Here is a 57,671-nt window from a genome sequence, read left to right as displayed (position 1 = left end):
ACAAATACGATATTTTTAAAAAGCTTTTCAGTTGGTATTTATACGCTGGAAGTTTATTGTTTGTATTGTTGATTGTTCAAATTTTTAAAGAAAAAAGCAAAGCTTTAAATATTAGCATTACGGTTTTTAAGTTCGTTATTTTAGGACTGTTTATTTTACATACTTTAGGACTTATTACACGTTGGTACATTTCGGGTCATGCACCTTGGAGTGATGCTTATGAATCGATGATTTATGTAGCTTGGGCCACCATGTTTTTTGGGTTGGCTTTTGGAAGAAAAAGTGATTTAACCATAGCATCTACAGCTTTTGTTACCGCCATGCTTTTAATGATTGCCCACTGGAATTGGATGGATCCTGCTATAGCTAACTTACAGCCCGTTTTAAATAGTTATTGGTTGATGATTCACGTAGCTGTAATTGTGGCCAGTTATGGTCCGTTTACTTTAGGAATGATTCTAGGGCTTGTATCGTTAATGTTGATGATTTTTACAACCGAAAAGAATAAGATTAAAATGGATTTGAACATTAAAGAACTTACCATTATTAACGAAATGGCGCTAACCGTAGGTTTGGTAATGCTTACCATTGGAAACTTTTTAGGAGGTATGTGGGCAAATGAAAGTTGGGGTCGTTATTGGGGCTGGGATCCAAAAGAAACTTGGGCGCTTATTAGTATTATGGTTTATGCCTTTGTGATCCACATGCGATTAATTCCAGGACTTCGTAGCCGTTGGTTTTTTAACCTTATGACTATTGTTGCTTTCTCTAGTATCATATTTACCTATTTTGGTGTTAATTTTTACCTTTCTGGTTTACACTCCTATCAATCTGGGCAACAAATTGCAAGCTTTAATATTATAGCCATAACAGTAGGCATAGTGGCTTTAATAGGTGCTTTTGCATACCGTGGTTACGTTAAGTTTTATAAAAAGTAATTTTTATGGCTAAAACGGGCAGAGATAAAAACACAAAAAACAAAGCGAAGCATTCTAAGTTAATGGCTCAAAAGAAGAACAAGAAAAAGACAGAAGAACAACTTAGAAAGGAACGTTTAAAAGCGATTATTCAAAAGGCAAATCAGGAAAAGAAGGATTTAGGGTAAAGGTATCTGTAATGTTTTTTAATGGTGTTCGACCAAAACAGGAACACTTTAAAACCAACATTATGAAAACCTTTTATCTACTTTTTTTAGTTCTAATTTCTTTTCAATCGTGTTCAAGTTCAGATACCTCAAAGATGGATGATGAAATGCAAATGGAAGAAGATGATATGATGAATGCTTCCGCTTTTGAAGGTGATTTTGTTTCAAGTGCTCACCCTACTTCAGGAAAAGCAACTGTTAATACCGAAAAAACTATTTTATCGTTAACAAATTTTAAAACCGATAGTGGTCCTTCTTTAGAAATATATTTGGCGACAAATACTTCTGGTTCAGATTATATAACATTAGGTGCTATAAAAGGGGTTGATGGCAACTATAATTATGCCTTACCTGCAAATGTAGATTTAACTAAATACAACCATGTTATAGTTTGGTGTGTACCTTTCTCTGTCAATTTTGGATATGCAGTTTTACAGTAATGATTTAATCTTATCAAAGTTTATTTCATCAAACTTTTTAATTACTAAATCAGCTTTACTATAATCTTGGTTTTTAGAATGGAAGCTATCAAAACCTATACAAAACACACCCGCACCTTTAGCTGCTTCAATACCGTTGGTGGAATCTTCAATGACCATACATTCTTCCGTTTTAAAACCAGAAGCTTTTACCGCATTAATAAAAATTTCGGGGTGTGGTTTCGATTCTTTTAAATCGGCACCACTCAGTTTTGCAATAAAATATTGGTTTAAATCAAACTTATCAAAAATACGTTCTATACTTGGCATGGTGGCAGAGGATGCCAAAACTAAGGTTACGCCGTTTCTATGTAAATCTTTTATTAAATCCAAAACATCTTCAATTAAATCGAAATCAGTACTGTTATTAAAAACATAATCAAAATGATTTCTTTTTAACGAAACTAAATATTCTGGGGTTTCTTTCAAACTAAAAAGATCGCACACTTGTTTGCAAACGTTGATGGTTGATTTTCCTGTAAATGATTCATAAAGACTATCCGTCACTTCAACATTCACATCTTTAAACATGCTGTGGTAGGCATAATGGTGTAATGGTTCACTTTCAATCACAACCCCATCCATATCAAAAATAACAGCTTTTAGCATTTTAATTTTTTTTGTGCGAAGATAAAAGAATAGAAGCTAATTGCCTAAAATATGAGTTTTTGAAAATTTATAATAAAGGTCGAAGTTTAATTATTAAATAAATTTTAATTTTAAACCTATACATTTAGCATATTAAAATTAGTTTTTATTGAAATTATCTAATTTTTAGATATTTAATTTACATGGAAAGAATACAAGCAACATACCTTATTGAAACTCCTTACCCCGTTGAACAAGCTGCGGCTGTTTTAGCAGGTGAACAATCTAGTGGAACTTTTGTATCTGTTCCCGGAGAAACCGATGAACTTAAAACACGTTTTGCGGCTCGGGTTGAGTCTATAGAAATATTAAACGAAGTTACTTCACCTAGCATGCCTGGTGAAATAATTGCTAATAAAGTTTATACACAGGCCAAAGTGAAAGTGTCTTGGTCGGTAGAAAACTTTGGGTATAATATTCCAACATTAATTTCAACACTTCAAGGGAATTTATACGAATTACGTCAGTTTACAGGATTGAAATTAGATGATTTTGAATTACCGGACTCCTATAAAAATCATTTTAAAGGCCCGAAATTTGGTATGAAAGGCACCAAAAAATTAGCTTCAGTTGGTTCAGACCGTCCTATGATTGGTACCATAATAAAACCAAGCGTGGGTTTAACACCTGAGTATACTGCCGATTTAGTAAAAACCTTAGCTGAAGCAGGGATTGATTTTGTTAAAGATGATGAGCTTTTAGGGTCGTCAGGAAATTCACCTTTTGCAGTACGGGTGCATCAAATTATGAAAGTGATTAATGCTTTTGCTGATAAAACAGGTAAAAAAATCATGTATGCTTTTAACATTACGGGCGATTTAGAAACCATGAAAACCAATTATGAGACGGTTTTAAATGCAGGAGGAACCTGTGCTATGTTAAGTATTAATAGTGTAGGTTGGGCAGGTGTGAAGCAGATTTGTGACTTTGGAGAACTATCTATACACGGGCATAGAAATGGTTGGGGCATGATAAACCGACATCCACTTTTGGGAATAAATTTCCCAGCATATAATAAAATTTGGCGATTGGCAGGTGTCGATCAAATGCATGTGAATGGTATTAAAAATAAATTTTGGGAATCAGATGATGCTGTGGTGCGCTCCATAAAATCATGCCAGACACCGTTTTTAAATAATGAATCGGTTATTCCTGTGGTTTCTTCTGGTCAATGGGGAGGTCAAGCTTTTGAAACTTATCAAAGAACAAATACAACAGATTTGCTTTATATGGCAGGTGGCGGTATTATGGCGCATCCTTCTGGTCCAGCAGGTGGCGTTCGCGCATTACACCAAGCTTGGGATTCGGCTGTAAAAGGCATGAGTTTAGAAGAAACGGCAAAACAGTATAAAGAGTTTGGAGAATCAGTTGTAAAATTTGGAAGTAAAAACTAATGCAGGAAGCAAAAGATATCTTATTGGCTTTTTATGGTGATGACTTTACGGGGTCTACCGATGCACTCGAGTTTTTAAGTAGAGCAGGAGCTAAAACGGTGCTTTTTCTTGAAAATCCAACATCAGAAATTTTGGAACAATTCAAAGATTTAGATGCTATTGGAGTTGCAGGTATGACACGTGCTATGGTACCAAAGGAAATGAAAGAAGTACTTGACGAAGCCTTTCAATCATTAAAACAATTAAAACCAAGACATATACATTATAAAGTATGCTCAACCTTTGATTCTTCACCCGAAATAGGAAATATAGGAACAGCTATTCAATGTGGAGTTCATGTTTTTAATAATAAATTCACGCCTGTTTTAGTAGCAGCACCCAATTTAGGGCGTTATGCTGCTTTTGGAAATCTTTATGCTCGTATGGGTATTGGTAGTCAAGGTGCTATTTATCGTTTAGACAAACATCCTTCTATGAGTAAGCACCCTATTACACCTTCCTATGAAAGCGATTTACGAGTTCATTTATCAAAACAAACTAATCAGTCTATGGGTTTAATTGATTTGGTAGATTTAAGCAAAGACGTTTCAGAAATAAAAGAAAAGCTTTCAGCAGAAATTAAATCAGGAAACCATATCGTGTTTTTTGATGCTATGTATGAAAACCAAATGCAAATTCTAGGTGAAGTTATAGATGCTAAAGTTGATGAGAAAACACCACTTTTTTCAGTTGGTTCTTCAGGTATAGAAAAGGCTTTGGGCGATTATTGGACAAAAACGGGAGCATTAAAACAGCGAACAGATTGGGAAATATTAGAAGAATGCCAACCTATGTTGGTACTTTCAGGAAGTGTGTCACCTGTTACGGCATCTCAAATTAATTGGGCGGTTGCTCATGGTTTTGAAGAAATTCCTGTTTCAATAGAAGCTTTAGAAAACGAAATTTCGGGAGCGAGATTCATTTCAGAATATCAAGAAAAGATAGTAACCTTTTTAAAAGAAGGTAAAAGTGTTATTCTTCACACCTCAAAAGGACCAGAAGATTCTAGATTTCATCAAACTAAAACGTTTTTCAATAAAAAAGGTTGGGACGAGCAAATGATTCGTTCGCAAACAGCCAAACGATTTGGTGAAATTTTAGGACAATCGGCAAGAAAAGCATTGGAGAAAGTTCCCGTAAAACGATTGGTGATTGCTGGCGGAGATACCTCAAGTTATGTAGCCAGAGAATTAGGTATTAAAGCGGTAGAAATGATAGCCCCCGTTTTTATAGGCGCACCCATGTGTCGTGCCATAGCACCAAATTCACCAGTGAACAATATAGAGGTTAATTTAAAAGGCGGACAAGTAGGCGATGAAACCTATTTTGGTGCATTACAAAAAGGAAAAAAATCAATTTAAAATATAAGTAAACTAAATATCATGGCAAAAACATTAGCATTAATACATACATCGGCAACATTAGTACCACTATTTCAAGATTTAATAGATAAACATTTGAAAGGAAAAGACATTAAAATTTTCAATATTGTTGATGATAGCTTAATAAAAAACACCATTGAAAGAGGTAAAGTAACACCCGATACCTCACGTAGAGTTGTAAATTATATTGGGTCTGCTGAAGAAGCTGGAGCTGATTATATCATGGTAACCTGTTCCTCTATTGGTGCTGCTGTTGAAAGTGCTGTGCCACTAACAAAAGTACCTGTGTTACGTGTCGATCAACCAATGGCAGACAAGGCCGTATTATCAGGAAAAAGAGTAGGAGTGATAGCAACATTACCAACAACACTTGAACCAACTAGCGATTTAGTAAGAAGACGTGCCATCGCTTTAGATAGAGAAGTTGAAATAACTTCAAAACTTTGCGACGGTGCTTTTGAAGCATTAATGGGCGGTAAACCAGAAGTTCACGACCAAATGGTAGCTTCAGCATTAAAAGAATTATCTCAAAAAGTAGATGTTATATTATTAGCACAAGCCTCTATGGCTCGAGTAGTAGGTCAACTTTCAGAAGCCGATAAAAAAGTGCCTATTTTAGCAAGCCCAGAAATAGCAATGGCGTATTTATCTGAGATACTATAGCCTATGAAACAGGTCGAAAAAAATACGCTTTGGTTAGGCATTGTATCAGTAATTGCTCTTTTATTATCTGTTATCATTGATTGGGATAGTTTAATCGCTCCTTTGGCGGTAGTATCTGCAATAGCTTTGTCTATCGGAATGCGCTCTATAGAATCTTTAAAAAGCTATCAATATACTGCATGGATACTGGTTGCCATAGTTTGTGGCATGTTTTATCCTTCGGCATTTTTACAATGGGGAAGTTTCGATTTACGTAACAAATGGCTCATTCTTATTGTAGTTCAGGTAGTTATGTTCGGTATGGGAACACAAATGAGTATTAAAGATTTTTATGGTATTAAAACCATGGGAAAAGGTGTTCTGGTTGGAGTTTTATGTCAATTTACCATCATGCCTATAGTCGGATACTTACTAACGCGTATATTTAATTTTGAACCTGAAATTGCTGCGGGTATTATCCTTATTGGATCCTGTTCTAGCGGATTAGCATCTAACGTAATGGTATTTATAGCCAAAGCAAACTTAACACTTTCTGTAACCTTAACAGCTGTAGCAACGCTTTTGGCACCTATTATGACACCATTAATGATGAAACTTTTGGCAGGAACTTATGTGGAAATCGATTTTATAGGTATGTGCGTTCAAATTATAAAAATAGTTATTGTACCTATAGGAGCAGCCTTACTTTATGATGTCTATTCGCAAAACTTAAAAGGAGCCAGAAAACGCATTAACGTAGCCTTTTACATTTCGGTAGTTTGGTTATGTGCCATGATTTTTGGTTTTTGGACGTTCTTAGAATCCAAATCATCCGAAAGTACCTTGCAAATAATAGCATTAATTAACTTTATTTTTGGGGCTGTTATCGTGGGTAAACTATATTACCATTTGGTTGCTTTCAAGCCTACAATACATAGTTTCATGCCTATATTTTCTATGTTTGGCATCGTATATTTTACAACGGTTACCACAGCGGCAAGTCGAGATAATATACTTACTATTGGTATTTTTATTTTACTGGCGTCCATTGTACATAACGCATTGGGCTATACCTTTGGTTATTGGATAAGTCGGGTTTTAGGTTTGGATAAAAATTCATGTAGGACAGTTGCATTAGAAGTAGGTTTGCAAAACGGAGGCATGGCATCTGGTTTGGCAGGCTCTATGGGCAAACTAGCAACCGTTGGTTTAGCTGCGGCAGTTTTCAGTCCTTGGATGAATATTTCAGGCTCCTTATTGGCAAATTATTGGAGAAAGAAAACAGAAACAGTTTCTAAAGAGGAATAAGGTTTCTTGGGCGTTACCTTTATCCTGAAACGAGTTCAGGAACTGGGTCGGGCTTTTCACTATATCTTTTTTTCGTACCTCAAAAAAGGATGCCGTTTCAATCCCTAACGCAATTTTCAATTCTATTGAAATAATGTGTAAATTAGAAACATCAAAAAACAAATCCAATGATGACAAAAGGACGATTAGAAGCATTTACCGATGGGGTTTTAGCAATCATTATAACTATCATGGTATTAGAACTAAAAGTACCGCATGGTGGTAGTTTTGAAGATTTAAAACCTTTGCTACCTGTATTTGGAAGTTATATTCTAAGTTTTATTTACATCGCTATTTATTGGAATAATCACCACCATATGATGCAAACCGTAAAACATGTTACAGGTAGCATTTTATGGGCTAATATGCATTTACTGTTTTGGTTGTCATTAATTCCTTTTGTATCGGGATGGATGGGTGAAAATCATTTTACAACGGCAGGTGTGTTTTTGTATGGTATTGTTTTGTTAGGCGCCGCCATAGCTTATTTTGTGTTACAAAATCTAATCATAAAAAGTCATGGTAAAGATTCTATTTTATCTAAAGCCTTAGGAAAAGATTTAAAAGGAAAGGCATCTCCAGTACTATATATTATTGGGATTTTTTCAGCTTTTTTCAATGTTTGGATAAGTGGTTTTATGTTTGTTTTTGTAGCAATTATGTGGTTAGTTCCAGATAAACGTATCGAAGTAACCCTTAAAAAAGATTCCAACCTGTAAAAATCAAGTTATCAAAAATAATCCTAATTTTCATTCTAAAAACAAGCATAAATCTGGTTATGATTTAGATGCTTTATGTGAGGTATATCCAGACTTAGAGTCTTTTGTGTTTGAAAATAATTTTCAAACACAAACCATCGATTTTGCAAATCCTAAAGCAGTAAAAGCACTTAATACGGCTTTATTAAGAAAACACTATAATATTTCCTTTTGGGAATTTCCAGAAACCAATTTATGTCCACCAATTCCAGGTCGTGTAGATTATATACACCATATTTCAGATTTATTTGAAACTTCAAAAATAGATAAAGATATTTCTGTTTTAGATATAGGTACAGGTGCCAGTTGTATTTATCCTATTTTAGGAAATGCCGAATATAGTTGGAAATTTACAGCATCAGATATTGATGATGCTTCATTAAAGCATGCACAACAAATTATCATTAAAAATAAATTAAACGAAGCTATTTCATTAATACTTCAAAAGGATAAAACGCTAATTTTTAAAGGTGTTTTAAATACTTCCGATAGGTTTTCAGCATCGGTTTGCAATCCGCCTTTTTATAAATCGGAACAAGAAGCTTTTGAAACTACAATCAAAAAACTGGAAGGCTTAAAAATATCAGGGTCTAAAGCCATTAGAAATTTTTCAGGAACCCATAATGAGTTGTGGTACAAAGGTGGCGAAAAGGCATTTCTTCATAATTATTTATATGAAAGCTCTTTATTTAAGCAACAATGCTTTTGGTATACAACCTTAGTCTCTAAAAAAGAATTGGTAAAAGGCATGCATGCTTCATTGAAAAAGTTAGGAGCAACAGAAATTAAAACCATCAATATGGGGCAAGGAAACAAGTTGTCTAGAATTGTGGCCTGGACATTTTTAACCCAAGTGGAGCAGGAAAATTGGTAAAAATTTAAGATTGATTTTTCTTTCTTAAGTCAGTTTTAATAAAAGTGCCAACCTGTAACCTGTGTAAATTTAAACCGTTTATCTTATGGTTTAGGTATCCAAGTTGTATACTATATGCTTTTGAAATGTTAATATCTAACCCTGTGTAAAGTCGGTTTTCAGTAAACATATCTTCTTTAAGGTTTGCAAAAAACTCGTTGCTTGTATTGATATACAAATTGTTAGACAATTTTATTTTGGTTCCTAAAGAGTAGCGTAGCCTATGTTTGTTTTCTAATTCATGTGCATAATTTAAAAATCGGTGTTCTACTCTAATTCTGTGTGTAATAGGTAAATTTACCAGTTTATGTTTGTAGCTAAACTGTTCGTATATTCTATTTTCGTATTGATGAGGAAAACCAGCATCTTTAAAAGTTTTATCAATATCTAAATACCCATAACACAAAGTAAAAGTGCTGTTGGTGTTTATTTTATAATTTACTCCCGAGTATAAAAAGAGTAAATTAATGTTGTTAAACACTTCATAAGATCTTAATTGTGCACCTGTTTTAATACTTAATTTGTTGGATACCGAATGGTTAACATTTAGTATGTACCATGCACCTAATGAATTTTCGGTAGTAGATTGTGGATAACCTATAGCTGTATAGCATGTCAAAACAATAAAAAAAAGAATTGCTTTCATTATATTGATATTTGTAAAATTGTATGAAAAAAGGAGCCACAATAGGCTCCTTTATGGTAATTAGAATTGAATTAAATATGTTCTTCTAAATGGTGATGTTCATCAATTAAAGGGCCTCCCTCTATAATTTGTTGAGATGCTTGGTGTGCAAATTTTTCAAAATTTAAGTGGAAAGAATGTGCCAATTGAATAGCTTTTCCAATATAAGCTCCTTTTTGTAACCAAGTATTCATGGGATCTAGCATTTCACTAGGCACTCCAGGACAATATTTAGGCATAAACAAACCAAATATGGGGTTTTGTTCATAATCAACATCATCTAAATCGCCATTAAGAATTGCTGTAATCATGGCTCTAGTGTATTTTAATTTAATTCGAGCACCTATCCCGTAAGGTCCGGCACTCCACCCAGTATTTATCAACCACACATTTACCCCGGCTTCTTGCATTTTTTTACTTAACATTTCTCCGTAAACTGTAGGGTGTAATGGCATAAAAGGTTCACCAAAGCATGCAGAGAACGACGGAACGGGTTCGGTAATACCTGCTTCGGTACCAGCTACTTTAGCTGTATAACCAGAAATAAAGTGGTATGCAGCTTGACCAGGGGTAAGCTTAGATACAGGAGGTAAAACACCAAAGGCATCACAGGTTAAGAAAAAAATGTTTTTAGGATTGTTGGCATATAAGGTTTCTTGAATGTTGTCTATATGGTAAATAGGGTAGCTTACACGTGTGTTTTGGGTAATGCTACTGTCCATAAAATCTACTTCGCCATTATCTTTGAATACCACATTTTCAAGTAATGCTCCAGGTCTAATAGCCCTGTAAATGTCTGGTTCTTTTTCTTCGGTTAAATCTATTACTTTAGCATAGCAACCACCTTCAAAATTAAAGATGGTATTATCGGCAGTCCATCCATGTTCGTCGTCTCCAATTAATTTTCTTTCAGGGTCGGCTGAAAGTGTTGTTTTTCCAGTTCCAGATAAACCAAAGAAAATGGCTGTATCTCCTTTTTTACCAACGTTTGCAGAACAGTGAATGGGCAGTACATTTTTTTCAACAGGTAAAATTAAATTAAGAGCAGAAAAAATCCCTTTTTTCATTTCACCTGTATATGCTGAACCACCTATTAGTGCAATTTTATCGGTAAAGTTTATAATAGAAAAATTACCTTGGCGAATGCCAAATTCGGCTGGATTTGGACATACATAACCTGGAGCACATATAACCAACCAATCTTCTTTAAAGTTTACCAGTTCTCTTTCGCTAGGTCTTAAAAACATATTATAAACAAATAGATTTGACCAAGGAAGTTCCGTTATGGTTCTTATTTTGGTTTTAAATTCAGGTTCGGCACATACATAGCCGTCTCTTGCATAAAGTTCTTTTCCAGAAAGATATTTGGCAACCTCGTTTTTAAGTTTTTTAAAATTTTCTGGTGAAACAGGTTTGTTAGTTTTTCCCCACCAAACTTTTTCGATGGTATATTCATCTTTTACAATAAATCGGTCTTGAGGAGAACGTCCTGTAAATTTACCTGTATTGATGGATAAAGTTCCATTTTTAGTTTCCTTACCCATGTTTTTTTCAACTGTAATTTGTTGAAGTTTTTCGGGTTTTAAGTTCCAATGTACGGTTGCGTTTTTTAAACCATAGCTTTCCAAGCTTTTTTGTGGTTTAAGTGTTGTTGCATCATTCATTTTTTAATTTTAAAGTTCTTATTAATATTTTATTTTAAAAAGGCCAAATAATTGGCACTAGTATCAATGTTATAACAAAAAGCAATAGCAGTAAAGGAGCTCCAACTTTTAAGTAATCTAAAAACTTATAGCCTCCCGCAGTCATTACCATAGCATTGGTTGGCGTTCCAATAGGTGTTAAAAATGCTGTTGCTGCGCTTATGGCCACCACCATCATGAACGGTTCAGGCGCTAAGTTTAATGAGCTTGCTGCTAGCATAGCTATAGGAGCCATAAGTACGGCGGTTGCTGAATTACTTATAACTTGGCTAAATAAAGTTGTTAGTAAAAACACACCTGCTAATAATACTATAGGGTGTATGGCACCTAAATTATCCACAAGGCCAGTAGCTACAAGTTGTGCAGTACCTGTTTTTTGCAATGCAATACCCATCGGTAACATGGCAGCAATCAAAACCACACTGGTCCAACTGATGCCTTTATAAGCTTTGGAAATCGGTACACAGCCAGTAAGTAAAATAATTCCAGCAGAAATTAAAGCAGCAATAGAGCCAGGAACTATATCGAATACCATAAGCGTAATCATGAATATTAATGAAGCTAAAGCGATGTAAGATTTAAGGTTTAGGTTTTCAATGTTTTTAGCCATGCCTTCAGGGCTTCCTATTATCACCAAATTTTCATGTTGCTTTTTTAGTTCATCAATGTGTTCCCAAGTACCTCTAATTAAAAAAGCATCTCCAGCCTTTACTACAATTTCTTTGTCTTGTAATGGTTTGTTGTTTCTTGAGGCAGCTAATAATTGGATACCAAATCGTTTAAAATAATCGCCTAGTTTGTATTTTCTTCCAACTAAAATAGAGTTTGGATTTACAATCACTTCAGTCATGCCAACCTCTTGGTTTATAAGGTTGTGTTTAAGCTCATCCATAATGGGTTCTAGAGGCAGAAGTCCTAATCTGAAAGTAATCATCATTTTGTTTATAGCTTCAGTTTCCCCTTTAACAGTAATGATGTCGTGGTAATATAATTCTGTTTGTGGACTTGGAAATTCTTCAAACGGAGGAATGCCTTTTAACACCTTTGGATGTCGTCTTTTTATTCTAATGATGGAAACATTGTAATTTTTTTCAAATAGCCAATCTTCCAATTTTGTATTTATAAGTGGTGATAGTGATCTTATACGTAATCTATAATAATCGTCATCTACTTTATAAGCTTCAATCCAATTGTGTAGGGTAGATTCGATATTTACAGGTCGATTGTTTGTTTTGTTCTTCGGAAGTAATTTATATCCTAAATATTTGAAATATAGTAAAGTAGCTATTAAAAGAGGCAATCCAATTAGGGCAAACTCAAAAAATGAAAATCCTTTGTATCCGGCATCAACCAGCACATTGCTTGCAATAATATTTGGAGGTGATCCAGTTAGTGTTAGTAAGCCTCCCGTATTTGATCCAAATGCTAGGGGCATGAGCATCTTTGATGGTAGTGTACCAATACTCCAAGCCGATGAAATTGTTAAAGGAGTTAAGGTAGCAACCGTTCCTGTGTTGCTTACTAAACCAGAAAGTACACCAGCGCCTAATGTTATCATAAACAATAATTTGGGGACGCTTTTGCCGGCCCATTCAACAAATTTTTTGCCAGCTATGGCGGTCCAACCTGTTTGTGCTATGCCTTCTCCTACAATAAATAATGCTGCAATCAATATCACAGTTGGATTGCTGAATCCACTTAAAGTTTCAGTAATATTTAAAATTCCAGTTAAGAACAGGCTTAGCATCGAAATAAGTGCAACAACATCTGGCGTGAATTTTCCCCAAATAAAAAGTATTATTGTTATTGCTAAAATGATGAGCATTAAAGATACCATATCTAATAATTGTTTATTAAGTTTACAATTTATTAATTAACCGTAAATGTTTGTATTTCAAGGTTGTTTCAGTAATTTATAGGATAAAGTTAGGCTGTGGTATGTTTAAAAAGTATGACATAAGTCAGACTTTAATAGAGTATAGCATATTTAAATTATTGGTATATTTAAGCAGTAATCGATGCGTAATAAATAAGCGAAAACGTATTCGTAATTAAGAATTTTAGGTATTATGCTGTTTTTATTTAGAATTACACTTTTAACATTTTATAAACTTTAAGAAAAAGGGCCATATAATTAAATAAACAGCGTTAATTTTGTTATAAAATATTTAAAAAAGATGAAATTAGATATACTTGCTATAGGAGCACATCCAGACGATGTAGAATTAGGTTGTGGTGCTACGTTAGCGAAAGAAATTGCTAGCGGCAAAAAAGTAGGCATTTTAGATTTAACACAAGGTGAATTAGGTACACGTGGCACTGCGGAAACAAGATTTGAAGAAGCCAATAATGCATCAAAAATATTAGGCGTATCGATTCGAATTAATATGAAGTTTGCTGATGGATTTTTTACTAATGATAAAGTGCATCAATTGGCAATTATTAATAAAATACGCGAATATCAACCTGAAATTGTGATTTGTAATGCTATTGATGATAGGCACATAGATCACGGTAAAGGAAGTAAATTGGTGAGTGATGCTTGTTTTTTAAGCGGGCTTATTAAAATTGAAACTCAAACAGATTCAGGTGAATTTCAAAATGCATGGAGACCTAAACAAGTATACCATTACATACAGTGGAAAAATTTAGAACCCGATTTTGTAGTTGATGTTTCTGAGTTTATGGAAACCAAGATGAAAGCAGTTTTAGCATATAAAACACAATTCTACGATGCGAGCAGCAAAGAACCAGAAACGCCCATTTCAAGTAAAAATTTCACCGATAGTATAATGTATCGCGCCAGAGATTTAGGACGTCTTGTGGGGGTAGAGTACGCTGAAGGCTTTAATGTGGAACGCTACGTAGTTGTAGATAGTTTGTTCAAATTGAAATAGTTATCTGTAAACTAAAAATTATTTAAAAAAAATCATTTAAAATTTTCAAAAAAGTCTTTGTAGAAAAGATTGAAATCAGTTACATTTGCACTCGCATTAATAATGCGTGCTACATGGTGGTTGTAGCTCAGTTGGTTAGAGCATTGGTTTGTGGTACCAAGGGTCGCCGGTTCGAGCCCGGTCTTCCACCCAAAACAAAAGCCTTTCAAGAAATTGAAAGGCTTTTTTTGTTACTTTGGTTTATATTTAATTTTTAATATTTTTAGAATGAAAAATTTAAAATTCCTATTTCTGCTTATTAGTTTTTCACTATTAGTTTCTTGCCCGAAAGATGATTCACCTCTTGAGGAAATAGCTGTAAAACCTATCACATATAATCTGTTATATTTCAATTTCGTACAACAAACAGATACTAATGAAGATTCTTTGTCTTATGAAATTGAGTATATAAATTCTAATGATTTTGAAGTTAAAGGGTTTCCGAAAGTTACACTTACAGTTGGGGACACAGATGATACATCTACCGTTACATTTACACCAAGTGGAAATACTCAATGTAGGACTATTGATGCCAACAGTTCTTGTATTCTAACTTACAGTGCTGTTGATGACAATCCAGGATTATTTCCTGCAAATCCTATTAAGTTTATTAATGCGTCATATTACATAGAATAAAAACTATTAATCCAATTTAATACGCTCATCTCTATTAGCTAATTCCCAAGCGGTGTGAAAAATTAATCGGCTGCGGGTTTCTAATAAATCATATTGGATTTTATCAGGCGTATCTGTTGGTTTGTGGTAATCGGCGTGTGTACCATTAAAATAAAAAATAACAGGAATATTTTTTTTGGCAAAATTGTAATGGTCTGAACGATAATAAAAACGGTTTGGGTCGTTTTCATCGTTATAGGTATAATCAAACTCCATGTTAAAGTATTTTTTATTAACCGCTTCCGATACCTCATGTAACTCCTTGCTCAATTTATCAGAACCAATTAAGTACAAATAGTTACGTTTGTTTTCATGTTTAGGGTCAACACGTCCAATCATATCTATATTCAAATTAGCAACTGTATTTTTTAAAGGAAATACTGGGTCTACATCTGCATAGTATCGCGAACCATACAGCCCTATTTCTTCTCCTGTAACATGCAAAAACAAAATAGTACGTTTAGGACCTTGGCCTTTATCGGCAGCAGTTTTAAAAGCTTTTGCTATTTCTAAAATAGCAACCGTACCAGAACCATCATCATCGGCACCGTTGTTTATATCTCCATTGTTGGAAACTCCAATATGGTCTAAATGTGCTGAAATTATTATGACTTCATCAGGCTTTTCATAACCTTTTATGTATGCCAAAACATTTTCAGATGCTTTTACATTATTAGAAAAAAATGTTTCAGGAATTTCTTGAAAATAATCGCCTTCTGAAATTGGTGAAGGTATTCCTAAAGCCACATAGTGGTTTTTTATAAACTCAACAGCTTTTTTTTGTCCAGGCTCCCCTGTTTTTCTGCCTTCAAACTCATCGGATGCATAGGTGAAAAGCGCTTCTTTTAAATTATCTGAAGTTATAATTAGTGCATAATCTGATGGGTTGGCAACATTTTTTGAAGCGTTTTTATTTTGACAGGTACCACATCCAACAATTAAAATAGCGATGCATAAGAGTAAGGTTGTTCTTTTCATGTTTTGAAGCATTAATTTTATACTATAATACGAAAATGAATTAAGGTAAACAATTTTCAGGTTAATTTAGTAAAGGGTTAGTGGCATCAACTTCAAGCCGCTTGGTTTGATTGGCTATTTGCCATGCAGTAGCAAAAATAAGTTTAGCACGCTTTTCTAATAAATCATATTCTATTTTGTCTGGAGTGTCTGTGGGTTGGTGATAGTCATTATGTTCTCCATTAAAATAAAATATTACAGGAATACCTTTTGAGGCAAAATTATAGTGGTCGGACCTGGTGTAATAACTGTTTTTTTCTCTTTCAGCATTAAATCTATAATCTAAATCTATATTAAAAAAAGTATTATTTACTTTTTCAGAGATATAGTGCAGTTCCTTACTCAATCTATCAGATCCAATGAGGTATATATAGTTTTTATTGTTTTTATGGGCTTCATCAACTCTACCTATCATATCTATATTAAGATCTGTAATGGTGTTTTCTAAAGGAAATATGGGATTGTTTACATAAAATTCTGAACCTCTTTTTCCAATTTCTTCAGCAGTTAGGTGTAGAAATAGAATGCTTCGTTTAGGGCCATGTCCTTCTTTTTTAGCAATATTAAAGGCTTGTGCTATTTCCATAATAGCTACAGTACCAGACCCATCATCATCTGCACCATAATTTATTTGACCGTTATCACTAATTCCCAAATGATCTAAATGTGCTGAAATCACGATAATTTCTTCTGGTTTTTCACTGCCTTCAATGTATGCAAGTACGTTTTCGGATGCTTTGATGCCATTTGAAAAAAAGTCTTTTGGAATATCTTGGTAATAATCATCACCTCCCAAAGGAGATTTAATACCTTCGTTTTGGTAGTATGATTTTAGAAATTCAGCTGCTTTTTTTTGGCCTTTTTCACCAACGCGCCTTCCTTCAAAATCTCTTGATGAAAATGTGTATAGATGTGTGCTTAACTCTTTTGAACTTATTGTATTGGCATAATTAATAACTAATGCGCTATCTTCTAATTTGATACCGTCTTTTATACTTTGAATTCTTGCTGTGTATTTTGGTGTGGCACATGTGCCAACTAACGCGAATGCTGAGAGTATGCAAAAGGTTTTCATGTGTAAATTTAAGCTGTTTTAGTAACATGTAACTTACAATAAAAGCATCCTCTGGGGCGGGAAAACGTTTAGAATGTTCGTTTCATTTATTATATAAAAGCAAATATACTAAATAATGAAGAAATTACTTACTGTAGATTGTTTAAATCTTCTTCATTTAATTCAATGCTTTGTATTTCAGGTATTTCAGTTTCTGTTTTTTCAGTATTTAAGTTTTCTGATTCTTCAAAACTATCAATTTCAATACTTTCAATATCTAAATTTTCTAACTCTTCAATGGCTTCTTCTTCAAATTGGGTTTCTTTTGCATCTAATATTTCGGTATTAGTAACTTCGGTTTTAACAAAAAAAGCTTTGTAACTTGTTATAGATAAGGCACCTATTGTTAGAAAAAATGTAAATTGAATAATTTTTTTTATTTCACCTGTTTTTTTAGATAAATAAAAGGCTATACCACCAAAAATTAAAGCAGTGATGCCAGGAAAAATAGCTAAGTTTGAAATTGGCAAAACTGAGAATAAAATAGCCAGTATGGATGCTATAAGGGCTAAAATTGTAAATAGTTTTTTCATTTTATAAATTTAGTTTTTTAAACCAGTTGCCGTTTTAATTTTTAATTCGCCATTACCAACTGGTATTTTAAATTTACCGTAAACAATTATTTTATTTTCATCGGCGGTTAACCATAAAAAGTTACTGTTACTACCTTGTAATACATCAGCTTCACTAGATGCAATTGCCAGTTTATAACATTCTTTTTTGCCAATAGCAGTTGCAAGGGTTTCTTTACCTAAATAGGTGATGATACCCTTAACTTCTTCATTGTCAAATAGTATATTGAATGATTTTTTTGTGCCAACAGGCATGCTTTTATAGTCTAAAATCCTCATGTAATATAAGGTAGATACAATATCTTTAGTTCCAGAATTAATTTTGATGCTGTTGTTTTCAACATAATTATTCTTTTTTTTCATCACAGACTTAACTGTATTTGTGCCATTGCTAAAGGTGTATTTCATGTTTTTGTAATAGTTGCCTTCGTTTACATCTCTATTATATAAATAAGGTGCTAAACTATTTGGGTTTACATAGCTTTCGTATAAATCCCTTATTTTAAAGAAACTGTCCCATTTGCTGTAAGTGGCTGCTGTACATTTTAGCTTTAAGAGTGTGGCTTTTGATGTTTTTACTTCACTAGCTTCCATGGTTACTTGGGCAATATCTGTTAACACGCCAGACATGTTGTAAGAAGCGGTATAAGTAAGTTTTTCTCCAGCAGTTATGGCTTTATTTTGGGCAGAAACATTAGTGTTTAAAGCTAATAATAATGAAAAAAGTAATAAGATTCGAGTCATATAATTAAATTAACTTATAACGTGGCAATTAATATTTATTGTGCCGAAAATTACAATGCTTTGAGAAATTAAACTAATTTTTATTAGTATAAAATAAAAATGTTTAGTAACTGACATTTATCATAGTTTTATAAATATGCCATATCTATTTTTATACTTCAAACTAAGTTTAAGATAGGTTATTATAATTGTTAAGGAGTAAATATGATATCTATGCTTAAGTAAAAAAGTGTATGATGCATGAAAACTATATTATTACCAACCGATTTCTCTAAAAATTCTCTAAATGCTATAAATTATGCTATGGGATTATTTAGAAATGCTCCATGCAATTTTTATTTACTTCATGTAAAAAAAAAATCTTCTTTTATTTCAGATGATGTTATGACGGCAAATACATCAGAAACTATTTATGAAACCATTGTAGATACCGCAAAAAAATCTCTCTTCAATATTATAAAAAAAATAAAAGAAAAATATGCCAACGATAAGCATCATTTTGAAGCCATTGTAGATTATGATAATTTTATAGATTCTATTAATCAAGTTTCAGAAAAATTTAATATTGATTTAATAATCATGGGTACCAAAGGAGCATCAGGTTTAGCTAAAGTACTTTTTGGAAGTAATACTGAACATGTTATAAATCGAGGTAACATACCTGTTTTAGCAATACCCCATAATTGTAAGTTTTCAAGTTTAGAAAAAGTAGCATTCACAACTAGTTTTAGTAGGCTGTATACAAAAGAAGAATTGAATCCGTTGGCAAATATTTTATCTTTACATTATAGTAAGTTATACGTTTTACATGTGTTTTGTGATTTTGATTTTTCAGAAGAGTTAAGCAATAATATTGATTTTTTTAAAACGAATTTTAAATATCCTTTTTTTAAATATTTGGATGTGAAAGATGATGATGTATACAAAACTTTACATCAATTTATAACTTCAAATACTATTAAAATGATAGCGATGGCAAGGGGCAAGCATTCGTTTTTTGAACGATTATTCAATAGTAATACGTTTAAAAATATTGCATTGAATATTGATATCCCCTTTTTGGTAATGAAAAGTAACTAGATAGGTTTTTACTTTTTTTGATGTAACATTTTTGATATTTATGCGTCATATAAGTATCAATCAATAAATAACCATCATGAGAGAAGACAAACAACTTTTAGTAATTACCCATTTAAGCCAATTGGTTACCTTGGTAACGGGTTTTGGGAGCTTATTAATACCATTAATAATTTGGATTACCCAAAAGGAAAAAGTGTACCAAATGGACGCACATGGTAAAAACATTATAAACTTTCAGTTAAGCTTAATTGTGTACTTTATAATATGTATCCCGTTAATTTTATTACTTGGTTTAGGTATTTTAGGGTTTATTATTTTAGGGATTATTTCAATAATTTTCCCAATAATAAATGCGATTAAAACTAGTAATGGTGAAATACCAAAATACCCATTATCCTTTAACTTTATTAATTAATTTCTGCTCTAAATTAAGTAGTGAATATTAAACTTGTTCGAAATAAACTAAAAAGCGACTATCTTGTTTTATTTGGGATAGTCGCTTTTTTTATAATGATGTTCCTGCCTTCACAGGATTTTTTAGCTATTCAGCATTACAGGCATTACAAGCATGGTAACTTGTTCACCATCATCTAAACCATCAATAGGTGTTAAAATACCTGCTCTATTTGGCATACTCATCTCTAACTGTACATCGTCTGAATTTAGGTTGTTAAGCATTTCGGTTAAAAAACGTGAGTTAAAACCAATTTGCATATCATCACCTTGGTAATCACAGGTTAAACGCTCTTCAGCCTTATTACTGTAATCAATATCTTCAGCAGAAATATTAAGTTCGGCACCTGCAATTTTAAGTCTAATTTGATGCGTTGTTTTGTTTGAGAAAATACTAACACGTCTCACAGAGTTTAAAAACTGTGTTCTGTCTATAACCAATTTGTTTGGGTTTTCTTTAGGAATTACTGCTTCGTAGTTAGGGTATTTACCATCAATCAAACGACATATTAATTCTGAATTTTCAAAAGTAAATTTTGCATTCGAATCGTTATATTCAATAATTACTTCATTTTCACTTCCAGCTAAAATTCCTTTTAATAAGTTCAAGGGTTTTTTAGGCATGATAAATTCAGCCACTTGGTTTGCTTGTAAATCTTCGCGCGTATATTTTACCAGTTTGTGCGCATCGGTAGCTACAAACGTTAAGCCTTGTGTAGAGAATTGAAAAAATACACCACTCATTACAGGGCGTAAATCGTCGTTTCCAGCTGCAAAAATGGTTTTGCTTATGGCGGTGGCCAATACATCACCAAGAACTACTGTTTTACTAGGGTCTTCTAGAGTAACAGCTTTCGGGAATTCTTTGCCATCAGCATAAGCCAACGCATATTTACCGTGGTTCGAGCTTATTTCAACGGTATTATTATCTTCAACTACAAAAGTTAAAGGTTGTTCAGGGAACGTTTTTAATGTATCTAATAACAATCTAGCAGGAATAGCAACACTACCTTTGCTATCACTTTCAACTTCAAGAGAAGATGCCATAGTGGTCTCTAAATCGCTTGCAGAAACCGTTAAGGTTGAATTGTCTAATTCAAATAAGAAATTATCTAAAATAGGTAAGGTGTTCGAACTATTGATAACACCACCCAAAACTTGTAATTGTTTTAATAAATAGGTACTTGATACTATAAATTTCATTTAATATCGCTTAGATTATTTTTAAATTATACTACCTACAAATATATTCCATAGATACTGAAATTGGAAACAAACTTATTAACATTTATAACCAGAAAAGCTGGGTTTGTTTAACAAAATTTCTATGCTCAATTAGCATATTTCTTTCTTCTGAAATAATTGAAAATAACGCCAAAAGTCCCTAAAATCAGTAGTGGAAGCAAAATATTTATAAGTTGCCATTTGGTTTTTTCATCAGCAATTTTTTCCTGATCTAAAAATTGAACCGTTATTTCTTTAGAACGAATGTTTATAAGTCCAGTGTCGTCCAAAAGGTAATTTACGGCATTCAGCAAAAATTCTTTGTTACCATAGGTTTGTCCGGTCCATCTATCAAACCCTAATTCTTGCGGAACATTTCTAACCACATCGTTTTTTATAATATCGCCATCGGCAACCACAATCATTTTTGTAGGCTTGCTTTTAATTTTTTCGTTTTTAAGTTGAAGTGGTTTTATACGATTGGCATAAACCGAATTGAATTCACCTTCCAACAAAACTGCTAAATTTTGATTGCCTTTATTAAAACTGGCAGGGTCGGGGTCTTGTGTTACAACTTTCAAGCTTATTTCGCGTGGAGTGCCTTCTAGTTTGGTTAAAGGTGCAGTTTCCAGCAAAATAGTTTTTTTAATGTTGTTTTTAAGGGTGTCCAAGGGGTTGGCAAAATCGAATTTAACCAAGTTTAAATTATTAACAATAGGATGGGTGCTATTGGTTGATGCTAGCGGTGAATAAGGCCATCTAAGGTGTTGGAACTGCGATTCGCTGCCTTCGCCCATGGCAAGCGTAATAGGCGCCGAGTAAAGTGTGCTTACAATTTCTGGGTTAACACGAACCCCATATTTAAAAAAGAAATCGGTTAAATTAAGTTCTCTGGTTACTGCAAAATTACTGCCTCTCGCATTGTACAAACTGTCTTTTTCCATTATAACCGCATCAATAAGCCATAAGCTTTTGCCTCCGTTCATGGTATATTGGTCCAGTACTTGCTTTTCTTCTTCGGTGAAGGCTTCCGTAGGTTTTGCCGATATTATTAAATCGAAATCCTGCAAGCCATCCAATGTTTTTTGTGGGGTAGTGGCAACACTGTCTAAGGTAAAGGGCGCAATAAAATAATACTCACCAAGTTTCCTAACAAAATCGACAATATACTTATCTGCCAATTGTTTGTTGCCTTTTAAAATGGCTATTTTTTTGCTTTTAGGTTTGGTTAGCTTGCTAAAACCGTCGGCAAATGCATATTCTAAATGTTGAACTGAATTGATCACCAATTCCTGTTGCGATGCGCCTATTTTTGTTTTTACTAGTGGAATGATAACCGTTTCATCATTATAGCTTGCCAATGCCCAAGGAAAAATAATGGCTTGTGATGCTTTTCCGTTTTCCTGTACACTTAACTGCATAGGGGTTAAGCCTCTTTCGGTTAGTTGTTGTATGTTTCTTTCACGGGTTTCATCAACTTCAATGGGATTAATGAAATTGAAAACAATATGGCTGTTTTTGGATGAAAACTCTTCCAGTAATTGTTTGGTTTCGTTTTGAAGACGCCTGAATTCCGAAGGAAAATCTTCTCCTTTTAAAAATACATCTATAAGAATAGGCGCTTCTAAATCGTTAATGATTTCAATAGTAGATGCGCTTAATGTGTAGCGTTTATCTTTTGTTAAATCAAAACGTTTAAATACAAAACTACCTATGTAATTAATGCCCAGTAAAGCAATTAATAATATGGTTATATGTTTAAGGTGCTTCTTCAAACTTGGTTTCTAATTGGTATTGTTTAATACTTACAACTTTATTATCTTTAAATTCCAACTCCAAACATTCTTGGGTAAGGTTGAAAGCACCTGGTTTGTAACCTAAATTGTAATTCCATTTATTTGGTGAATTGGCTTTTATACTATCATCCCATCCATACCATTCGCTACTGCCCAAAATAGCTTTTACTTCGCTTTTGGTTTTGCCTTTAAACATTTGTTGTTGGGTAATTTCGTTACTCATTTCGTAACGTAAAGAAGGTTTATCAGTCCACGCTTCGGCATCAAAATGTTTTTCATGATGGTAGCTACTAAAAATGTTTATAAGTGGATAGAACACAAAAAAATAGACAATGGGCGTTAAGACGATGCTTATTAAAAAGCTCAACCATTTGCGTTTATCTATGGTGTTGGTAAATGCCCAAACTAAGATAAAAACGACTATTAAAAAAATAACGAACAGCGGTGTTAAAATCATTTTTTGTCTATGTTAATATTTAATTTAGTTAGTATTATAAAAAAGGTAGTAATACTTAAAAAATAGATGATATCCCGGGTGTCTATAACGCCACGGCTAATGCTTTTAAAATGAACATTCATTCCTAATTGTTCTATAAAGCTGCTCGTTGTAAATTCTGCAACCGCATCAAAACCAATATAAAACACAAAGCAAATAGATACCGAGGTTATAAAAGCCACAATTTGATTGTCTGATAATGTAGAAGCAAACACGCCAATAGCCGTATACGCAGCAATTAAAAACAACAATCCAAAATAAGAACCTAGTGTGCTTCCAAAATCTAAATTACCAACAGGGTTTCCTAATTGGTAAACGGTATATACATATAATAAGGTTGGTAAAAGAGCAATTAAAATAAGTATAAATGCTCCAAAATATTTACCTAAAACAATGTTTAAATGCGAAATAGGTTTGGTAAGCAACAACTCTAAAGTACCTTGTTTTTTTTCGTCTGAAAAACTGCGCATGGTTACCGCAGGAATCAGGAAAATCAATATCCAAGGCGCCAGTAGAAAGAATGAAGATAAATCGGCAAAACCATAATCCAATATATTGTTTTCACCTTTAAACAACCATAAAAATAACCCATTAAGCACTAAAAAAATGGCAATAACCAAATAGCCAATAGGCGATGCAAAAAACGAGTTTATTTCTTTTCTAAGAATGGCTAACATTAATTTTGTTAAAAGTTAAAAGTTTAAATTCTGTCTATCATCCACCGTCTAAAGTCTAATGACTAATGACTAGCAAAATCCGCTTCAAAATTACTAAGAAATTGTTCTATATTTTCTTTTAATTATTTTTTATTCCAAACTTTTTGGAAGTATCGATTCTGTGCTGAAATTAACGCTCACCGCATCCATCAAACTTAGTCCCATTAAAGTAGAAGCGCTTCCAACCGTAGCACTATTGCTTTTATAAACGGCAATTTCCAAAAAACCTCCCGAATTAAAAACCACTAAACCTCTGCCTTCATCATGCCGTTTTTCCTCAGGAATTTCAAAATTAACAATATCGCTGTACTTATAATGTATTTTTTTAAACTTGTTATTTCGTGCCGATACTTCAAAAGTTCTTCCTTTTTGTATGCTTTCAAAAAACGAACGTTTTATGTTGGTTACAACGTTTCCATAGTTATCAACATAAATAACACTACCAATAATTTGGGTTTTATCGTCGTTTACAAAAGGCACAATGTTTTTAATGGGTTTAATTTCGTTTATGGTTTTACCAATAACCTCCAGTGTGCCACCACGTGCAATATGGCAAGCTACCTTTACAAAAACATCCAGTACAGAGAAACTTGTTTCTATTTTATCGTGAATATTAATTTCAACAATTTTTTCGGGTGCAATTTCAGAGCAAATCATACTCATAATACCATTGTTGGCACAAATAAAGTAGTGGTCGTCTAGCTTTAAGGCAATATGTTTGTTTTCTTCGTTAATTTCAGAATCAATGCCAATAACATGTATGCTTCCTTTAGGAAAACTTTTATAAGCATTTTGAATAATATATCCCGCCTCTAAAATATTAAAAGGCGATACGGAATGTGAGATATCAACAATTCTAACATTGGGCAATTCACTGTAAATAGCGCCTTTGGTTGCGCCAACAAAGTGATCTTTTTCTCCAAAATCGGTAGTTAATGTTATTATCGCCATTGGCAAATTGTTGATATGTTTTTAACGGTTGTACACTCAAATTTGTTTATTTTTGAGTTTTAGCAATATGCAACAAACCTACATAAAATTTTTGTTTTCGTTTTTAAGTTTAACATGAAAAATGTAGGTTTATAAAGATAAATTTATCAAATTAAAATAACTGAATAAATCTAATAAATCATTTCGTCTGAGTAAGCAATATTATTATTAATCTTAGAGGAAATTATAAACAAACTTTACGCCTTTGAACGAAATTATTATTGAACTTGAAGAAATTACTCCAAAAGAATTTTTTGGAGCCCAAAACGCCAACATCGAACTCCTAAAAAAATACTTTCCCAAACTGAAGATTGTAGCAAGAGGGACTAAAATTAAAGCCCTTGGCGACGACGATTTACTAGAAGAATTCGACCGTCGAATGAAAATGCTACTAACACATTTTTCAAAATACAACAAGTTAGACGAAAATGTTATAGAGCGTGTATTGACTAGCCAAAGCAGCGACGATTATTCTACTTCCGAATCTAGCGGCGAAGTATTGGTTCACGGTGTGGGTGGCAAACTTATAAAAGCGCAAACAGCAAACCAACGTAAATTGGTAGAAAGCATGCGTGCCAATGATATGGTTTTTGCCATTGGGCCAGCAGGTACGGGAAAAACCTATACAGGTGTAGCTTTAGCGGTTCAAGCACTTAAAAACAAAGAAGTTAAACGTATAATATTAACCCGTCCGGCAGTTGAAGCAGGGGAGAACCTTGGTTTTTTACCGGGTGATTTAAAGGAAAAGTTAGATCCGTACATGCAACCTTTATACGATGCGTTGCGAGATATGATACCTGCAGAAAAATTAGCAATGTACATCGAAAACGGTACCATACAAATTGCTCCTTTGGCATTTATGCGTGGACGTACGTTGGATAATGCTTTTGTCATTCTTGATGAAGGACAAAACACCACGCACAACCAAATGAAAATGTTTTTAACCCGTATGGGGAGAAACGCCAAATTTTTATTGACCGGCGACCCAGGGCAAATCGATTTACCACGACGTACCATTTCTGGTCTTAAAGAAGCGCTTTTAATTTTGAAAAACGTAGAAGGTGTTGGTATGATATTTTTGGATGATAAAGATGTCATTCGTCACCGATTGGTTAAAAAGGTTATTGAAGCTTACAAAAGCATTGAAAATATAGATTAGGTATAAAAACCAATTAAAAACCAAGCCAGTTATTCATTTAGCTGGCTTTTTTTGTTTTATGAGAGTGTTCGGTTTTGTTCATATAATCAGTGAGTTAGAGGTTTGTGACTTTTAATTCTATAAACTTTTATAAAAATCATGTAAAGCATTTACTGCCCATGTTGCCGAGATTTGCTGTATAAATATTTAAAAAAAGAACATTATGAAAAAATTATTTTTAGTTATCGGAATCGCATTAATAGGATCAACCTCCATGTATGCACAACAAACGGACATAGATATTACACCAAACAATTCTTGGTTAAAAGCCGGATTAACAGCAGGTGTTCCAGTAGGTGATGCTAGTGATTTTTCTTCGTTTTCAGCTGGTGTAGATTTAAGAGGTCAGTATTTGTTCAATCCAAATTTTGCCATTGGAGTGGCTTCTGGTTATAGCCATTATTTTGGAAAAGATGGTTCTGATGATTTTGGTTTGGTGCCAGTAGCAGGTTTTGCCCGTTATTATTTCACGCCAGATGGTTTGTTTATAGGTACCGATGTTGGTTATGGTTTATTGACCAATGTAGATAATAACGACGGTGGTTTATATGTAAACCCACAAATTGGTTACCATAACCATGATTGGAATATTTATGCCTTTTACCAAAACACTTTTGCAGAAAACGATATCGATTTACAAAATGTGGGGGTAGGCGTAACTTACAATATTCGATTTAAATAATTATCAGTAAAAGTTATAAACGTAAAAAGGAGCATGTAAATGCTCCTTTTTTTATTTACTATTGTTTGGCAAGCCTAAACAAATTACATTTGCAAAACAAACAACACGTTACTTTAAATGAATACTATAACGAGTACCAATTTCAATTTCCCAAATCAAAAATCGGTTTATCACGGAAAAGTTAGAGAAGTCTACAATATAAACAACGAGCAGTTGGTTATGATTGCTACGGACCGCTTATCGGCTTTCGATGTGGTGATGCCAAAAGGAATTCCATACAAAGGGCAAATATTAAACCAAATCGCTACCAAAATGATGGCAGCTACAGAAGATTTGGTACCCAATTGGTTAACAGCAACACCCGACCCTAACGTTGCGGTAGGGCATTTGTGTGAACCTTTCAAAGTAGAAATGGTAATTCGTGGGTATATGAGTGGGCATGCAGCACGCGAGTATAAAGCAGGTAAACGTGTGCTTTGTGGTGTGGCCATGCCAGAAGGAATGAAAGAAAACGATAAGTTTCCAGAACCTATTATTACGCCGGCAACCAAAGCTGAAATGGGCGACCACGACGAAGATATTTCGCGTGAAGACATTTTAAAACGCGGTATTGTAAGTGAAGCAGATTATGTGGTATTGGAAGATTATACACGTAAATTATTCAACCGAGGTACCGAAATAGCTGCAAGCCGTGGTTTGATTTTAGTAGATACCAAATACGAATTTGGAAAAACCAAAGACGGACAAATTGTGTTGATTGATGAAATACATACTCCAGATTCCTCGCGTTATTTTTATGCAGATGGTTATGAAGACAGACAGGCAAAAGGCGAAGCCCAAAAACAACTAAGTAAAGAGTTTGTACGCCAATGGCTTATTGCCAATAACTTTCAAGGTTTAAAAGGACAAACCGTACCTGTTATGAGTGATGAATACATCGAAACCGTTAGCGAGCGTTATATAGAACTTTACGAAAACATTACAGGCGAAACCTTTATAAAAGGCGATGTAAACGATATACAAAAACGTATTGAAGATAATGTTTTGGCTTATTTAAAGTAGAAATTACTATTATATAAAATTGAAAAAGATCTTTAATTAAGGTCTTTTTTTATGCGGTATCTTGGGATTTGCGCTTACAGCCATTATTGGTAAACGCTTTTTGTAATTATTATTTTTTGTACTGATTAGTCTTTTCAAAGTATTTATTCAAAACCGACAGAGATATTAAGTCTTCCAATTGTTTGTTTTTAAATTGTGAGACATATTCATTGGCATTTTTAATTATTTCAATTGCTTTATCTACATTATTAATATAGTAATTTAGTTTGCTCTCCAAATCGGAATAATCATCATTTATTAAAACATAGTGATAATCAGGAATTAGAAGTCCTTCCATGAACCAAGTTTCAAACTTAGGTTTTGGCATAACAGCTAAAGAATTGGAAGACATAACCCATTTTAAATTACTGGCAACATCATTTCCCTCTAAGCAGAGGATAAATTTATACTCAAGTTGCTCATCAATAACCATTCTATTAACCTTCCATTTAGAATTAAGTTCATTATTATTTACTTTACCAATGTTGCACATGGGGTGCCCAAAATATTTTTCTAAAAATAGGACTCTATGTGGCTGTGTAGAATGTACTTTACCACGACTAACGAGCATATCTTTTTTAAGTGAAAATGGTCTTTTATCATTTTTAATATACATGAAATGTCTAACTTTATCCCATTTCAATAGTATTGAATAATCGTTATTGTTTAGAATGGGTCTGCTTTTTACTAAACTAGGTGCTTTTGGTATGTGCGTGATATCACCAAATAAAAAATGTCCTTTTAAATTTTGATTGAAAAACCTACTATATTCATAAAGATCAAAGAAATAAGTCTTAGAGCCTTTTATAAGCTTTAAATCAGATAATTTTATTGCTTCAGTTGTTAATTCAACAGGTTCTTTTAGCTTATTATAATAATTCAATCGAAATGCTATTTTTTCAATATCATCATCACTTAATGATTTTATAGATTTTAGTTTTTCACTTAGTTTTGCCTGGTAATAATTAGATTGAATTAATAACCTTATATAATTTTTAATATAGTACAGTACTTTATTGTTTTTATGCTTGTACGATAATCTCTTAATCTCCATTTTATACAAATTGCCAGTTTATGCTTTGATTTCGATTTTTTAATGTTTGCTAACTGTTTAGAATATAAATCCGTTTCTTTATATGGAAAACTGAAATAAGTTAAGGTAGACAAAAATCAGTTTTAGCGTCGCTTCTTTTTAACAATAACCTGTTTCGCTTTAATACGTACAAAAATGAGCTTATGGCGGCTTTTTGGGTTTTCGCGTTGCTCCAACTCAAAAATATCAATCGATTTTATTAATGGTGTAAGTTTTTCAAAACCAAAGTTTCTGGAATCGAAATTGGGTTGCTTTTTTTGTAGCAAGCTACCTACATCTCCTAAAAATGCCCACCCATCATCATCGGAAACATCGGCAATGGTGGTTTTAATAAGCTCGATATCTTTTGGAGTCAATTTATCAACGTTGTCTTTGGTGTCGTCGGTATCTTTGTTTTCCCTATCGGCTTTGTTCTTTAAAATTTCAACATAAATAAATTTATCGCAAGCCACAATAAACGGGTTAGGTGTCTTTTTTTCACCAATACCAATAACCAACATGCCCGCTTCTCGAAGTCTAACAGCCAATCGTGTAAAATCGCTATCGCTGGATACCAAACAAAAACCATTTACTTTGCCCGAATAGAGCACATCCATGGCATCAATAATCATAGCAGAATCGGTAGCGTTTTTTCCAGTGGTATAACCGTATTGTTGAATGGGCGTTATGGCATTTTCAAGCAAAAGGTTTTTCCATTTGGAAAGATGTGGGTTGGTCCAATCTCCATAAATACGTTTGATTGTGGGATTGCCGTATTTGGCAATTTCTTCCATCATTTCCTTTACGTGGGCCGACGGGATGTTATCACCATCAATAAGTACTGCTAAATTTATATTTGTGTCCATATATTTAAGTGTTGTGTGCAACTTTGAGTTGCTAAAAGTGTTTTAAAAAACAACTCACAAAATAGCGAAGTTAAGTTTTATAAACCAAAAAGGCGTTTATTTTGTTTTCTTTTTAGGCTTGCTTGCTTTGGCTAACGGGTTAAAAGCTAAGCATAAATCGAGCCAATAGGATAAGTCTGCATCGGCATCAAAACCATTGGGAATTACAAAAATATAACCTTTCATGGGTTTGCCCGTAAAATCCATAGGTAAGCAGTTTGGTTTTTTTAGTTCTTCTTCATAAACAGCTTCACCCACACGTGCCATGAGTAAATCGTCGCCAAATTTTTTATCAAAGTGGATGCCACAAAGCATCTTATTATCTACTTTAAAACATAAACCACCCATCATGTTGAGCTCTTTAAAAAAAATGTGTTTTTCTTTGAGTTGTTGGCGGATTCTATCGGCTAAAAAAGCATCGTAAGCCATCGTTTATCTTTTAAATAAATTTATAAACTTTCGGGCTAAAGTATATACAAAATGGTTGGTACGTGCGTAGTAAAACGATATTAGGCATACTACTATAACAAATGTAGCTGCGCCAAAAATAGCTTCCCAAGGGTTTAAAGATTGATTGAAGAATTTTTTCAAACCATAGCCTGTAAAACTTCCGTAAAGAATGATGAAATGTATCACATACATAGACAATGTTTTTTCACCTATTCGTGAAATAATGGATTGTTTTAGATAGCGTTCAAACGTGTAGAACAAGCCGAAGAGTAACAAAACATTACCCATTCGAATGAATAAATAATTAAAATCGGCACATCTATATAGCAATTCATAACCGGTTACTTTGTGAAGGTAAAAAAGAAAATCTGTAGAGTAGTAAATCAATAATAACCCAGCTATAAAAAACGTAGCTATTGTGAAATGTTTAAAACGACTGCGGTGTGCATGCCTAAAAAATACGGTAGCGAAGAAAGCTCCAAATGCCGAATATCCAAACCATGGTAAAATGGTAAAAACGGATCCGTTAACTTTGGTCATGTAATTGGCAAAAAATAACGGCACATTATCTATAACCAATTTTCTGTACAAAGGTTCGGTTAAAAATATACTGCATCCAATACAAAAAAGCACCACAGAAAACAGGTAGCTATGATTCTTGAATATAGAAAAAAGGATAACCAATAGAATAAGCGATAAGCCAATACATTGCAATACGTCTATCACCAAAAAATACGGACTAAAATATCCCGTAAACCAACTTACTAAATTAACACGTAAACTGTAGCCTATGGCTAATAGTAAAAGCCCCCTGAAGATCCCTTTTTTAATTCTTTTTTTAACTTCGCCTTTGGCATTAGCACGTAATAACAAATAGGAAAAAACCAACCCAGAAATAGTAAAAAAAGTAGGAGCCGTTATGCCTCTAAAGTAAGACCAAACGTTGTAAGCTGGGTAAATAGGATTTCTGTAAAGCGGGTCTAATAGGGTATCTATAAAATGCCCTTGGAGCATCATTAATATAGCAAATGCCCTAACGGCATCAATGAAATATAAGCGATTAGTTTGCAATCTTAAATTCGGTTTGATTAGGGTAAATATACTTCTAATAATTAAAACTAAGTAAACCTTCTATAATATTTGTAAAATTATATTAAGATATTTTTAACAGAAAATGCAACGCTTTGAAAATCTGATATATTGATTGGGAATTTATATTTGAAATCTGTTTGCATTTTAAAGATCATTCAAATAAAGGAGAAAATGTATTTAGATTTAGTGAGTAAATATTATATTAGCAGTCGCGTCTTGCTCAATATTTATGTTAAAAATTAATGATTCAATAATCATTGTGTAAAAAAAATGATTAATTCTGAAAAGGAAAATCTATATCTTAAAAGATGGATATTAATTAATGAATACGTAAAAGAATGTTTTTTTTTGACCAAAAGAATCGAAGAGCAGTAAGATGCAGGATAGATTAAGTTTTAAAAAAAGGTAATTTGATAAACAGTTGAAACGTTCTATGGTTTATCAACTTAAATATTAACCAACTAATAAAATTAAAAATGACAAAAAACAATGCAAAAGCTTATTGGAAAGAAAATATCAGGTATCTCTTTATACTTTTAGCCATTTGGTTTTTTGTGTCTTATGGTGCAGGAATACTGTTTAAAGACGCTTTAAATCAAATAAAAATGGGAGGTTTTAAACTAGGTTTTTGGTTTGCACAACAAGGTTCAATTTATGTTTTTGTTGTTCTTATATTCGTATATGTTCGCCTTATGAATAAACTAGATAAAAAATACGGATATGATGAATAGTTTATTTTTAGCATCAGGTTTAGGAGTACAAAATTGGACTTACATTATAGTCGGACTTACTTTCACACTTTATATTGGTATTGCCATTTGGTCTAGAGCAGGCTCCACCAAAGAGTTTTATGTCGCAGGAGGTGGTGTATCGCCTTTAGCCAACGGTATGGCAACCGCAGCCGACTGGATGAGTGCAGCATCGTTTATTTCCATGGCAGGAATTATTTCTTTTGCAGGGTACGATGGTGCGGTCTATTTAATGGGATGGACTGGCGGTTACGTTCTGCTAGCTTTGTTGTTGGCGCCTTATTTACGAAAATTTGGAAAATTTACCGTACCCGATTTTATAGGAGACAGATATTATTCCAACTCTGCCCGTATGGTGGGTGTTTTTTGCGCCCTTTTAGTTTCGTTTACTTATGTAGCAGGACAAATGCGCGGGGTAGGTTTGGTATTTTCACGTTTTCTAGAGGTTGATATCAATACAGGGGTTATTATTGGTATGATAATCGTGTTGTTTTATGCAGTTCTTGGAGGCATGAAAGGTATCACATATACACAAGTAGCGCAATACTGTGTGCTTATTTTTGCTTTTATGGTACCTGCTATTTTTATTTCGATTCAAATGACAGGAAATCCAATTCCGCAATTAGGTTTTGGAGACACTTTAGCTGATGGTTCAGGAACATATTTATTAGATAAATTAGATGGTTTGAGTACCGATTTGGGTTTTGCAGAATATACTGAAGGTTCAAAATCTATGATAGATGTATTCGCCATCACGTTAGCTTTAATGGTTGGAACCGCAGGTTTACCACATGTTATTGTGCGATTTTTTACAGTAAAACGTGTGAAAGATGCCCGTAAATCGGCAGGTTTAGCTTTGTTGTTAATCGCTATTTTATATACGGCAGCGCCAGCGGTCTCTGTTTTTGCAAGAACGAATTTAATTGAAACGGTTAGCAATAAAGAATATCTTGATATGCCTCAATGGTTTATAACATGGGAGGAAACCAAATTAATAGGATTTTTAGATAAAAATTCAGATGGAAAAATTCAATATTTAGCAGGTGAAGCATTTTTAAAAGATGAAGAAGGGCAATTTGATTTTAATAAACCAAATCCGAATACAGATAATGAATTGTATGTAGATAATGATATCATGGTACTTGCCAACCCGGAAATTGCAAATTTACCAGATTGGGTTATTGCTTTAGTAGCAGCAGGAGCATTAGCAGCGGCTCTATCTACCGCAGCAGGATTGTTGTTGGTTATTTCGTCGTCAGTATCTCACGATTTAATTAAGAAAATGATCAACCCGAACATTACAGAAAAAGGCGAATTAATTGCTGCACGTTTGTCGGCTGTAGTAGCAGTTTGTGTGGCGGGTTATTTTGGTATCAATCCACCAGGATTTGTGGCAGCCACCGTGGCTTTGGCGTTCGGTTTAGCGGCAGCATCCTTTTTTCCAGCCATTATTTTAGGGATCTTTTATAAGAAGATGAATAAAGAAGGCGCTATTGCAGGTATGGTTGTAGGCATTTCATCTATGCTATTTTACATGCTTAAATTTAAGTTCGATTGGTTTGGCGGTGGCGGAAAAGCAGATTGGTGGTTCGGAATTTCGCCCGAAGGTTTTGGAACTATCGCCATGATTCTTAATTTTATAGTGTCTATTGTTATTATGAAATTTACACCTGAACCGCCACAAGATGTACAGGATATTGTTGAAAATATACGTATACCAAGTGGTGCAGGTGAAGCTACAGGACATTAGTTTAATGGACAATTAACAATTAATAATTAAAAAGGTTAAGTCGGATGTTGTGGAGTTGTTTAGTTGATTTTTCAACTTAATAACAAACAACTAAACGACAAACAAATCAACAACATACAACAATGAGTAATTACCACATAAAGCATTTAGAAGAATACTATCAGGTTTATAGAAAATCCATTAGAGAGCCCGAAAATTTTTGGGAAGAAGTAGCCGAAGAACATTTTGTATGGCGTAAGAAATGGGATAACGTTTTAAGTTGGGATTTTACCAAACCCGAGGTAAAATGGTTTGAAGGTGCCAAATTAAATATTACCGAAAACTGCATCGACAGGCATTTAGCAACACGTGGTGAAAAAACAGCTATTTTGTTTGAACCGAATAATCCTGATGAGCCTTCGGAGCATATTACATATAGCCAATTGCACAAGCGGGTTAACCGGTTTGCCAATGTACTTAAAGCACAGGGCATTCAAAAAGGAGACCGTGTATGTATTTATGTGCCTATGATTCCAGAACTCGCTATTTCATTATTGGCATGTGCGCGTATTGGCGCCATTCATTCGGTGGTATTTGCTGGATTTTCGGCAACAGCTCTAGCCACGCGTATTAACGATAGCGATTGTAAAATGGTTATTACGGCCGATGGGTCGTATCGAGGTGCTAAATCCATCGATTTAAAAGGTATTGTAGATGAAGCTCTGGAACAATGCCCATGTGTAAAAAGTGTATTGGTAGCAAAACGCACCAATTCTGAAATTATAATGAAGGAAGGTCGCGATTTATGGTTGCAACCACTTTTAGATGCTGCATCGACAGATTGTAAAGCTGAAATTATGGACGCTGAAGATCCTTTGTTCATATTGTATACTTCAGGTTCCACTGGATTACCAAAAGGCATGGTACACACCACGGCTGGTTATATGGTTTATACCGCATACACGTTTAAAAACGCCTTTCAATACAGAGAAAATGACGTGTATTGGTGTACTGCCGATATTGGTTGGATTACGGGGCATAGTTATATCGTTTACGGTCCGTTAGCAAACGGAGCAACAACCGTCATGTTTGAAGGCGTACCCAGTTATCCAGATTTTGGGCGTTTTTGGCAAATAGTAGAAAAACATAAAGTAACACAGTTTTATACAGCGCCAACCGCCATTCGTGCGTTGGCAAAACAAGGCGTGGAATTGGTTGAAAAGTTCGATTTAACATCCTTAAAAGTACTAGGAAGTGTGGGTGAACCAATCAACGAAGAAGCGTGGCATTGGTACAATGATGTGGTAGGGAAAAATAAAAGCCCAATTGTAGATTCTTGGTGGCAAACCGAAACAGGTGGTATTATGATAACGCCTATACCTTATGTTACACCAACCAAGCCAACCTATGCCACCTTGCCATTTATAGGCGTACAACCCGCATTAATGGATGAACATGGCAACGAGTTAAAAGGCAATCAAGTAGAAGGGCGTTTGTGTATTAAATTCCCGTGGCCATCTATAGCACGTACCATTTGGGGCAATCATGAGCGTTATAGAGAAACTTATTTTTCGGCCTACGAAAATAAATATTTTACAGGTGATGGTGCGTTGCGAGATGAAGTGGGATACTACCGTATTACGGGTAGGGTAGATGATGTTATTATTGTATCGGGGCATAACTTAGGAACAGCTCCTATTGAAGACGCTATCAACGAACATCCAGCAGTAGCGGAATCTGCCATTGTAGGTTTTCCACACGATATAAAAGGTAGTGCTTTATATGGTTATGTAACCCTAAAAGATACTGGAGAGTATAGAAACCATGACAATTTAAGAAAAGAAATCAATCAGCTTATTTCCGATAAAATTGGTCCTATTGCAAAACTGGATAAAATACAGTTTACACAAGGTTTGCCAAAAACACGCTCAGGAAAAATTATGCGTCGTATTTTACGTAAAATAGCAAGCAAGGATACTTCAAATTTAGGTGATACGAGTACGCTATTAAACCCAGAGGTGGTACAGGATATTATGGATAATGCCCTTTAAAAAAAAGTAAATAATTGACAATTATCAATTGATAATTGTCAATTATTTTGCAACAAATATTCCCAATTCAAATGCTTACGTTTATCCAATCGGGAAACTATTTTTAAAAATACTAAAGCGGTAATTAAGGCATCCCCCGTAGCGGTATGTCTATCAACCATAGGCACGTTGAGCTCTTTACATAATTCATCCAATGAATAAGATTTATCTTGTTGTCTATAAATAATATGAATTGATTTTTTATAAATGACACCTGTATCTATAAACTTGTTTTTTAGTTTTCCCAAACCATGTCTTAAAAGCATTTCGTTAATCATACATCTATCAAAATTAGCATGATGAGCAATTAAAACATCGTCTTTTATATATGATAAAAATATTTTTATAGCTTCTAATTCCGATATTTTTTCTTGTGAACCTGTTTTCATTAAACCATGAATTTCAACAGTTTCAGGTTTGAAAACATCTTGCTTTAAATACAGTTCTAAGCTATTGTTCACTTGAATGGTTTTGCCTGTAAAGGAAACAGCACCAATAGATAACACACGGTCTTCTTTTTTATCAAATCCTGTAGTTTCGGTATCAAAAGCTACAAATCGGGTGTTTACAATAGGGTTTTCTTTGTTCTTTTTCTTATTAAATAACTCAAGATATTCTTTCCAAAAATCTGGAAAACCTTGTTTTTTCTTAAATAACCAACCAAAATTCATCGTTACATAAAGTTTTTTAAATCGAATCTCATTTTTAAGGTTTCCTGAATTTCTTGAATGGGTTTAAAGCAACGTCTCAACTTTAGTTTTTCTTCTTTGTTAAGGGTTTCCAATTCAATAAATTTTCCTGAGTTGTTATGTAATAAACCTTGTTTTGTTTTAAATTTTGATAAAGCCTTAAAAGCATAAGAACACGATTGGTAAAGTTCTTTATTATTGGGCTCTATTTCTGCTAGTTTTTCAAAACGTTCCGAAGTGTTGTTGATGCCTTTTATATTATTGCTTAAAGTGAGTAACCTAGCGGCATCAATTAAGGGCATCAACGCTCTACTTTTTATATTGAAAAGGTCTTTTTGTTCGCCATTTTCTTCAACTAAAAACTGCTTAAAGAAACCAAGTGGTGGTGGGTTTTTAAGCGCATCTCTTCCTAAAAATTTAAAGAATAAGGATGTTTTACTTAAGGTTACGTAAATGGAATCTGATAATTCATCAATCAAATTTTTATCGCCATAAACACCGTTGTAGTCAAAAAATATAGACGATAATAAAATGGCTTTTTCATCGGGGTTTAAAATCCAATTTTCAAATTGTAATTTCCATTCGGTAATAGATTTACACCATGCTACATTGCTAGCCATCATATCGGCTTCACAATATTCAAATCCTATTTTGTTTAAAGCTTTTGTAACCAGTTTTGCTAGTTCTAAAAAATAAGCTTGTGTTTCTTCATATTTGTTTTTTTCAACATCTTGAAAAACAATAGCATTGTCTTGGTCTGTAAAAAGCAATTGTTCTTTTCTGCCTTGACTACCAATAGACATCCATGAAAACGTTACGGGAGGAGGCGTGGGCATTTTTTTTATAGCCAATTCTATAGCGCGAACCGTAACAGCATCATTAATTTGCGAAATGATTTTTACGATGTGTGAAATAGGAATGTTTTGTTCTAAATAGCTCTTTAGGAGGGTGTTGGCTTTAAGTCTGGCAGTTCGTAGTTTTTTTGCACGTTTGGCACGTTTTATCTCTTTTAAAATCACCGACGGATTGTTACCTAAAGTAACCAATACGTCGTGGTGTGTTAATACGCCTATAAGTTTAGAATTCACCGTGCCGTCTTTGGTAATGCATAAATGCCCGATATTGTGTTTTATCATTTGAAGTTGACCATCGGCGACTGTTAAATCTTTTTTATTGGTGATAACAGGCGAACTCATAATATTGGTAACCCGCGTTTCAATGGGAAATAAACCAGTGGCGATTTTATTTTTAATGTCACTGTTTGTAATGATGCCTACAGGGTTTATATCATCATCTACAACAACAATACAGCCAATTTTATACTTACTCATTTTTATAGCTGCATCTTTCAATGATGATTTAAAATCGCAAGTAATGGGGTTTTTAGAATAATTAGCTGTTTGAAAACTAACAACATCTTGGGATGTACTTGGTAAATAATCGGAAAATATTTTACCGGTTTCCTCGGCTGTATAGGGGTCGTAGGCATTGGTAGCAAACGCCGTAATTAAAAATTTGTAAACACTTGGGTTGTCATTGGTAACTTTTTGAAAGGTGTCTATTGGAATGCCATATACAATAGATTCTTCGTTAGCGGTTGCAGTAAGCTTGTAATCTTCTTTGGCAATCAGGGGGCGTACGCCAAAAATATCACCGGCATCACTAATGTTTACAATTTCTTGTACGTTGTTATTGTTTGTATGAAATGAGGTAATGGCACCATTTCGAACCATGTAGAAATATTCGTTAAAGGCATCCCCTTTTTTAAACAACGTATCGCCTTTTTCTAAATAAATAATAGAAACCTGTTTTGAAATCTCCAATAAATCATCAGCTTTTAAAATATTAAAGGGTGGATAATTCTTTAGAAAATCGTAAACACGTTCTGCAATGGAATTCTTCATTAATTATTGTTTTTTGAAAAAGGTATTTTATGTAAGAGAGAAGCAATCTAATTCTTTATCAAAATAGATTGCTTCAATAATGGTTTAAATAAGCTTTATTCTTTGTTAAGAATTAAATCATTTTAAAATCTAAAAGCAATTCACCTTCAACATAGCCTTGTAAATGGTCGCCTTTATGTATTTCGCCAGCACCAACCGCAGGAGTACCTGTAAAAATAAGGTCGCCTGGTTCTAAAGTCATGTATTTTGAAGTGAATGAAATAATATCGCTAAAGGTATAAATCATTAACGCCGTGTTTCCCACTTGTTTTTCTTCACCATTAATCACCAAACGAAAATTAATATCATCCAATTTTGGGAAGTTAGAAACCGGTTTAAAGTTTGAAATAGGAGCAGCACCATCAAAACCTTTACCTAAATCCCACGGACCTTTGGTTTCTCTACAAGCGTTAAAAACATCTTTAGCCGTATAATCGATACCAACGCCAATTTCCGAAATGTACGAAGCAGCATCTTCTAAACTAATGTCTTTTCCTTTTTTACCAATTTTGATAACCAATTCAATTTCATAGTTTAATTGATTGGTGAAACTTGGGTAAACCACATCTTTGTTGTCTCGTACAAGGCTAGATTCTGGCTTAGAAAATATAATTTGATTTCCTGTTTTGTTGCCACTTATTTCTTCTTTATTACTTACATAGTTTTTGCCTATAGCCAGAATTTTCATAGTATTTTGATTTAGTTTAAAATTTAGATTGTAAATTTAGTGAAATATGAGGTTTAAAATTAAAAGAAATTTAACTTCTTTATACTCTGTACTGCTGTAGTTTTTCCGTATCTTCATATCGTTAATTCAATTTTAAAATTGTTTATTTTAATTCTATTTATTATGGCTAAATCACACGACGCTAAGAAAACGGTTAAAAAAGAACCTCTTTTAACACCGAAAGAAAAAAAAGCTGCAAAACTTGCTAAAAAGGCAAAACGCGATTAAGAATTTATAACTTTTCAATCATTTAGAAACCACCCTGAAAAGTGGTTTTTTATTTATATTTTTTATCATGACCATTTCAGAACTACAGACCACGGAATATCATACGTTTTATAGTAATTATTTGGCATTAGTACCTAAAGACCTATCGCTAATAGATGGGTTTAAAGATAGTTCTCAAGATATTATTGACTTCTTTCAAAATATACCTGCTATTAAATTGAATTATGCTTATGCTAATGAAAAATGGAACGTGAAGGAAGTTTTTCAACACCTCATTGACACCGAACGTGTATTTCAATACCGTTGTTTTTGTATGGCAAGACAGGATAAAACATCGTTACCTGGGTTTGAGCAAAACGATTATATTTCACCTTCAAACGCAAAAAATAAAAGTTTGGAATCGTTGATTGAAGAATTTAAAACGGTTCGACAAAGTTTTATTGCTTTGCTTAATTCTTTAAATGATGAAGATTTAAAATGTATAGGGGTTGCTAATGGTAATGCGATGTCTGCCAGAGCCGCTGCGTTTATTATTTTAGGGCATTACCAATGGCATATAGATATCATTAAAGAACGGTATTTATAATTTAATTCGATATTAACTAGCTAAGGCTAAGGCTGTTTTTCGTTTTATGGCAACAAAAACCAATACAGATAAAACACCAAAAATAGAAAACCCAATAAATAGTGGTAAAACTGATGTTTTTACAAAACCACCAATAAAATTAGCAATAGGTACTGCCATAACTGTAGAAATAAAACCATTTAGGGCAGCTCCAACACCAGCTATATGTCCTAAAGGTTGCATCGCCAACGCTCGTAAGTTTCCAAATATAAAGCCTACAGCAAAAAACTGTAAACCAAAGAAGGTGATTAGAATATAAATATTAGGGTTATTTCCAGACCAAAATAAAACTACATATAAAATGGAAACAATACTATAGGCAACGGTTGCCATATAGCCCAGTTTGAACATACCAAACCTTACAACCAAGGCACTGTTTAAATAGGTGGCAAGCCCAATGGAAATGGCTAAACTTGCAAATATATATGGGAACATATCAGACAAATGGTATTGGTCCACAAAAATTTGTTGCGAAGTACTTAAATATACCATAAACGAGCCCGTAATAAAACCAGAAACCAATGTGTAAGAAATAGCTTCTGGGTATTTAAAGAATTCTTTAATACCATTCGAGAATAAATGCGGTGTAAAATTTACGCGTTTTTCTTTTGGAAGGGTTTCGGGTTGACGGAGCCAAAACCAAGTCATAATCATTATTCCGAATACCAAATTGAAATAAAAAATAGATTGCCAATTAAAAAACTGAAGAAAAAAAGTACCCAATGTAGGTGCAATTACAGGAACTAGAATAAAGAACATCACCACTATAGATACTATTTTAGCCATATAATCTCCACTATACGAGTCTCTTACCATAGAAATGCTTAAACTTCTAGGAGATGATAAACCAACACCTTGAAGCACACGACCAATAAGCATTACTTCAAAGTTTTCAGTAGTTACACAAACAATACTGGCAACTATAAAAACTAAAAACCCAAAAAACACAATGGGCTTTCTTCCAAAGCTATCAGATAAAGGCCCGAAAATAAGTTGTCCAAAACCTAGACCTAAAAAAATCATGGTAATAAGTAATTGGTTATCGCTTGGGTTTGTAATATGTAAAGAAGTACCAATATCTGGTAGCGCTGGTAATAAAGCATCAATAGATAGGGCTACTATAGACATTAAGGAAGCCATCAATGCTACAAATTCAAATTTAAAGGTTTGCGTTTTTTGCATGTGGCAAAAGTACCTCTATAAAATAAGTTAAAAGTTAATTTAGATTAATAAACCCGCGATATATTGTTAAATTTGTATTAAACCTTTTTGTAAATGAACTTCGACCCCTTATTAAAATACATAAACAATTATATAGATTTAACGGATGATGAAATTGCTTTTTTAATATCTAAACTCATTATTAGAAAGTATTTAAAAGGACAATATATTGTACAGCAAGGTGATATATGTAAATATGAATGTTTTGTTTTGAAGGGCTGTACCAAAACATTTTATGTTGATAAAGAAGGGCAGGAGCATATTCTTATGTTTTCAATTGAAGATTGGTGGACTTCGGATATGGGGAGCTTCATCACCCAAACCCCGGCCGATTTTAATGTTCAATGTTTGGAAAATTCTGAATTGGTAATGTTTTCCTATGATATTATTGAAGATTTGTACAGAGAAATCCCAAAATTGGAACGTTTTTTTAGACAAATTATAGAACGTGCTTTTGTAGCATCTCAAAAACGTATCGTTAGAAGTTTTAGTCTTACTGCCAAAGAACAATACCTTTATTTTAGAGACCAATATCCTCTTATTGAGCAACGTATCCCTCAGTATATGATTGCATCTTACCTTGGTATTACTAAAGAATTCCTTAGTAAAATTAAAAGCCAGTTAATTTTGGAACAATAAATGTTAAACTAGTTTAACATCATTTGATAATCTATGTCATTTTCTACAACGTATATGTTTTAGATATTTGTACCAGTAATTTATCATGAATACTTTAATAGAAAAAATAAGCGCGGTAAACGATTTAATCCTTCAAGGTAAGGGATTGGAAGCTTTTGATATTTATTATCATGAAGACGTTATAATGCAAGAAAATGACAACGAAATATTCATTGGAAAAGAAGTAAATAGAAAACGCGAAGAAGCCTTTTTTGCCGCTATAACGGAATTTAGATGTGCAAAGCCCTTAAAAGTAACCGTGGGCGAAAAAACAACCATGGTAGAATGGATGTTTGATTATACACACAAAAACTTGGGTTGTAAAAACTATACGCAAGTAGCTGTTCAAGAGTGGCAAGACGGAAAAATTATAAAAGAAAAATTTTATTACGGATCATAAACAAAAACAAAAACAAGATGAAAAAAACAATTAAAAATTTAGCAATCGTAGCTTTGGTAGCATTCACAACATTTTCTTTCACAACAAAATCGGGAGAGAAAAAAGAAATAAAAACAGATAAAAGTAAAGTAGTTTGGAAAGGTTATAAAGTAACAGGGTCACACGAAGGTACTGTTGCTATACAATCGGGCTCTTTAACATTTGATGATAATAAATTAGTTGGTGGTGAGTTTGTAATGGATATGAACAGCATCGGTTCTACGGATTTAGAAGGTAATATGAAAGGAAAACTGGATGGACATTTAAAATCGGACGATTTTTTTGGTGTTGAAAAACATCCAACAGCAAAATTGGTATTTACTAAAGTAACTCCTTCAGGAAAAAATGCATACACGGTTACTGGCGATTTAACTATAAAAGGAAAAACAAATCCAGCAACGTTTACCATTTCAATTTACGGAAACAAAGCAACAGCATCTTTAAAGGTTGATAGAACAAAGTACGATGTTCGTTACGGTTCTACAAGCTTTTTTGATGGGTTGAAAGATAAAGCTATTTACGATGAATTTGACTTAGTAGCAGATTTAGAGTTTTAATTACAGAGTGACTGATTCAATAGCTAAATAAAAGGGTGTTCAGAAATGAACGCCCTTTTCGATTTTTATAGGGTTTTAAAAAGCTTATCTTTGTTTGTTCAAATAAACGCTATGTCTTTTAAAAAAATTATAGAACCTCTTAAAGATAATTTACAAAAAAACGGAATTACCCAGCCCAATCCACTTCAAACAGCCATCCTTTCAAAAATAAAAGGAGGTAGAAGTATGTTTGTAATAGCGCCAAAAAATGCTGGTAAAACCACAAGCATTGTAATAAGTGTAATAAACAAATTGAAGGAAGCCTTTGAAGATGCGCCTCGTGCTTTAATTTTTGTAAAAGATAAAGAAGAAGCATTGAAGCTTGAAGAAATTTTCAATACCTATAAACGAGGGACTGATTTGCGTGTGTATTGTGCTTATGAAGAACACAATATGGAGTTACAGCGTGAAGAGCTTTACTTAGGAACCGATATTGTTATAGCAACTCCAAAACGGCTTAATAGAATTTTTTATTTAAACGGAATCAACTTGAACAAATTACAAATGTGCATTGTTGAAGATGCCGAATTTTTATTTAGAAACAATAATTTTGCTGAGGTAACCAGAACGCCAGAAAGCATCAGTAAATGTCAATATCTTGTATTTTCTGATAAGTTTGACACCCGTTTTGAGCGTTGGCAAGACTCCTTTATGTACTTGTCGGAAACCGTAGAGTTTTCTAATTAGCTAATAATCTTTTACTTAATTGTATCAATTCAATAAATTTCCAATTAAAATATAAATTAGCTTTTTTTGTATAATTTTTTTAATTTAATGAAAACTTTCAAAAGGAATTTTTTTGTTAAAGTCTCTCAAAAACAAGGTCATTATAAAGGGATTCGTTTTTATATGCTTTATAGCATGTAATACTGCTATATATTCTCAAAATAGCAATAACGATGATTTTATTCGTTTTGTTGATTCAGCTGAAGTTTACATAGATATATCTTCAAAAAAAGCCCAAGTATTTCTAGACTCTATTCCTGAACCTGTTGAAGTTGTACTAAAAGGGCGTCTTGCAGACTTTTATGTGATTAAAGCTTTAATACACGATGAGCGAAGTGAATATGCACGCTCTAGCCAAAATTACATGCAGGCTATTAAGTATGCCGATAAAGAAAGCAATTATAAAGTAGCGGGTAATGCTTGTTTAGAGTTGTTTGCAAGTTTGCATTTTGCAAAAAAAGATTCTTTAGCTTTCGAATACTTAGATAAAGCTAAAAACTATTATGAGCTTGATAATAATAGTAACGGACTTATAGAAGTTGAACAAATGTATGCTTATATTGAGTTTTCCAATGATAATTATAAAACGTGCAATAGCATGTTGTTGAAAAATTTAGATACTTATAGGAAAATAAAAGACGACGCCTACTTTTATTTATTTGCAACCTATATGCTAATTTCAAATTATATTGAGTTAGGTGATTTAAAAAGTGCGTACGCCTACCTAAAGGAGTTTGAAAATTTAGAAGCTAATACAACCATAACCAAATTTAACTATGAGTCATTTAGCGCAGGTATTAACTTGAATTTTGCTGAATATTATCTAAAGAGTAAAGCCATAGACTCCGTTTCTCGTTATTTATCTAAATCTGAAAAGCATAGAAAGGTTATGAATAATGATTTGGAAAGGAAGTATTTAAACCTTAAAGTAAATGTTTATAAAACCCTTGGCGATTTAGATAACACTAAAAGATATTTAGATTCTATTGTTTTTTTTGAGAACAAAATATTTAATAGCAATCTAGAAGCCAGTTTACAGTTAAACAATGTGTTGCTTAAAAAAGAAACCGAATTAGAAAACGAAAGCCAAAAGAAATTCTGGAATGGAGCGTTGGCAGTATTATTTTTTGGAGCATTGTCTTTTATTAGTGTTTTCTTTTTAATTCATTATAAAAAAAGCAAATACAAGTTAAAGGATTCTTTAAATAAAGTCAATAATCTATCCTATTTAAAATCTAATAATGAAAAGCTTACAGGCAAGTTGTTAGGTTTGGAAGAATATATTGTTAACCTTAAAAAGGAGGTTAAAAATATTTCAACCATACACGATGTTTCAATTCAAAGAGAAAAAATTAAAGATTTATATAAAAATTTACTTCATAATTCATCTACGCTTTTAGATAAAAGCGAAAATCATTTAGAATTAGTAAACAATCTTAATGTTGAATTTTTTAATAGAATACAATCTAAATATCCGCAATTAAATGATTCTGAAATTATCACATGTTATTATTTATTCATGGATTTTAAAAACAAAGAGATTGCCTTATTTTTAAATATATCTGTAAGAGCTTTAGAAAGTAAGCGCTATAGAATATCAAAAAAGATTAATCTCAACACAAAAGAAACATCATTGCTAAATTTTCTTAAGCAAACATTTAAGGATACAAAAGTAGGATAGTATAAAATTTTCAAATCAAACCATGTTATTTATAAGAATAATATTATAAAGTGTTTGTTTTATCATCGTGCGTAGTAAATGCGTAGTGAAAAGTTAACATAGTATAATAACAATTAGCAATATTTGTATTGCTATTAATTGATTAACTGATTTATCAATAACATATAAACTTCTGTTTTCTAATTGGTTGGAATTTGGTTGAATTTTAAAGCTTTATCAAGCGGATAATTTAATCTAAAACAAAAGTTGTTATTGACAAAAAAGTTGTTTTTAGGGATTAAAAAAAGGGGTCTGTTTTTAGACTCCTTTTTTGTTGTAATTTTTTTAATAATTATGTGACCTATCTATAGCTTTTGTGTCTCAATAAAAAAGTAAACAAATAAACTAGCGGAAGCTACATTTGAAAACCTTAACAAACAGTACCGAACTGCCAGATGAAGATCTGGTAAAAGCCATTGTGAGAAACAATGATACATTGCTTTTTGAGATTTTGTATGATAGATACGCAGTTTTGGTATTTAATAAATGTTATAGTTTTTCTAAAAACGAAGATGAGGCTAAAGATTTAACACAAGATGTGTTTTTAAACCTCTTTGTTAAATTGGCTAGTTTTAAAGGAACAGCTAAATTTTCAACTTGGTTATATGCTTTTACATACAATCATTGTGTAAATTATATAACTAGAAATACGGCTAAGAAAATTGAAAAGCAATCAGTGGAATATGCTGATATGGAAAATATTTCAGATGTAGAAGACGAAAGCGGTTTTCTAGAAATGAAAGTAGATAAGTTACAAAAAGCATTAGAACTCATTTCTCCAGAAGAGAAAATGATTCTATTATTAAAATATCAAGATTTCCTTAGTATCAAAGAAATTGAAAGTGTTTTAGGAATAGGGGAAAGTGCTGTTAAAATGCGTATTAAGCGAGCTAAAGACAGGCTTATTAATGTATATAATGAAAATTTTAACTAATGGAAAATCCATTTAAGCATATTAACCAGCCACTTAAGGACGTTCCGCCAGAGCTTAAGGCTAAGGTGATGAACGATATTGCCATGGCTAAGTTGTTTATGGATTTGGCAACACTGTTTTCATACAATATGGGGAACGTCATAGAGTCGGTTATAAAAAACAGAAAAAAATAAAAAGATATTTAACAACAAAACTAAATGGAAAAAGTAGCAAAATGGAAAGAAATAGCCATGGAATCTGTAACGAAGCTATGGTTTGAAATAGCAAGTATATTCCCAAACATTATAGGTACTATAGTTGTTTTAATATTAGGTTGGTTGTTTACTAAGTTAGCTATTCGTATTATCAAAAAACTATTAACATTGGCAAAGGTTAATAAGTTAGACAATACCATTAACGAAATTGAAATTATTGAAGGTAAAAATTTAAACTTCAATACAGTAAAAGTCGTTTCCGTTTTTGTAAAGTGGCTTATATATATTGTACTACTTATAATGGCTTCCGATATTTTGGGGTTAAAAATAATATCGCAAGAGATAAGTAATTTTTTAGGCTATTTACCGCAGTTATTTGGAGCCTTAATAATATTCATTTTAGGATTATTATTTGCTAATATGGCAAGAAAAGGCATAAAATCTTTTTTTGAATCTATGGAACTATCTGGCTCTAAAATTGTGAGTCAAATAGTATTTGTAATTCTTTTGGTGTTTATTTCCATTACAGCCTTAAATCAAGCTGGTGTGGATACCGAAATTATTACCAATAATGTTACCATGATACTTGGTTCATTACTATTGGCTTTTGCTTTAGCGATAGGAATAGGAGCTCACAAGGTGGTAGGTGATTTGTTAAGAACTTTTTATGCTAGAAAAACTTATGAAATTGGTCAAGTTATAGAGTTTAATAATATTAAGGGAGAAGTAGAGTCCATTGATGGGATATCGGTAAAAATAAAAACAGCCCAAGGTAAATTTGTAATACCAATTAAAGATATTGTAGAGAGTCAAGTACGCGTACAGGATTGACTTTAAGTTAGGGTTAAAATTTGGTTGGTTAATTTCCTGTAATCAGAAAACCTCTCTGCATGTTACAATCCCTTTTCATTTATTTGAAAAGGGATTTTCTTGTTTTTAATTATTTGATTTATCATTAAAAAAGTAAATTAGCCGTTACATTATTCAAAAAACCAACGAAAACAATGAAAAAGTTATTGCTCATTCTTCTTTCAACATTTTTATTTACCGCTTGTTTTAAGCAAAATACAGCACCACAAACTAAAGTGCTTCCAGAAGTTTCTGCCAACACAGTTGGTATGTCTCCAGACCGGCTTAGTCGTATAGATACCATGTTAACCAATGCTATTAAGGACAACAAAATACCTGGTGCAGTAGCGTTAATTGCACGACATGGTAAAATAGTGTACCACAAAGCTTTTGGTATGGCAAATAATAAATCGAAAGAAGCATTGAAATTAGATCATATTTTTAGAATTGCATCGCAAACTAAAGCCATAACCTCCACAGCAGTCATGATGCTATGGGAAGAAGGCAGGTTTAGTTTAGACGACCCTATTTCTAAATACATACCAGAGTTTGCAAATCCACAGGTGTTAGAATCTTTTAATGAAGCAGATTCATCATATACTACCAAACCCGCCAACAAAGAAATAACCATAAGAAACCTGCTTACACATACATCAGGTATTGGTTATGGGCAAATTGATGGTGATGCACAATTCAGAAAATTATACGCCAAAGAAGGAATTGTAGATCTATTCACTACGGAAGATGTGAAAATTGCCGATAACATTAAAAAACTGGCAAGCTTGCCATTACATCATAACCCTGGTGAAAAATTTACTTATAGTGAAGGATTAGATGTGTTGGGGTATTTTGTTGAGATCATCTCAGGAATGCCTTTTGATAAATTTCTGAAAACAAGAATTTTTGAACCTTTGGGTATGAATGATACCTATTTTTATCTCCCTGAATCGAAGTATAACCGATTGGTAACCGTTCAGACAAAACGAGATAATAAATGGATAAAGTATCCTGTAACTTTTTACGATACCGATTATCCAAAAACTGGTGCTAAACAATTTTTATCTGGTGGTGCAGGACTTTCAAGTACTGCTAAAGATTATGCCACCTTTTTACAAATGTATTTAAATAAGGGAGAACTTAATGGGGTTCGACTTTTAAGCAGAACCACCGTAGAAACCATTTTAACCAATCAAATACCTTATATTTCTAATGAGATTCCTGCGGTTCATGGGTTGGCATTTGGACTTGTAGATACCAAAAAACACGATTTGGGAGGTAGTGGAAGCGAAGGTACTTTTGAATGGGGCGGTTATTTTAATACACAATATTTTGCAGATCCAAAAGAAGAACTAATAGGCATCATTTTAAAACAAACCAAAAGCGTAAGTGAAGATACGGCTGGAAAGTTTAGGCTTTTGGTACATGCTGCAATTGCGGATTAGTTATAAGTTGCTTGTATTGAAATCTGTTTTTTAATTTATTCAGCAGAAATTTTTTTTTGATGATTTTTCTTCTTTCTGTCATCAAATATTTCTGTTTTTTTACTACATTTATTTTTATAAAACCTTTAACTTACTTTAAATGGAATACTCTAAAGGAGTTTTGTTGTATAAAAATTACAGCTTATCAGTATCTAAAATGATTTTCTTAGTTTTAGTATTTATAAACTTGAATAATTGCTCAAAAGATAATGAAGAAGATAAAGTAGAAGAAGTACCAATTGATTTATCCCTTAAAATAGATAAAATATTACCTAATAAAGCTGATTTAGGAGATACACTTTCCATAGTTGGAAAGAATTTTAAAAGAAGTGTGATTTTATATCTTGATGAAAAAAAATTAGAAATAGTTTTTAACAATGATACTTTAGTTAAGTTTAAAGTTCCTTACAGCGGATTTAAACCATCTGATTTCAAAATCAAAATTGACAATGGCGAAGGCGTAGATAAAATGGAAATTTTAACATCGCCTTTTCAATTATATACACCTAGTGTTGATTCAATTCCAGTTAACTTTAAGTTTGGAAGAGAAGTTGTTGTTTATGGTAAGCATTTAACAAATTTTCCATCAAAAAACACAGATATCATATACTTAAATAGTCAGCAAATTACTGTCACTAGTCATAGTAAAGATTCTATTGCATTTAAATTACCAAATAATTTACAAAGTTTTGAGCAGGATCTCTTAATAAAGGCTCAACTTCAAGAAATAGAAATACTGAAAGGTGTAAAATTACCTGAACCAATTATTACTGGCGTTTCAAAGAAAGATGTAAAACTTGGCGATAATATAATGATTTATTTATTTAATTTCTTCCCAGATATTACTAGATATAATGATTTTTTTATTGCAGATAATAAAGTAGAAGTAATAGAATCGTACAGTGATTCTATACTTGTGAAAGTCCCGTTAGGACCTTACAAAGGCAGGGATATAGGCAACTTAAAAGTTAAAATATTTAATACAGATTTTAAAAACACTGTTCCGTTAAATCTTGTCTCAAAATGGTACTTATCTGCATTTAAAAAAGATTACGAGATTACAAATGGAATAGCTGGTGTAGGTCATTTAACATTCTGGAGTTTTTATGATAATAATGCGCCATATTTTAATGTATACAGGAATAGTAATGATGTTTTAAACAATGTCATTTATCAATACACCCCCGAAACGGATGAATGGAAAGAATCTATTCTCCCTATATCAACCGTAGGTATGAGGTTTGGAGAAGTTTTTTACTTTATCCCTTTGAACGATGGAAAACACACCTATTTATATATTAGCAGAGCCACTAATAATTTTTATAAATATAATTTTCAAACCAATACGGTAACTCAACTAAAAGATTTTGTGAACAATGAACTAATTCAACAACCTACAGGATTTGTACATAATAGCGAGTTGTATTTTGGTTTGGGTTATACAGGTTCTACATCAGTATATCAAAATAGAAAAATATGGAAGTATAATGAAATTGATAATTCTTGGGTACAGTCAACTGAAATACCATTAGTTAACAGTACAGATTTAAGAAATGCTCCTAGTGTTTTTAAAAATAACGGTAAGTATTACATTGGAAATGGATTGGAAAGTACAACCAATTTTTGGGAATTCACTCCTGATAATACATGGGTTAGAAAAAGTGACATAGCTAAGCCGTCTCAATATGCTATTAATGTTCAAGTTAATAACAGAGGATTTTATTATAACAATTATCTCAAAAATTTTTGGGAATATAATATTGGAAGCGATCAGTGGTTAGAACGGAATGACTTAAAAGCAGAGGGGTATAGTTTTGGCCATGAATATATGTTTATTCATAATAATTACGTTTATTTAGTTGGTTATCAGTTAGGTTATCCTCCAAATAATTCACCTTTTACTAGATACGATCATATAATTTTAAGAACTGAACTTTCTAATTTCTAATGTAATGCCAAGAATATTTATTTATACATCTATGTTTTTGTTGGTTTTTAGCTGTCAAAAAGATGACCCAACTCCAACACCTGAAGCAATTAATTTAACCTTATCTGTTTCTGTTCCTCAAAATGGTGGAGTTAATTTAAAAGCTACTTATACTGGTTTGGATTTAAATAATATTTCAGAATCGGGCTTTTTATTATCAAACCAGCCCGTGCCAACTTTAAATAACTCAATCATTATACAAAGTAAAATAACAGGCAATCAATTAGAAAATACAATTAACACAGATTTAGTCTATAATGGAGAATATTTTGTGAGAGCATATATAAAAGTTGCAGATACCGAAATTTATTATAGCGATGAGCAATCATTTGTGTCTTTAGGATCCACTACTCCAATAATCAAAGAAGTACCACAGCAAGCACATATATTAGATACGATTTCAATTTCTGGTAATTATTTCTCAACAAAAACGAATTATATTAAAGTATCATTAGGAGGAGAATCAAGTAGAATAATTTATTCAAACGATAGTATTATAAAATGTATTGTTCCTGTAACTTTAAAAAGCTTTAACCCAACAATAGAAGTTAAAATATATGAGAAGAAGGTAACCTTTAATGGCTTTTCTTTATTCAAACCAGAAATATCTTCAATTTCATCTTTAAGTGGCACGTTTAGAGATGAATTGATTATTAATGGAGACCATTTTGATTTTGAAAAATCAAGAAACAAAGTTTATTTTGGAAATGTAGAAGCTACAATTACCTATGCCGATAGAAATACTTTAAAAGTTTTAGTTCCCGATGATTTGGAAAGTAGTTCTGAACAAATTAAAGTTTCAGCTCAATTACAAGAAAATTCATTTAGCGATAATTTTAAGCTTATAGCCCCAAAAATAAACTTTGTTGAAAAAAATGTATTTGCAAATCAGAGCGTCGTTATTCAAGGAGCTAATTTCCACCCCTTAAAAGACAAAAATTTTATCTACTTTGAAGAAGCTAAGGCAAACATCTCATTTGGAGATACACAAAACCTTAATACAAAAGTTCCTTTTGGCGCCTTCCCTAGAAGAAAAGCCATTGTAAAAATTCAGTTGTTAGACTTAATAGTTGAATACGAGGTTGAATTGAATATTCAAGACAAATGGATAATGGTATCTAATAACCTCCCTTTTCGTTTTTATAGAGGTATTAATAATGCGGTAGTTACAAATAACACCGCTTATGTTATAGCTCCTTCAAAAGATTTATTTGATGACAACTATTATTTATGGAAATTTAACCCTAATAATTTTGGTTGGGAAAAATCTACAATTCCTTTTTCAATAAAGTGGAGCGGTGTGGCAGAGGCAAACATGGATAAATTATTTGTTTATACTGCTGATAGCAATAATAGTTTTTGGGAATATAACCCACTAACCCAACAATGGAAACAGCTTCCAAATTATCCTGGGGCTAGAAGAGATTACGCTACGCATTTTTCAATAAACAAAGAAATATACATGGGAATGGGCGCTGACTTTGAACCTTATACAAGAATTACTTATGGCGATTTTTACAAATATTCACCTGATACAAATACTTGGACACAAATTGTTGATTTTACATATCAAAATTATTTTTTACGTACAGAAACGTCAACTTTTACAATCAATAATATTGCCTATGTAGGTAATGGGGCAACAAATACTGGAATGGTAGATTATTGGTCTTATCACCCTAATACAAATGAGTGGATTAGAATAGCAAATTTTAAAGATTCTAGAAGATATACGGCATCGTTTGAACTTAATGGTTTTGGATATGTTACTGGAGGTAATCCAACAGGTGGCAGTAATACTAAAGATTGTTGGAAATATAATCCTTTATCTAATATTTGGACTAAAATTGATGATATTGGTCATATTGAAAGAGGAGGACATTTTTCGTTTTCACTAAACGGTAAAGCCTATGTTGGTGGTGGTGGTATTTACGATTCTGGTGGTTCAAATGGCTATGATTTTTATGAGTATATACCATGAAAATTATTTTCAATAAGTATTGATTATATAAATTAACTATGACAAAAAAAAAACTCCAAATCTTAATAATTATATTATTAGGAATTACAATCTTCACTTGTGAAAAGGATGAATCGGAATCTGTAGGAAGTGTCCATGGTGTCATTTTATCAAATGGTATAAAGGTAGATGGTGTTTCAATAATACTAGGCGCTACAGACCAGACCACAAGTGATTCTCAAGGATATTATAGTTTTAATAATATTAAAGCAAAGACTTATCAAATTAAAATATCAAAAGCAGGTTATGTTCCAATACTTGAGAATATAACTATTCGGGGAGAAGATAATCTAGTTAAGGATTTCGAAATTATTAAAATAGCAGCCCCTGTGGTATATACCGGATCTATATTAAATGTAACACAAACTTCTGCTAATGTAAAAGGTAATATTGCTTCTTTAGGCTCGGGGTATCCAGGAACAGTTGAATACGGTCACTGTTGGTCTACAACGGCTATGCCAACCATTAATAATTCTAAAACAGAATTAGGGATACCAAATTCAACAGGTGAATATCAAAGTAGTATTGCTGGACTAGAGGGCAATACCCAATATTATGTTCGTGCCTACATAAAAATAGGTACAGTTGTATTTTATGGTAATGAATTTGAATTTAACACAAAAGCTTATCCACCAGAAATAATCAATTTTAATCCCAAATTTGGCCCAATAGGAACAAGAGTGGAAATTACTGGAAATCATTTTTCAACAACAATTTCAGAAAATACCGTAAAATTCGGTGATTTTACCGCTGAAATTGAATCTGCCACAGAAAACGTATTAGTTGTTAAAGTTCCATATGTTTATATGGCACAAAAATTAAATATTACTGTTACAATTGAGGATTCGACAGACGCTTCAAACGACTTTTTTGATATATGGTTTCCTTGGTTGCAAAAAAGTAGTCAAAGCTCTAAAACCTTTGATGCAGCATCTTTTGTTATGGATGGATTCGGTTTTGTAATAGGATCAAATAGTTTATACATGCTAAAATATAATCCTATTTACGATTCGTGGGAGAATAATTTAAGTCTACCTGAAAACTCAGGAAAAAAACCTTTTGCTTTTAATTCAGGATCTAAGGTTTTTGCGCTCTTAGAAACAAGCTTTTGGGAATATAATACACTAACAAATATTTGGAAAAAACGGAAAAATTTTACAGGCTCATTACAAACTGACAGAAGGTATAATTTCAATTTTAGTTTAGATGGTAAATTGTATATAGGCAATTGTTATAAAACATATGAATTATGGGAATATGACATCGTTACTGATTTGTGGAAAAGAAAGGCTGATTTTATTGGAAATTTTGATACTAGCAATCCTGTTTGGGGAAACTATACATTTGCCCTAGGGCAAAAAGGTTTTTTAGGAATTAGTCAAACGGCATTCGGAATAAATACGTTATGGGAATATAATTCTACACAAGATGCATGGGTATCAAGAACACCAATACCTTCAAATGCATATAATCTATATGCAAGTTTTATTATTAATGATGAAGCCTATGTTGGATTAGGGCAAAATTTCGAATGGGGAGATGGTTATGTTTCTAATACATTGTGGAAATATAAACATGTTACTGATGAATGGATTAAACTTCAAAATTCACCAATTAATATGTCTGTTTATACTAGCTTTAGTATTAACAATAGAGGATATGTGCTTCCAATGTATACAAAATTCAATACTAAATTGAACGATGTTTGGGAATTTAATCCTTTAATGAATTAATTAAAAAAGAAAAGATAATTTAGGATAGAATGAATTAAATTAGATTGTAATTGATTTAATGAAGGTTGTAATATTATTTCCTCTTATTCCGCTTATTATAATTCTTATCACCTCTGGTTTTAGGTTTTTTGTATTTGGCTGCAATTTTAAATTTGTAAGAACCGCCTAAATTCTCTTTGGAGTTTTTTTCAGATTTTTCATGAAACGCAGGCCCTGGCGCATCTTCATCTTTGCGTTTTATGGGGTTGTAGCGTTCTTTTATTTGTGGACGTTCTTCTTCAATCAATTCGGTAGATACTTCAACTTCTTCAGGTAAATTTTCTAAAGAAATAACCATTTTCATTAGGTTTTGAATACTTTCAACATGTTCCTGCTCACTTTCCGAAGAAAGTAAAATAGCAGTTCCTTCACGTTCGGCTCTACCGGTTCTACCAATACGGTGCATGTAGTTTTCTGGGTAATCGGGCGTGTCAAAATTTATAACATGACTAACGTTGTCAATATCCAAACCACGCGCCATTACATCGGTAGCAACCAAAATACGGTTATCACCATTTCTGAATTGCTCAATGCTACGCAAGCGATAATTTTGTGTTTTGTTGGAATGTATCACGCACAATTCGTCATGGAATAATTCGTCTAGTTTTTCAAATAAGCGGTCTGCCATTTTTTTATGCGATACAAATATTAATACCTTATTAAAGGTTTCGCTATCAATAAGCAGGTGCTTTAATAAATTAACTTTTGTGTAAAAGTTAGGTGCATTGTAGCGAATTTGTACAATGTTTTCAAGCGGTGTACCCGAAACTGCAATAGAAACACGCTCAGGACTTTTAAAGAAATCGTTAATAAGGATATCTACATCTTCCGTCATGGTTGCAGAAAACATTATGTTTTGGCGTTTTTCGGGTAGTAAATCGAAAATATTAATCAATTGGTGCCTAAACCCTAAATCGAGCATCACATCTACTTCATCAATTACCAATTTATGAATGGATTTTAGTTGTAATACGCGGCTTAAAGCCAAATCGTACAACCTGCCTGGTGTCGCCACTAAAATATCCACACCATCGGCAATGGCCTGTTTTTGGGTATTAATATTGGTGCCACCATAAACACCCAACACGCGGGTATTCATGTATTTTGCAAGATTTTCTATATCGTTAACCACCTGAACTACCAATTCACGAGTTGGAACTAAAACCAAAACACGTGGACTTTCTTGCGTTGAAAATTTTAAATGTTTTAAAATTGGCAACATGTAGGCGAAGGTTTTACCGGTACCTGTTTGGGCAATACCAACAATGTCGGTACCCGAACATACCACATTAAAAGCTTCTGCTTGTATGGGTGTGGGTGTGGTAAAGCCTAAATCGTTTAAGGCGTTGTATAAAGGTGTGTTTAAATTTAAATTTTCGAAAGTCACGGTGTGCTATTTAGCTGGCAAAGTTAAGCTTATTATTCTATTTAGACTAAACTGTTGTGTATTTCAATGGTATAAGTGGCTTTAAAAGTATTGCCAGCTTTTAGTTTTAAAATACCTTCTTTGGTTTTAAAGTCTTGATTGGTGTCTTCACTATCGGCAATTCCTAGCCAGGGTTCAATACAAACGTAATTACCCGTTGGTTTTGCCCATATACCTAAATAAGGAAAATCTTTATAACTTACCGAAAGCACTTCGCCATATTTTTTGCTTTTTAACGCCACTTTTCTCGATTTTAAATCTTTAAAAATAAGTGCATCTTCATTAAATAAATCGTGGGTTAATGCTAACTTATTAGTGTTGTTTAAAATAGGTTTTTTTTCAGTTGAAATAAGCCCATTTGCCATATTAATAAGATGGGTTTTTGAAGTTTCGGTATGTTCAAACTCTAAAAAATAATCTCCATAGTTTTCATTTTCAAATACGGGACATTTAAAAGCGGGATGCCCGCCAACTGAAAAGTACATGGTTTTATTATCTACATTTTTTACTGTATGAACTACTTCAATAACATTATCTATAAGTTTGTAAGAAATATAAAACTCAAATTTAAACGGATAGTTCTTTAAAGAATTTTCATTGTATGCCAATTTAAAAGTTAAACTATCGGCGGTTTGTTCGTGCAAAACAACCTGGGCGTTGTTTCTAACAATACCATGTTTTGGTAAATTATATGTTTGGTTTTCAAAAACATAGCTATCGTCCTTTAAAGCGCCAATTACAGGGAATAGATTTGGTGCATAGCTAGCCCAAACTTCCGGATTTGCATCCCACATAAATTCGGTGTTCTTTTTTACAGACGTAATTTTACACAATTCGGCACCTACTTTTTTTACCGCTATTTTAAGTTGTTTGTTTTCTAAAGTTATCATGTAATTGAAATTTAAACTAAAGTACAAAACTTGTAATTTTTTAAGGAATCTAACTAACTTTACAGCTTAAATTTTAGAATTGAGAGCAAAATACAAGCATACCGATAAAAATATTGAATTGTTTAAGCAACAATTATTGAATTGGGCGCAACAGTTTGATGATGTTGTGTGGTTAGATTCTAACAATTACGAACAAAACTACTCAAATTACGATGCTGTGTTGGCAGTTGATGCTTTTACAAGTCTTAAAACCGATTACACACAGGCTTTCGAGCATTTAAAAGAATACCAAGCCATTACAAATGATTGGATTTTTGGTTATTTAACCTACGATTTAAAAAATGCTGTTGAAAATTTAATATCTCAAAATTTTGATGGTTTAGAGTTTCCCGATTTGTATTTTTTTCAGCCTAAAAAGCTTTTCTTTTTTAAAGGCAATCAAGTGGAAATGCAATACTTAAAAATGGTTGATGATGAGTTTGAAAGTGATTTACAATATATTCAACAAATT

General features: G+C 32.8%; 55 protein-coding genes, 1 tRNA gene and 1 pseudogene (2 of these 57 cut by a window edge). 34 read left to right on the top strand and 23 right to left on the bottom strand.

Annotated elements, in window-relative coordinates; translation table 11 throughout:
• The 3 genes from ccsA to ACGK9U_RS05370 all read left to right on the top strand — a co-directional run.
• Positions 1 to 938: the final stretch of a cytochrome c biogenesis protein CcsA gene (gene ccsA / locus ACGK9U_RS05380; protein ID WP_394465343.1), read on the top strand. The gene continues 2,251 nt to the left of window position 1, outside the view; 938 of the gene's 3,189 nt are visible here — the last part of the coding sequence; the start codon falls outside the window, past its left edge; its stop codon occupies positions 936 to 938.
• A gap of 5 nt (positions 939 to 943) precedes the next feature.
• Positions 944 to 1,105: a hypothetical protein gene (locus ACGK9U_RS05375; RefSeq protein WP_394465342.1), complete on the top strand. Its 162-nt coding sequence runs from the start codon at positions 944 to 946 to the stop codon at positions 1,103 to 1,105.
• 62 nt (positions 1,106 to 1,167) lie between these two features.
• Positions 1,168 to 1,584, top strand: coding sequence for a DM13 domain-containing protein (locus tag ACGK9U_RS05370; protein WP_394465341.1), 417 nt, complete (start codon positions 1,168 to 1,170; stop codon positions 1,582 to 1,584).
• On the opposite strand, the gene ACGK9U_RS05365 is transcribed toward ACGK9U_RS05370, so the two are convergent.
• Positions 1,576 to 2,232: an HAD family hydrolase gene (locus ACGK9U_RS05365; RefSeq protein WP_394465340.1), complete on the bottom strand. Its 657-nt coding sequence runs from the start codon at positions 2,230 to 2,232 to the stop codon at positions 1,576 to 1,578. The two genes, ACGK9U_RS05370 and ACGK9U_RS05365, sit on opposite strands and share 9 nt — an antisense overlap.
• A 182-nt stretch (positions 2,233 to 2,414) precedes the next feature.
• Here ACGK9U_RS05365 and ACGK9U_RS05360 point away from each other — a divergent pair, with 182 nt between their 5' ends.
• The 6 genes from ACGK9U_RS05360 to rlmF all read left to right on the top strand — a co-directional run bounded on the left by ACGK9U_RS05360 (position 2,415) and on the right by rlmF (position 8,707).
• Positions 2,415 to 3,665 carry a ribulose-bisphosphate carboxylase large subunit family protein gene (locus ACGK9U_RS05360; protein ID WP_394465339.1) on the top strand — a complete coding sequence of 417 codons (1,251 nt, stop codon included), beginning with the start codon at positions 2,415 to 2,417 and terminating at the stop codon, positions 3,663 to 3,665.
• Positions 3,665 to 5,065: a four-carbon acid sugar kinase family protein gene (locus tag ACGK9U_RS05355; protein ID WP_394465338.1), complete on the top strand. Its 1,401-nt coding sequence runs from the start codon at positions 3,665 to 3,667 to the stop codon at positions 5,063 to 5,065. The genes ACGK9U_RS05360 and ACGK9U_RS05355 overlap by 1 nt, the downstream gene beginning before the upstream one ends.
• Positions 5,066 to 5,086: 21 nt before the next feature.
• A complete protein-coding gene (locus tag ACGK9U_RS05350; protein WP_394465337.1) occupies positions 5,087 to 5,749 on the top strand; it encodes an aspartate/glutamate racemase family protein in 663 nt (220 codons plus the stop codon).
• Positions 5,750 to 5,752: 3 nt separating this feature from the next.
• The gene (locus ACGK9U_RS05345; protein WP_394465336.1) at positions 5,753 to 7,036 is read left to right on the top strand and encodes a bile acid:sodium symporter family protein; all 1,284 of its coding nucleotides are present in this window, start codon (positions 5,753 to 5,755) and stop codon (positions 7,034 to 7,036) included.
• Positions 7,037 to 7,203: 167 nt separating this feature from the next.
• Positions 7,204 to 7,794: a TMEM175 family protein gene (locus ACGK9U_RS05340; protein ID WP_394465335.1), complete on the top strand. Its 591-nt coding sequence runs from the start codon at positions 7,204 to 7,206 to the stop codon at positions 7,792 to 7,794.
• Positions 7,781 to 8,707 carry a 23S rRNA (adenine(1618)-N(6))-methyltransferase RlmF gene (gene rlmF, locus ACGK9U_RS05335; RefSeq protein ID WP_394465569.1) on the top strand — a complete coding sequence of 309 codons (927 nt, stop codon included), beginning with the start codon at positions 7,781 to 7,783 and terminating at the stop codon, positions 8,705 to 8,707. The genes ACGK9U_RS05340 and rlmF overlap by 14 nt, the downstream gene beginning before the upstream one ends.
• 4 nt (positions 8,708 to 8,711) lie before the next feature.
• Here the strand turns inward: rlmF and ACGK9U_RS05330 are convergent, their stop codons facing one another.
• From ACGK9U_RS05330 to ACGK9U_RS05320, 3 genes are all read right to left on the bottom strand, one after another.
• A complete protein-coding gene (locus ACGK9U_RS05330) occupies positions 8,712 to 9,392 on the bottom strand; it encodes a DUF2490 domain-containing protein (protein WP_394465334.1) in 681 nt (226 codons plus the stop codon).
• Positions 9,393 to 9,463: 71 nt separating this feature from the next.
• Complete coding sequence (gene pckA / locus ACGK9U_RS05325; RefSeq protein ID WP_394465333.1) at positions 9,464 to 11,095, bottom strand: phosphoenolpyruvate carboxykinase (ATP); 1,632 nt, start codon at positions 11,093 to 11,095, stop codon at positions 9,464 to 9,466.
• 34 nt (positions 11,096 to 11,129) lie between these two features.
• Positions 11,130 to 12,971 carry an SLC13 family permease gene (locus tag ACGK9U_RS05320; protein ID WP_394465332.1) on the bottom strand — a complete coding sequence of 614 codons (1,842 nt, stop codon included), beginning with the start codon at positions 12,969 to 12,971 and terminating at the stop codon, positions 11,130 to 11,132.
• Between the two features lie 340 nt (positions 12,972 to 13,311).
• Here ACGK9U_RS05320 and bshB1 point away from each other — a divergent pair, with 340 nt between their 5' ends.
• The 3 genes from bshB1 (at position 13,312) to ACGK9U_RS05305 (ending at position 14,706) form a co-directional block, all read left to right on the top strand.
• The gene (gene bshB1 / locus ACGK9U_RS05315; RefSeq protein WP_394465331.1) at positions 13,312 to 14,031 is read left to right on the top strand and encodes a bacillithiol biosynthesis deacetylase BshB1; all 720 of its coding nucleotides are present in this window, start codon (positions 13,312 to 13,314) and stop codon (positions 14,029 to 14,031) included.
• A gap of 115 nt (positions 14,032 to 14,146) precedes the next feature.
• Positions 14,147 to 14,222, top strand: a tRNA-His gene (locus ACGK9U_RS05310).
• 76 nt (positions 14,223 to 14,298) lie between these two features.
• A complete protein-coding gene (locus ACGK9U_RS05305) occupies positions 14,299 to 14,706 on the top strand; it encodes a hypothetical protein (RefSeq protein ID WP_394465330.1) in 408 nt (135 codons plus the stop codon).
• 6 nt (positions 14,707 to 14,712) lie between these two features.
• Here the strand turns inward: ACGK9U_RS05305 and ACGK9U_RS05300 are convergent, their stop codons facing one another.
• From ACGK9U_RS05300 to ACGK9U_RS05285, 4 genes are all read right to left on the bottom strand, one after another.
• Positions 14,713 to 15,723 (bottom strand): M28 family metallopeptidase, encoded by a 1,011-nt coding sequence (locus ACGK9U_RS05300; protein ID WP_394465329.1) that lies wholly within the window; start codon positions 15,721 to 15,723, stop codon positions 14,713 to 14,715.
• 61 nt (positions 15,724 to 15,784) lie between these two features.
• Complete coding sequence (locus tag ACGK9U_RS05295; RefSeq protein ID WP_394465328.1) at positions 15,785 to 16,837, bottom strand: M28 family peptidase; 1,053 nt, start codon at positions 16,835 to 16,837, stop codon at positions 15,785 to 15,787.
• A 128-nt stretch (positions 16,838 to 16,965) separates the two neighbouring features.
• Positions 16,966 to 17,409: an FUSC family protein gene (locus ACGK9U_RS05290; protein ID WP_394465327.1), complete on the bottom strand. Its 444-nt coding sequence runs from the start codon at positions 17,407 to 17,409 to the stop codon at positions 16,966 to 16,968.
• A gap of 9 nt (positions 17,410 to 17,418) precedes the next feature.
• The gene (locus ACGK9U_RS05285) at positions 17,419 to 18,192 is read right to left on the bottom strand and encodes a DUF3108 domain-containing protein (RefSeq protein WP_394465326.1); all 774 of its coding nucleotides are present in this window, start codon (positions 18,190 to 18,192) and stop codon (positions 17,419 to 17,421) included.
• A 240-nt stretch (positions 18,193 to 18,432) separates the two neighbouring features.
• Between ACGK9U_RS05285 and ACGK9U_RS05280 the strand changes: the two genes are divergently transcribed.
• Both ACGK9U_RS05280 and ACGK9U_RS05275 read left to right on the top strand, forming a co-directional pair.
• A complete protein-coding gene (locus tag ACGK9U_RS05280) occupies positions 18,433 to 19,272 on the top strand; it encodes a universal stress protein (RefSeq protein WP_394465325.1) in 840 nt (279 codons plus the stop codon).
• A 76-nt stretch (positions 19,273 to 19,348) separates the two neighbouring features.
• Positions 19,349 to 19,687 carry a DUF4870 domain-containing protein gene (locus ACGK9U_RS05275; protein WP_394465324.1) on the top strand — a complete coding sequence of 113 codons (339 nt, stop codon included), beginning with the start codon at positions 19,349 to 19,351 and terminating at the stop codon, positions 19,685 to 19,687.
• 122 nt (positions 19,688 to 19,809) lie between these two features.
• On the opposite strand, the gene dnaN is transcribed toward ACGK9U_RS05275, so the two are convergent.
• The 5 genes from dnaN to ACGK9U_RS05250 all read right to left on the bottom strand — a co-directional run bounded on the left by dnaN (position 19,810) and on the right by ACGK9U_RS05250 (position 24,908).
• The gene (gene dnaN, locus ACGK9U_RS05270; protein WP_394465323.1) at positions 19,810 to 20,928 is read right to left on the bottom strand and encodes a DNA polymerase III subunit beta; all 1,119 of its coding nucleotides are present in this window, start codon (positions 20,926 to 20,928) and stop codon (positions 19,810 to 19,812) included.
• 128 nt (positions 20,929 to 21,056) lie between these two features.
• Positions 21,057 to 22,724 carry a gliding motility-associated ABC transporter substrate-binding protein GldG gene (gene gldG / locus ACGK9U_RS05265; RefSeq protein ID WP_394465322.1) on the bottom strand — a complete coding sequence of 556 codons (1,668 nt, stop codon included), beginning with the start codon at positions 22,722 to 22,724 and terminating at the stop codon, positions 21,057 to 21,059.
• Positions 22,708 to 23,202: a hypothetical protein gene (locus ACGK9U_RS05260; RefSeq protein ID WP_394465321.1), complete on the bottom strand. Its 495-nt coding sequence runs from the start codon at positions 23,200 to 23,202 to the stop codon at positions 22,708 to 22,710. The genes gldG and ACGK9U_RS05260 overlap by 17 nt, the downstream gene beginning before the upstream one ends.
• Positions 23,199 to 23,918: a gliding motility-associated ABC transporter permease subunit GldF gene (gene gldF, locus ACGK9U_RS05255; protein ID WP_394465320.1), complete on the bottom strand. Its 720-nt coding sequence runs from the start codon at positions 23,916 to 23,918 to the stop codon at positions 23,199 to 23,201. Before gldF ends, ACGK9U_RS05260 begins: the two co-directional genes overlap by 4 nt.
• Positions 23,919 to 24,047: 129 nt before the next feature.
• Entirely contained in the window at positions 24,048 to 24,908 is an 861-nt protein-coding gene (locus ACGK9U_RS05250; RefSeq protein ID WP_394465319.1) for an S-adenosyl-l-methionine hydroxide adenosyltransferase family protein, read from the bottom strand.
• Between the two features lie 244 nt (positions 24,909 to 25,152).
• Here ACGK9U_RS05250 and ACGK9U_RS05245 point away from each other — a divergent pair, with 244 nt between their 5' ends.
• The 3 genes from ACGK9U_RS05245 to ACGK9U_RS05235 all read left to right on the top strand — a co-directional run bounded on the left by ACGK9U_RS05245 (position 25,153) and on the right by ACGK9U_RS05235 (position 27,889).
• Positions 25,153 to 26,106: a PhoH family protein gene (locus tag ACGK9U_RS05245; RefSeq protein ID WP_394465318.1), complete on the top strand. Its 954-nt coding sequence runs from the start codon at positions 25,153 to 25,155 to the stop codon at positions 26,104 to 26,106.
• Between the two features lie 202 nt (positions 26,107 to 26,308).
• Positions 26,309 to 26,827 carry a hypothetical protein gene (locus tag ACGK9U_RS05240; protein ID WP_394465317.1) on the top strand — a complete coding sequence of 173 codons (519 nt, stop codon included), beginning with the start codon at positions 26,309 to 26,311 and terminating at the stop codon, positions 26,825 to 26,827.
• Positions 26,828 to 26,944: 117 nt separating this feature from the next.
• Positions 26,945 to 27,889, top strand: coding sequence for a phosphoribosylaminoimidazolesuccinocarboxamide synthase (locus ACGK9U_RS05235; RefSeq protein WP_394465316.1), 945 nt, complete (start codon positions 26,945 to 26,947; stop codon positions 27,887 to 27,889).
• A gap of 109 nt (positions 27,890 to 27,998) precedes the next feature.
• On the opposite strand, the gene ACGK9U_RS05230 is transcribed toward ACGK9U_RS05235, so the two are convergent.
• The 4 genes from ACGK9U_RS05230 to ACGK9U_RS05215 form a co-directional block, all read right to left on the bottom strand.
• Positions 27,999 to 28,982 (bottom strand): glycosyl transferase family 90, encoded by a 984-nt coding sequence (locus ACGK9U_RS05230; protein WP_394465315.1) that lies wholly within the window; start codon positions 28,980 to 28,982, stop codon positions 27,999 to 28,001.
• 122 nt (positions 28,983 to 29,104) lie between these two features.
• Positions 29,105 to 29,866 carry an NYN domain-containing protein gene (locus tag ACGK9U_RS05225; protein ID WP_394465314.1) on the bottom strand — a complete coding sequence of 254 codons (762 nt, stop codon included), beginning with the start codon at positions 29,864 to 29,866 and terminating at the stop codon, positions 29,105 to 29,107.
• A gap of 96 nt (positions 29,867 to 29,962) precedes the next feature.
• Entirely contained in the window at positions 29,963 to 30,334 is a 372-nt protein-coding gene (locus ACGK9U_RS05220; RefSeq protein WP_394465313.1) for an RNA methyltransferase, read from the bottom strand.
• Between the two features lie 3 nt (positions 30,335 to 30,337).
• Positions 30,338 to 31,426, bottom strand: a complete 1,089-nt coding sequence (locus tag ACGK9U_RS05215) for a heparan-alpha-glucosaminide N-acetyltransferase domain-containing protein (RefSeq protein ID WP_394465312.1) — start codon at positions 31,424 to 31,426, stop codon at positions 30,338 to 30,340.
• A 497-nt stretch (positions 31,427 to 31,923) separates the two neighbouring features.
• Here ACGK9U_RS05215 and ACGK9U_RS05210 point away from each other — a divergent pair, with 497 nt between their 5' ends.
• From ACGK9U_RS05210 to acs, 3 genes and pseudogenes are all read left to right on the top strand, one after another.
• Positions 31,924 to 32,178, top strand: coding sequence for a DUF4212 domain-containing protein (locus ACGK9U_RS05210; protein ID WP_394465311.1), 255 nt, complete (start codon positions 31,924 to 31,926; stop codon positions 32,176 to 32,178).
• A complete protein-coding gene (locus tag ACGK9U_RS05205) occupies positions 32,171 to 33,946 on the top strand; it encodes a sodium:solute symporter family protein (protein ID WP_394465568.1) in 1,776 nt (591 codons plus the stop codon). The genes ACGK9U_RS05210 and ACGK9U_RS05205 overlap by 8 nt, the downstream gene beginning before the upstream one ends.
• 104 nt (positions 33,947 to 34,050) lie before the next feature.
• A pseudogene (acs, locus tag ACGK9U_RS05200) lies at positions 34,051 to 35,976 on the top strand (acetate--CoA ligase); the annotation flags it as partial.
• Positions 35,977 to 36,014: 38 nt separating this feature from the next.
• On the opposite strand, the gene ACGK9U_RS05195 reads toward acs, so the two are convergent.
• From ACGK9U_RS05195 to ACGK9U_RS05185, 3 genes are all read right to left on the bottom strand, one after another.
• Complete coding sequence (locus ACGK9U_RS05195; RefSeq protein ID WP_394465310.1) at positions 36,015 to 36,686, bottom strand: exonuclease domain-containing protein; 672 nt, start codon at positions 36,684 to 36,686, stop codon at positions 36,015 to 36,017.
• A gap of 2 nt (positions 36,687 to 36,688) precedes the next feature.
• Positions 36,689 to 38,608, bottom strand: a complete 1,920-nt coding sequence (locus tag ACGK9U_RS05190; protein ID WP_394465309.1) for a DUF294 nucleotidyltransferase-like domain-containing protein — start codon at positions 38,606 to 38,608, stop codon at positions 36,689 to 36,691.
• Positions 38,609 to 38,720: 112 nt separating this feature from the next.
• Positions 38,721 to 39,335, bottom strand: a complete 615-nt coding sequence (locus ACGK9U_RS05185) for a fumarylacetoacetate hydrolase family protein (RefSeq protein ID WP_394465308.1) — start codon at positions 39,333 to 39,335, stop codon at positions 38,721 to 38,723.
• A gap of 334 nt (positions 39,336 to 39,669) precedes the next feature.
• Here ACGK9U_RS05185 and ACGK9U_RS05180 point away from each other — a divergent pair, with 334 nt between their 5' ends.
• The gene (locus ACGK9U_RS05180) at positions 39,670 to 40,188 is read left to right on the top strand and encodes a DinB family protein (protein ID WP_394465307.1); all 519 of its coding nucleotides are present in this window, start codon (positions 39,670 to 39,672) and stop codon (positions 40,186 to 40,188) included.
• 12 nt (positions 40,189 to 40,200) lie between these two features.
• On the opposite strand, the gene ACGK9U_RS05175 is transcribed toward ACGK9U_RS05180, so the two are convergent.
• Positions 40,201 to 41,409, bottom strand: a complete 1,209-nt coding sequence (locus ACGK9U_RS05175) for a multidrug effflux MFS transporter (protein ID WP_394465306.1) — start codon at positions 41,407 to 41,409, stop codon at positions 40,201 to 40,203.
• Positions 41,410 to 41,502: 93 nt separating this feature from the next.
• Between ACGK9U_RS05175 and ACGK9U_RS05170 the strand changes: the two genes are divergently transcribed.
• The 12 genes from ACGK9U_RS05170 (at position 41,503) to ACGK9U_RS05115 (ending at position 54,805) form a co-directional block, all read left to right on the top strand.
• Positions 41,503 to 42,087 carry a Crp/Fnr family transcriptional regulator gene (locus ACGK9U_RS05170; protein WP_394465305.1) on the top strand — a complete coding sequence of 195 codons (585 nt, stop codon included), beginning with the start codon at positions 41,503 to 41,505 and terminating at the stop codon, positions 42,085 to 42,087.
• Positions 42,088 to 42,172: 85 nt separating this feature from the next.
• On the top strand, positions 42,173 to 42,526 hold the full coding sequence (locus tag ACGK9U_RS05165) for a SnoaL-like domain-containing protein (protein WP_394465304.1): 354 nt from the start codon (positions 42,173 to 42,175) through the stop codon (positions 42,524 to 42,526).
• Positions 42,527 to 42,543: 17 nt separating this feature from the next.
• Positions 42,544 to 43,122 carry a YceI family protein gene (locus tag ACGK9U_RS05160; protein WP_394465303.1) on the top strand — a complete coding sequence of 193 codons (579 nt, stop codon included), beginning with the start codon at positions 42,544 to 42,546 and terminating at the stop codon, positions 43,120 to 43,122.
• 111 nt (positions 43,123 to 43,233) lie between these two features.
• Positions 43,234 to 43,848, top strand: a complete 615-nt coding sequence (locus ACGK9U_RS05155) for a DEAD/DEAH box helicase (protein ID WP_394465302.1) — start codon at positions 43,234 to 43,236, stop codon at positions 43,846 to 43,848.
• 112 nt (positions 43,849 to 43,960) lie between these two features.
• Complete coding sequence (locus ACGK9U_RS05150; RefSeq protein WP_394465301.1) at positions 43,961 to 45,568, top strand: helix-turn-helix transcriptional regulator; 1,608 nt, start codon at positions 43,961 to 43,963, stop codon at positions 45,566 to 45,568.
• A 400-nt stretch (positions 45,569 to 45,968) separates the two neighbouring features.
• The gene (locus ACGK9U_RS05145; protein WP_394465300.1) at positions 45,969 to 46,541 is read left to right on the top strand and encodes an RNA polymerase sigma factor; all 573 of its coding nucleotides are present in this window, start codon (positions 45,969 to 45,971) and stop codon (positions 46,539 to 46,541) included.
• Positions 46,541 to 46,714, top strand: a complete 174-nt coding sequence (locus tag ACGK9U_RS05140) for a hypothetical protein (protein WP_394465299.1) — start codon at positions 46,541 to 46,543, stop codon at positions 46,712 to 46,714. The genes ACGK9U_RS05145 and ACGK9U_RS05140 overlap by 1 nt, the downstream gene beginning before the upstream one ends.
• Positions 46,715 to 46,738: 24 nt before the next feature.
• Positions 46,739 to 47,566 carry a mechanosensitive ion channel domain-containing protein gene (locus ACGK9U_RS05135; protein ID WP_394465298.1) on the top strand — a complete coding sequence of 276 codons (828 nt, stop codon included), beginning with the start codon at positions 46,739 to 46,741 and terminating at the stop codon, positions 47,564 to 47,566.
• Positions 47,567 to 47,739: 173 nt separating this feature from the next.
• Positions 47,740 to 49,026, top strand: a complete 1,287-nt coding sequence (locus ACGK9U_RS05130) for a serine hydrolase domain-containing protein (RefSeq protein WP_394465297.1) — start codon at positions 47,740 to 47,742, stop codon at positions 49,024 to 49,026.
• Positions 49,027 to 49,165: 139 nt separating this feature from the next.
• A complete protein-coding gene (locus ACGK9U_RS05125; RefSeq protein ID WP_394465296.1) occupies positions 49,166 to 51,013 on the top strand; it encodes an IPT/TIG domain-containing protein in 1,848 nt (615 codons plus the stop codon).
• A gap of 4 nt (positions 51,014 to 51,017) precedes the next feature.
• Positions 51,018 to 53,033, top strand: coding sequence for an IPT/TIG domain-containing protein (locus tag ACGK9U_RS05120; protein ID WP_394465295.1), 2,016 nt, complete (start codon positions 51,018 to 51,020; stop codon positions 53,031 to 53,033).
• A gap of 38 nt (positions 53,034 to 53,071) precedes the next feature.
• The gene (locus ACGK9U_RS05115) at positions 53,072 to 54,805 is read left to right on the top strand and encodes an IPT/TIG domain-containing protein (RefSeq protein WP_394465294.1); all 1,734 of its coding nucleotides are present in this window, start codon (positions 53,072 to 53,074) and stop codon (positions 54,803 to 54,805) included.
• Positions 54,806 to 54,878: 73 nt separating this feature from the next.
• Here ACGK9U_RS05115 and ACGK9U_RS05110 read toward each other — a convergent pair whose 3' ends face one another.
• Positions 54,879 to 56,231: a DEAD/DEAH box helicase gene (locus ACGK9U_RS05110; protein ID WP_394465293.1), complete on the bottom strand. Its 1,353-nt coding sequence runs from the start codon at positions 56,229 to 56,231 to the stop codon at positions 54,879 to 54,881.
• Between the two features lie 41 nt (positions 56,232 to 56,272).
• Positions 56,273 to 57,160: an aldose 1-epimerase family protein gene (locus ACGK9U_RS05105; protein WP_394465292.1), complete on the bottom strand. Its 888-nt coding sequence runs from the start codon at positions 57,158 to 57,160 to the stop codon at positions 56,273 to 56,275.
• Positions 57,161 to 57,239: 79 nt separating this feature from the next.
• Between ACGK9U_RS05105 and pabB the strand changes: the two genes are divergently transcribed.
• A protein-coding gene (gene pabB, locus ACGK9U_RS05100; protein WP_394465291.1) for an aminodeoxychorismate synthase component I crosses the window boundary here: on the top strand, positions 57,240 to 57,671 show its 5' portion. It continues 861 nt past the right edge of the window; only the first 432 of its 1,293 coding nucleotides appear in the window; its start codon is at positions 57,240 to 57,242; its stop codon lies off the right edge, out of view.

Origin of the sequence: Mariniflexile sp. HNIBRBA6329 (assembly GCF_043558645.1) — a bacterium.
Taxonomy (GTDB): domain Bacteria; phylum Bacteroidota; class Bacteroidia; order Flavobacteriales; family Flavobacteriaceae; genus Mariniflexile.
The sequence above is the reverse complement of the archived record's forward strand: the minus strand, read 5'-3'. Positions and strand labels throughout refer to the sequence as shown.

Bases quoted from the DNA above. Each gene is read 5' to 3' on its own strand.
- ACGK9U_RS05340 (WP_394465335.1), top strand. From the start codon at position 7,204: ATGATGACAAAAGGACGATTAGAAGCATTTACCGATGGGGTTTTAGCA.
- ACGK9U_RS05355 (WP_394465338.1), top strand. From the start codon at position 3,665: ATGCAGGAAGCAAAAGATATCTTATTGGCTTTTTATGGTGATGACTTT.
- ACGK9U_RS05330 (WP_394465334.1), bottom strand. From the start codon at position 9,392: ATGAAAGCAATTCTTTTTTTTATTGTTTTGACATGCTATACAGCTATA.
- ACGK9U_RS05130 (WP_394465297.1), top strand. From the start codon at position 47,740: ATGAAAAAGTTATTGCTCATTCTTCTTTCAACATTTTTATTTACCGCT.
- ACGK9U_RS05285 (WP_394465326.1), bottom strand. From the start codon at position 18,192: ATGACTCGAATCTTATTACTTTTTTCATTATTATTAGCTTTAAACACT.
- ACGK9U_RS05230 (WP_394465315.1), bottom strand. From the start codon at position 28,982: ATGGAGATTAAGAGATTATCGTACAAGCATAAAAACAATAAAGTACTG.
- ACGK9U_RS05135 (WP_394465298.1), top strand. From the start codon at position 46,739: ATGGAAAAAGTAGCAAAATGGAAAGAAATAGCCATGGAATCTGTAACG.
- ACGK9U_RS05300 (WP_394465329.1), bottom strand. From the start codon at position 15,723: ATGAAAAGAACAACCTTACTCTTATGCATCGCTATTTTAATTGTTGGA.
- ACGK9U_RS05190 (WP_394465309.1), bottom strand. From the start codon at position 38,608: ATGAAGAATTCCATTGCAGAACGTGTTTACGATTTTCTAAAGAATTAT.
- ACGK9U_RS05360 (WP_394465339.1), top strand. From the start codon at position 2,415: ATGGAAAGAATACAAGCAACATACCTTATTGAAACTCCTTACCCCGTT.
- ACGK9U_RS05235 (WP_394465316.1), top strand. From the start codon at position 26,945: ATGAATACTATAACGAGTACCAATTTCAATTTCCCAAATCAAAAATCG.
- ACGK9U_RS05240 (WP_394465317.1), top strand. From the start codon at position 26,309: ATGAAAAAATTATTTTTAGTTATCGGAATCGCATTAATAGGATCAACC.
- ACGK9U_RS05210 (WP_394465311.1), top strand. From the start codon at position 31,924: ATGACAAAAAACAATGCAAAAGCTTATTGGAAAGAAAATATCAGGTAT.
- pckA (WP_394465333.1), bottom strand. From the start codon at position 11,095: ATGAATGATGCAACAACACTTAAACCACAAAAAAGCTTGGAAAGCTAT.
- ACGK9U_RS05120 (WP_394465295.1), top strand. From the start codon at position 51,018: ATGCCAAGAATATTTATTTATACATCTATGTTTTTGTTGGTTTTTAGC.
- ACGK9U_RS05295 (WP_394465328.1), bottom strand. From the start codon at position 16,837: ATGAAAACCTTTTGCATACTCTCAGCATTCGCGTTAGTTGGCACATGT.
- ACGK9U_RS05225 (WP_394465314.1), bottom strand. From the start codon at position 29,866: ATGGACACAAATATAAATTTAGCAGTACTTATTGATGGTGATAACATC.
- ACGK9U_RS05125 (WP_394465296.1), top strand. From the start codon at position 49,166: ATGGAATACTCTAAAGGAGTTTTGTTGTATAAAAATTACAGCTTATCA.
- ACGK9U_RS05115 (WP_394465294.1), top strand. From the start codon at position 53,072: ATGACAAAAAAAAAACTCCAAATCTTAATAATTATATTATTAGGAATT.
- ACGK9U_RS05290 (WP_394465327.1), bottom strand. From the start codon at position 17,409: ATGAAAAAACTATTTACAATTTTAGCCCTTATAGCATCCATACTGGCT.
- ACGK9U_RS05180 (WP_394465307.1), top strand. From the start codon at position 39,670: ATGACCATTTCAGAACTACAGACCACGGAATATCATACGTTTTATAGT.
- ACGK9U_RS05250 (WP_394465319.1), bottom strand. From the start codon at position 24,908: ATGGCGATAATAACATTAACTACCGATTTTGGAGAAAAAGATCACTTT.
- ACGK9U_RS05280 (WP_394465325.1), top strand. From the start codon at position 18,433: ATGAAAACTATATTATTACCAACCGATTTCTCTAAAAATTCTCTAAAT.
- ACGK9U_RS05320 (WP_394465332.1), bottom strand. From the start codon at position 12,971: ATGGTATCTTTAATGCTCATCATTTTAGCAATAACAATAATACTTTTT.
- ACGK9U_RS05165 (WP_394465304.1), top strand. From the start codon at position 42,173: ATGAATACTTTAATAGAAAAAATAAGCGCGGTAAACGATTTAATCCTT.
- dnaN (WP_394465323.1), bottom strand. From the start codon at position 20,928: ATGAAATTTATAGTATCAAGTACCTATTTATTAAAACAATTACAAGTT.
- ACGK9U_RS05140 (WP_394465299.1), top strand. From the start codon at position 46,541: ATGGAAAATCCATTTAAGCATATTAACCAGCCACTTAAGGACGTTCCG.
- ACGK9U_RS05350 (WP_394465337.1), top strand. From the start codon at position 5,087: ATGGCAAAAACATTAGCATTAATACATACATCGGCAACATTAGTACCA.
- ACGK9U_RS05345 (WP_394465336.1), top strand. From the start codon at position 5,753: ATGAAACAGGTCGAAAAAAATACGCTTTGGTTAGGCATTGTATCAGTA.
- ACGK9U_RS05185 (WP_394465308.1), bottom strand. From the start codon at position 39,335: ATGAAAATTCTGGCTATAGGCAAAAACTATGTAAGTAATAAAGAAGAA.
- ACGK9U_RS05305 (WP_394465330.1), top strand. From the start codon at position 14,299: ATGAAAAATTTAAAATTCCTATTTCTGCTTATTAGTTTTTCACTATTA.
- ACGK9U_RS05275 (WP_394465324.1), top strand. From the start codon at position 19,349: ATGAGAGAAGACAAACAACTTTTAGTAATTACCCATTTAAGCCAATTG.
- gldF (WP_394465320.1), bottom strand. From the start codon at position 23,918: ATGTTAGCCATTCTTAGAAAAGAAATAAACTCGTTTTTTGCATCGCCT.
- ACGK9U_RS05155 (WP_394465302.1), top strand. From the start codon at position 43,234: ATGTCTTTTAAAAAAATTATAGAACCTCTTAAAGATAATTTACAAAAA.
- ACGK9U_RS05205 (WP_394465568.1), top strand. From the start codon at position 32,171: ATGAATAGTTTATTTTTAGCATCAGGTTTAGGAGTACAAAATTGGACT.
- ACGK9U_RS05260 (WP_394465321.1), bottom strand. From the start codon at position 23,202: ATGATTTTAACACCGCTGTTCGTTATTTTTTTAATAGTCGTTTTTATC.
- ACGK9U_RS05175 (WP_394465306.1), bottom strand. From the start codon at position 41,409: ATGCAAAAAACGCAAACCTTTAAATTTGAATTTGTAGCATTGATGGCT.
- ACGK9U_RS05195 (WP_394465310.1), bottom strand. From the start codon at position 36,686: ATGAATTTTGGTTGGTTATTTAAGAAAAAACAAGGTTTTCCAGATTTT.
- ACGK9U_RS05105 (WP_394465292.1), bottom strand. From the start codon at position 57,160: ATGATAACTTTAGAAAACAAACAACTTAAAATAGCGGTAAAAAAAGTA.
- ACGK9U_RS05160 (WP_394465303.1), top strand. From the start codon at position 42,544: ATGAAAAAAACAATTAAAAATTTAGCAATCGTAGCTTTGGTAGCATTC.
- ACGK9U_RS05365 (WP_394465340.1), bottom strand. From the start codon at position 2,232: ATGCTAAAAGCTGTTATTTTTGATATGGATGGGGTTGTGATTGAAAGT.
- ACGK9U_RS05170 (WP_394465305.1), top strand. From the start codon at position 41,503: ATGAACTTCGACCCCTTATTAAAATACATAAACAATTATATAGATTTA.
- bshB1 (WP_394465331.1), top strand. From the start codon at position 13,312: ATGAAATTAGATATACTTGCTATAGGAGCACATCCAGACGATGTAGAA.
- ACGK9U_RS05375 (WP_394465342.1), top strand. From the start codon at position 944: ATGGCTAAAACGGGCAGAGATAAAAACACAAAAAACAAAGCGAAGCAT.
- ACGK9U_RS05220 (WP_394465313.1), bottom strand. From the start codon at position 30,334: ATGGCTTACGATGCTTTTTTAGCCGATAGAATCCGCCAACAACTCAAA.
- ACGK9U_RS05370 (WP_394465341.1), top strand. From the start codon at position 1,168: ATGAAAACCTTTTATCTACTTTTTTTAGTTCTAATTTCTTTTCAATCG.